Genomic DNA, 44,923 nt, shown 5'->3' on the forward strand with positions numbered 1-44,923 from the left:
AGAGTTATTTCTTCTTTATATCTACTGGAATTTCGATGACAAAAGTTGTTGATCCATCATGACTACTTACAGAAATAGAACCGCTAAATTGCTTTTCTACAATCATTTTTGACATATACAAACCTAAGCCTGTGCCATTTTTTCCTTTTGTACTCATGTAAGGTTCAAATACTTCAAGTAATATTGTCTTATCTATCCCACCAGCATGATCTTTGATGGAGATTTTCACTCTCTTGTCTTTCACTTCACAAACTACACTAATATCTTTGAGACTTTGCGATGAAGCTGACTGATAAGCATCAATAGCGTTATTTATAATATTTAAAAGCACTTGAATAAGTTCATTTGTATAAGTGTTTAGTACAAGTTCCTCTTCACATTCTACTTTTATAACAATATTATTTTTTTTCAGTCTTGGTGTAATAAAATTGATGACTTTTTGCATCACTTCATTAAACTTCACAGCTGTTGCTTCTTTGTTGGGATGAAAGTATGTTTTAAAATCATCAATAGTATTTGAGAGATACACCATCGTTTGGTTGATGTTTTCTAAAGTTTTAAGTAACTCTTCTTTTTCAACCTTTTGTCCAACCATATCTTTGAGTTGTATATTTGAAATTTGCAAAGTAATCATATTTAATGGTTGTCTCCACTGATGTGCTATCATACTTATCATCTCACCCATGACTGCCTGTTTGGATTGTCTTGTTAGTATCTCATCTTTTTTTATCAACTCATTTACTTTTTCTTGAACAGTGGCTTCAAGTGAGTCATTTATCTCTCGTAACTCTTTTGTTTTGTTATCAACTAACTTTTCTAGTTCAAGATTAAATCTTTTGAGTTTTCTTTGATAATACGCCATGATTAAGAAGATAAGAGACATAATTCCTAGAGTAATCCACATCAAAGAGTAATCAACTGTTTTTTGATATCTTGATATTTTCCAACTCTGTTCAATATTTTTTATGTCGCTAGGCTCTATCGCATCTATCCCTTTTTCAAGGATGCTATATAATTGAGTTTCATCTTCTTGCAATCCTATGCTTACAGGCATAGGATTGTCTTTTGCTAAAAAACCATTTATTTTTAGTTTGGAGTATCCATATTTATCAATGATATAATCAGCCTTTAAGTCAACAGAAATAAGCCCATACACTTTATTTGAAAGAACTTTTTTTACCATTTTTTCTTCATTAGGTTCTACTTCAATGTTGAGATAAGGATAGAGATACATAAGATGATCTTTATATGATTCCAGCCTTGTTATTAAAACCTTGTTTTTTAAATCACTTGGATTTCTGACAAAAGATTTATCAGGTTTACTTATCAAAGTAAAAGTAACTTCTGTAAATGGCTTTGTTGGCTTGAGCGTTTTATAGCGTTTGTCTCTAGTAGCATATATAGCTAATATGTCACACTTTTTTGAAGATAGCAGATCCTCTAACTCTTCTTCAGAACTACTTTTAACAGGTTTAAAATCAAGATAGGTCTTCTTACTTAGCTCTTTATAAAATTCCGCAATCATACCCACCATCTTACCATTTGACACACCTTCAATGGGGAACTGCTTTGGATGTAAACAGACTCTAACACTTGGATGTGTATCAATATATTCAAAATCTTTATTAGTAAACTTTAAACTTTCTTCTTTCTTTTTAAAAACAAAATTGCGCAGTTCTCGTTCTGAGTCAAGGTTGTGATTTTTTTGAAAAATTCTATACTGCTTGTTTAAAAAGTTCATATCAACAGAACCAACATCATAGATAAATGGCAAAATAAGTTTATCTATAGCATCTGCTTCATATCTCAAATCTTTAATAGAGATATGAGGTGCATATTTTTTATGAATAATTTCAATAATTTCATCTTTATGCTCTAAAGCATACTGCCATCCTCGTATGGAAGCATCCCTAAATGCAGTAGCTCTTTTTTCGTGATGTAGAATTTCATTCTTGGATGTAAACAACTCTTCTTGCAGGGAAAAAGTGTTCTCATTTGAGGGGTCAAGAATATTATACTTTACCCCTAATTCATCAAGTTTATATGGTTGATCTGAAATATATGCTGTCATGGCATCAACTTTGCCTTGTACAAATTCTTTTACCCTAAAAGTGTGTTGAACCAAAATAAGATCATCACAGGTAATCTGGTGTCCATTAAAATAAGGTTTAAAATTTAACTCCAAATCTTTTCTACTTGAAGCCATCACACGCTTAGCTCTAAGGTCTTCAACTCTTTTAATCTCTGGTTTTGTAATAAGCACTAAAGCAGAACGTTTAAAAAATGAAGCAAGTAACACAACAGGCTTACCCCGCATATACTCAAGTAAAGTATTCGAGTTATAAACCCCATAAGTTGCTTTTCCTGATACGACATTTCCAATAATATCAATGTCATTTTCATACTCTTTCAATGTCACATCTAAGCCAGCATCACGATAAAAGCCTTTCTCTTTTGCTGCTATAAATCCAGCAAATTCAAACTCATACTTCCAATGAAGTTGTAGGGAAACTTTTTCTAATTTCGTGTGTAATCTTTCATCAACAATAGTATAGGCATTGAGTATGCCACTATAAAAGATAACAAATAAAACTATTCCTCGCATCTATTCTCCATTTAAAGTTTTTAATACAGTTTCAAAATCACCTTGAATTACTTTTGCACTATGCGCTATCATAAGGTTCACTGGATTGGAAAAATCTTCTATAAAACGGTTTTCATTATCCCAAAACATACCATTTTCTTCTCTTTTTTCTTCGGCAGAAAAACTCTCGATATACTCTTTTGTTTCTTGCATGTATCCATAGACTTCTTTGCCTATTCCATAGCCATAACCACATTCCCAAACAGTTCCACTATCAGGTTCTTTTCCTCGAAAAGCATTGAGATTTGCAACAATTATATCACTCTCTTGAATCATTTTCACATTAGCCTTGAAAATATCTGTAGCTATTTTATGTTTTGGCTGTGAAAAATCAACCACATTATCTAATGGATACAGACCAATATAGCCATACTTTTCACATAAAGAAACAAGTTTCTTCCCTATTTCTATGGAGTTTTGCTCAAAAACATCAGGTCCTGCGATATATATTTTTTTCATAAACATCCTAAATTATTTTTTCAAATTATATCATCTTTAGATTGAATCATTTCGCTTGACATAAATTTAATACGCTAAATCAAAACTCAAGTCATTCTCAGCTTGACTGTGAATCTAGCTTTTGATTGACCGTGTAAATTTAAGCATATTATTAGAGTATTTTTCATATTCTACTAAAAATCAAATATAAAGAATAAACTTATGTCAAATAGATTACAAACAGAAGATTCCCCTTACCTACAACAACACAAAGACAATCCAGTTGATTGGTGGCCTTGGTGCGATGAAGCCTTTGTTAAAGCAGAAGCTGAAAATAAAGCTATATTTATCTCTATAGGGTACAGTTCATGTCACTGGTGTCATGTTATGGAAAAAAATGTTTTCGAAGATGAGGAGTGTGCACAAATACTTAACGAAGACTTTATCTGCATAAAAGTTGATCGTGAAGAGCGTCCAGACATTGACAAATATTACCAAGAAGTACATCTTCTTTTAAATCGTCGTGCAGGTGGCTGGCCAACAAGTATCTTTTGTACCCCACAAAACAAGCCTTTTTTTGCAGGAACTTACATTCCGCCTGAATCCAATTCAGGAAGTATTGAAGGAATGGGTTTTAAGGAGCTTACTCGTCTTATAGCAAACAAAACAAAAGAAATAGATGCAAAACTTTTTGAGAATGCTGATGAAATTGAAGGTTTTTTAAACCATATTGAGCATCCAAAAGAGGCAACTGTTTTAAAAGAGGACTTTTATAAAAATCTTCTCCTACAAGCAAAAAATAACTATGACACAAGAAATGGTGGTTTTTCTGATAAACCAAAATTTCCACAAAGTTCAACACTTTTAGCACTTATGGTTATAGACAGACTTTATAATGATGCATCTGCTAAGGCTATGGTTACAAACACACTTGAACATATGAGCAAAGGAGGAATGTATGACCTTGTGGATGGTGGTTTTTGCCGTTACAGTGTTGATGAGCGCTGGCTGGTACCTCACTTTGAAAAAATGCTCTATGACAATGCTCTTTTATGTGGTGTTTATACCGAAGCCTATCTCAGTTATGAAGATGAAAAATATCTCCGCATTGCAAGAGAGATAGCAGATTTTTGGTATAACTTTATGAGCGAAGATGATCTTTTTTACAGTGCAAGTGATGCAGATAGTGATGATGCAGAGGGCACATATTTTGTTTATAGCTACGAAGAAGTTTATACCGTCTTAGCAGAGCATGGTTATGAAGATGCAAAAGCTATGTGTGAGCAGATGAGTGTCACACACCATGGAAACTTTGAGACTAAGAATATCATTCGTTTTGAAGGTGAAATGCCTCAATGGTTTGACGAGGTTCGAGTACTCTTACAAAAGATAAGACAAAACAGAAGCTACCCTTTTATAGATAAAAAAGTGCAAACTTCATGGTCAGCTATGATGATTAACTCACTTTTTAAACTTGGTGCAGTCGATAACAATTACAAAGACAAAGCCATCAAAAGTTTAGACAAACTTTTAGAAACAATGTTTCTTGATGGTGTGCTTTATCACACAACACTCATACATAAAACACCAAAAGTTGAAGCTTTTTTAGAAGACTATGCTTTTTTAAGTCAAGCTCTCCTTACTGCGTTTAAGTACACACAAAATGAACTTTATCTCATCAATGCACAAAGATTTGCAAACAAAGCCCTTGAAGAGTTTTATGACAAAGGTTTATGGAACTTTAGCAATGGCGAATTTGCTGTAAAAGCGGAGATAACAGATAGTACATATACTAGTTCTGTCAGTATTATGATTGATACACTGATGCGTTTAGGTACGATTCTTGAAGATGAAAAATATACACATTTTGCTTTTAAAACTATGGAGTACAACTCTTATGAACTTGGACGCCGACCTATTTACTATCCATATATGCTCATCCAGGCATTACGTTATGTCAAAGGAGATAGAATCGTAAAATCGCAAGAACATAATCTTACTAACAATGCACTTGCACTTTCAAAACTCAAATATCCTTTTATAGAATTAAAAAAGAGTGAAGATCAAGATTTTATGGTTTGTGGGCAAATGAGTTGTTTTGCACACACTAGCAATATCAATGAGATAGAAAATATCATTAAAAACTCTTTTTAATCTTTATTGATTTATAATCTAATAAGAGCGAATAAAAGGAAAATGAATATGGGACATAAAAGAAATATTTTAGATGATGAGTTAACAGATGGTGCAGTACTGCAAGAGATTACGCATGAGGATAGACGAGAAAAAAAATCTCAAAATAACAAATATGACAAAAGAGATAAAGACCCACATAAAAAGCGTGTAGCAGTATGGGTTAAAGATGAAGTGTTGCAGTATGAGGATGAACTTAAAACTTTGCAAATAGAACTCCTCAAGATGCAAAACTATGTTAAAGATACGGGACAAAAAGTTTTGATGATTTTTGAAGGTCGTGATGCAGCTGGAAAAGGTGGAACGATCAAACGAATCACAGAACACCTTAATCCTCGTGGTGCAAGAGTTGTAGCGCTTGATAAACCTAGTGATAAAGAGAGAACACAGTGGTATTTTCAAAGATATGTGCAGCATCTTCCATCAGCTGGTGAGATTGTACTCTTTGACAGAAGTTATTACAATCGTGCTGGTGTTGAGCCTGTTATGGGATTTTGTACGCAGGAGGAACATAAAGAGTTTTTACACGAAGTTCCAGAGTTTGAAAAAATGCTTGTCAATTCAGATATTAAAATATTCAAATTTTATTTTTCTGTTTCAAAAGCTGAGCAAAAAAAACGTTTTGACAAACGTAGAACAGATCCACTCAAGCAGTATAAGCTCTCTCCTGTTGATGAAAAATCTCAAGGCTTGTGGGACAAGTACACGATTGCTAAATACTCTATGCTTTTAGCATCCCATACAGATCATGCTCCATGGACTATCATACGTTCAGATAACAAAAAAAGAGCGCGAGTCAATTGTATCAAACATATTCTCAACCATTTTGATTACCCTAATAAAATAAGCAAGAAAAAACTCAAAGCTGATGAGGAGATTAGAATCTTTGCCAATGATGAGATAAAACTTATGGAAACTGAGATGACACTCAAGAAAAATAATGCTTAAAGTATAAAATAATTAAATATATTTGGCTATAATTTTTCTTTAAAAGTAAAAGAGGATTATATGCTAAAAGATTTCAGAAAATTTTTCTTTATGATTAAGCTTGGTTACAAGTATATTAGAATTTTTAAAGAGACTTACTTTCACCCTTTCATAACGCTAAAATATGCCTATCAAGACCTATCAAAAGCCAGACAAAGTTACTCTAACAATGTGCTAGAATTTTTAAATATCAAAGTAAATATCATCGGAGAACTTCCCAAAAAAGACAAAATTCTCTATGCTATCAATCATCGTTCCCTACTTGATATCCTCGTTATGGAAAATGTTTTTTCAAGATACGAGAAAAATGGAACATGGATAGCGAAACAAGAGTTATTTGATGACCCTATTTATGGTAAATTTTTCCAATACAGCGGTTGTATTTCAGTTGATTTAGAAAATAAAAGAGGTTTATTGAGTTTTTTTAAAACGATTAAAAAGACTTTTTCAAAAGTAGATGATATGAACCTATACATTTTTCCAGAAGGTGAAAGATTTAAAGGTGATGGCATAAAATCATTTCAAAGTGGTGCACAAAAGATTGCTAAAGCAAACAAGCTTGACATTGTTCCAGTCTACATTAATGATAAACTTGAACAAGTCTTTAAAGATGCTCCATTTTCTGAACAATACACCGTCAATGTACATATCGGAGAGATCATCTCTCATGATGACTTAGAAGAAAAATATCGTGATTTTTACAAATCAGTAAAAGAGAAAAAAATAGATGAATAAAATGAAACTCGGAGTAAATATAGACCATGTTGCAGTTTTGCGAGAAGCACGACAAGTGAATGACCCTGATATATTACAAGCCCTTTATGTTGCTTGTGAAAATGGCGCAGATCAGATAACTATCCACCTCAGAGAGGACAGAAGACATATTCAAGACAGTGATGTCAAAAATATCATGATGTTCTCAAAACTTCCTGTAAACTTAGAATGCTCAATCAATAAAGAGATACTCAACATCGTCAGTGAGCTTAAACCCCACCGTGCAACTTTGGTACCTGAAAAAAGAGAAGAAGTTACAACAGAAGGTGGTCTTGATGTTTTTACATATGAAGATGAGATAGCCTATGCGATAGAGCAGTTACATGACTCTATCATTCCTGTTTCACTCTTTGTTGATCCAACTATAGAAGCGATGGAAAAGTCAAAAGAACTTGGTGCTGAAATGGTTGAGCTGCATACCGGACTTTTTGCTAATCTTTTTGCAATGCTCAACTCTTCACTACCACACTCAAATCATGCAGTTAAAGAGCTTGATTTTCCAAGACATCAACTCAGCGAAAAACTTGAGCAGGCAATAGAGCAGATAAAACTCTCCTCCATCCATGCCAAAAAACTTGGACTTGAGGTTGCAGCTGGACATGGGCTTAATTATCATAATGTTCATGAAATGATGAAAATTGAGGAGATAGTTGAGCTAAATATCGGTCAAAGTATCATAGCTAGAAGTGTTTTTACAGGTCTTAGTGAAGCTATAAAAGAGATGAAAAAGCTAACAACGCGATGCATAAACCTAAAATAGCTATCAGCGTAGGAGATCTCAATGGTGTGGGTATTGAAATAGCTCTAAAAGCACATGATGAAGTATCTCAGATGTGTGAACCTCTTTATTGTATCAATGAGGCTATGCTTGAGCAGTCTGCCAAACTTCTAAACGCAGTCATACCAAAAGATTTCAATCTAAACGCAGTAGATGGTGACTTTAGCATTGAAGTAGGAAAAGTCACAAAGAAAAGTGGACTTTACTCTTACAACTCTTTTATGTCTGCTGTCAAACTCTGTGAAGAAAAAAAAGCAGATGCTGTTGTCACACTTCCGATACATAAAGAAGCTTGGATGATGGCAGGACTTGAGTACAAAGGTCATACTGACCTACTTCGTAAGCACTTTAACAAAGATGCAATTATGATGTTAGGTTGTCCTGAGATGTTTGTTGCCCTTTTTACAGAACATATACCACTCAAAGAAGTTGCTAGTTCTATAAAGTACAAAAAGCTAAAACAATTTTTCTTAGACCTACACAACTCTGTCGCAACAGAGCAAATCGCAGTGCTTGGGCTTAATCCTCATGCGGGAGATAATGGTGTACTAGGTCATGAAGAGCTTATCATTACAAAAGCGATTAAAAGTGCAAATAAAAAAATAGGTTTTGAGCAGTTTGTTGGACCTGTTGTTCCAGATGTTGCTTTTGCACCCTACTTTCGTAAAAACTTTCACTACTTCGTAGCAATGTATCACGATCAGGGTCTTGCACCACTCAAAGCACTTTATTTTGATGAAAGTGTCAACATTTCGCTCAATTTACCAATCATAAGAACCTCAGTAGATCATGGAACTGCGTTTGACATAGCCTACAAAGAAGAAGCCAAAACCCTTAGCTATCTAAACGCAGTAGAGAGTGCTCTACAATTATGAAAATAATTACCTAAAAGATACTAATTGTCTTTAAAGATTTTATTTGCTATACTTCTTCTGAAAAAAGATACTAATTGTCTTTAAATAATAAATAGAAGGTATAAAATGAAATCAGTAATCGTGTTATCAATACTCACAACAGCGTCACTTATGGCAAGTCCACTGACAAAAGATGCAAAAAATGCAGGTTTACTTCCTATCCCTGCTTCAAAAACTGCACTCTTAAAGCTAATAGATAATCCTAAAAATCACATCACAGATGCGAAAGTAAAACTTGGAAAGAAACTCTATCTTGATCCAAGACTATCACGTAGTGGTCTTATCTCTTGTAATACATGTCATAATGTAATGGAAGGTGGAGATGATGGTGTTGGTGCTGCTACTGGTCATATGTGGAGACATAATCCACATCACCTAAACTCACCTACTGTTTATAATGCTGTCTTTTTTGGTTCACAATTTTGGGATGGACGTGCAAAAGACTTAGAAGAACAAGCACAAGGTCCAACACTTGCACACCCTGAAATGGCAGCAACAAAAGAGCATATAGTAGCAGTCGTAAAGTCAATGCCAGAATATGTCAAAGAATTTAAACAAGCCTATGGCGACAATGTAAAAATCACTTTTGCAAAAGTAACCGATACTATTGCAAGTTTTGAGCGAACACTTGTAACACCTGCACCATTTGATGCATTTATGAATGGATATAAAGAAGCTATGACTCCAAAACAAAAAGAGGGTCTTAAAACATTCATCCAAATTGGATGTGCGTCTTGTCATAATGGTGTTGCACTTGGTGGAGAGATGGGTGCCTTTAATGTAACAGCAACCTACAAATATATGAGTACAGGTGACTTCAAAGGTGATAAAAACGGTATGGTAAAAGTACCAACACTTAGAAATATCACGGAAACTGCACCCTACTTTCATAACGGTATGATTTGGAATTTAAAAGATGCTATTAAAGAGATGGGACGTATCCAACTTGGCACAAAAATTTCTGATAAACAAGCAGAATCTATAGAAACTTTTTTAGGTGCCTTAACAGGGAAAAAACCACATATGATGATGCCTATGCTTCCAGCTTCTACTGCAACTACTCCAAAACCTGATCTTAACTAAAAAACATAGCAAGCTTGACTTGTTATGTTAATAGATGCATAATCGTTATTAATAATTATTTAATAACTTTTAAGGATTATTACTATGAACGAGAACAATGGAGACTTTTTTTTAACAGATGAAGAGAAGAAAGCACTTAAAGAGATAGCAAAACTAGCTCTTTATGAAGCAGTTTTACATGATAAGAAGATAAAAATTGACCCAAGTACTATGCCTAAAAAGTTCCAAGAACATCTTGGGGCTTTTGTTACACTCCATGAAGATGGCAAGCTTCGAGGTTGTATAGGAAGATTTGAACCTGACCAACCCCTTTATGATGTCATCATTGATATGGCAGTATCTGCATCAAGATATGACAATAGGTTCTCACCTGTCACGCCCAATGAACTTGATAATATAGATATAGAAATCTCAGTTCTAACACCCAGAAGAAAAGTGAACTCCATAGAAGACGTTGTCGTTGGTAAACATGGTATATATGTAAAATACGGCTCTCGTAATGGAACCTACTTACCACAAGTTGCAACAGATATGAAATGGAATGCCCAAGAGTTTGTCAGAAGTTGTTGTGTAGAAAAAGCAGGGATACCGCCAGAACATTGCAAAGATGCAATGCTCTATGTTTATGAGGCTATAGTCTTTTAAATACTATAGCTTCTCTGGCGTCAGATTTACTTCTTCTAAGAAGTGGCGAAGTTTTACTATCGCGTCTTTAGAGAGTTCTGGTCTATGAGAAAGTGTCATAGAGTGCTCTTTTCCATTTAAGTGGATTATTGCACGATGTTCTTTGTTTAAATCAACAGTTGCACCATAGTGCTCTAAAGCTGATAAAAGCTTTTTACTATCAATATTCCCTGACATTGGGTGCTCAAATATTTTTTGAATTTTTGTTTTGTGTTTACTCATTTTAACTCCTTTGTTTATATACTCTTATTATCGTCTTTTAAAGATTAAAAGTGTCTTATCTTCAGTGTCATAGAGAGAAAAAGTTTGTTTTTCTACAAGCTTTAAACCAGTAAGTTTTTGAAAAAACTGTACTTTATGAAAGTACTGTACAATGGTATCTTGATACTTTGTAAATCTTCCATCTTCTTCTTGCTCAAAAAGTGTAAATTTTGTATGCAATTGATTGTTTTCAAACGCAGCATCTACACTCAAAAATTCCTTTTCATTATCACTGCTCATCGTTCCCTCAGCAACATCACTAAAACCATACAAAGTGTTAATGTCAGCGATAAAAACACCATCATCACTAAGCTTTTGTGCAACAGCATCTAAAAATGATGTCAATGCCTCTTTATCCATAAAATTAAGCACATCAAAGATACTCACAATAGCATCATATTTGCCATCTACATCTTTAACATCTACGCACTCTGCATTAAGTCCTTGGGCTTGACACTCTGCAACCATGAGAGAACTTAAGTCTATCCCTTTACACTTTACACCATCACTAATCATACGTTGCATAAAGCCACCACGTCCACAACCTACATCAAGAAGTGTTTTTACATCATACTCTTCAAGTTCTGAACGATACAAGTCATACAAAGCTTCAGTAGCTTCTTCAATCCCTAAAAGATGTTCAGCTTTAGCATATAAGTCAAGATTAGTCATTTTCAGCTTTAATGATTGTATTTATCTTTTCATAAATATCAAGCACTTCATCTTTTTTAGCGATATAGCTATTTTTGTTTGCGATAAGATATGTTGAACTTGTCATAATATCTTGTACAACTTCTAAACCATTTTGCTTCATAGTCGTTCCAGTTTCTACAATGTCAACTATCATATCAGCAAGCCCGATAAGAGGAGCAAGCTCAATTGAACCATAAAGCTTGATAATCTCAACGCTCACAGCTCTCTCTTCAAAGTAACGTTTTGTGATATTTACCATTTTTGATGCAACTTTGAGTTCAGGTTTTGTAAGGTCTAACTTCTCCCCTTTTCTCATCCCTATGGCAACTTTACATACACCACGTCGTAAGTCTAAAAGGCGAACAACATCAAGACCTTGTTCTTCTAAAGTATCAAGTCCAACAACACCAATATCTGCTGCTTGATGATACACATATGTTGCAACATCTTGATTACGAACAAGTAAAAAACGAAAGTTTGGAGTTTCTAAGATTAGTTTTCTATCATCAAATTTAAAATCTTCGCCAAAAATTGTTTCAAAAATCTCTAAAGTTTCTTTAGCAATACGCCCTTTTGGAAGTGCAACTGTTAACATAATTTTTCCTCATTTTCTTTTATAATCTTTTTCATAGAATTAAAAATCAACTGTGTGTCAATTTTAGCATTCTGAAATATTTGCTTTAACTTTGATGCATCACCACCTGTTAAAACGACAGGCATTTTATGTGACATCACTTCACAATAAAACGTTTTTAAATAGCCATAGCTTATAGCATCTTGTGAATTTTTCGGCATTATATCCAAGTCACACTCAAAGTTAAATGAATATGCTAAAGCAGGAGAAATGTTTTCATAAGTTTTTTGCATAGCGCCAATGCCAGGATAGATAAATCCGCCTAAAAAAACTTCATCTTTTACAATGTCAACAGTGATCGCACTCCCTGCATCTATGACCACTGCATTACTCAATGCTTCAACAGCAAATATTCTATCAATGCCCATTGTCTTGTAATATTTACTCATATCTATAAATGCAGCTAAGTCTATCCAATTTTCTAAAGATGAGAGTTTTTCACTGACTACTTGATTCACGCATATAAAATAGACCTTCTCTTGTATGGTCTCAGGCTCAAACAGAGCGACATCTTCTTTATACTCTCTTTCTTCATCTAAAAAATGAAAAGAAGTATTTCCTATATCGCACAGTAGCATTATTGGATTTTCCAGCCAGCTTCTTTAAAAGCTTTTGCCGCTTTTGAACAGAGTGGAGCATCAATAAAAATAACTTTATGCTTAAAATTGTGTTCAAAGAAGAGTGAAAGTTTCGCATAAATCTCTTCAAACTTATGTACATCTTTCATTAAAAGCCTACTTTTTTGACTTACAGCAAATATCGCCCAAAAATAGCCATTTATATCTGTAGCCTTATAAATTTTTATTTTGTTTCGTATGCCTAAATCTTTTGGCGCTACTTCTTGCATTTTTTTAAATATTTTTCCCTTTTGTCTCAGAGAATCAACAACCATTTGCATATCTATTTTATAGCCTTTTATTTAAGAGTTTTCAATGAGGTATTCCTTCAAATCCTCTGCACAAAGAGGTTTTGAAAAATAATACCCTTGTATATTTTCACATCCTTCTTCAACTAAGAAGTCAACTTGTTCTTTTGTTTCAACACCCTCAGTAATAATATCTAAACTCAAGTTCGTTGCCATAGCAATAATTGTTCTCACAAGAGTAACATCATACTCATTTTCAGGTACATCTATGATAAAACTACGATCAATTTTAAGCCTTGTAATTGGAAGCTTATTAAGATAGGACAAAGAAGAGTAGCCTGTTCCAAAATCATCAATAGATATAGAAATTCCTAAGTCTCGTAATGATTGAAGAATTTTGATAGAATTTTCAGGATCTTTCATAATCTGTCCTTCAAGAATTTCAAGTTCCAAATCTTTTGGATTGAAATTTTCACTCAACATAATTTGCTTTAGTTGACTGATAAAATTCGGGCTCTCAAGTTTTTTTGCTGAAATATTTACAGAGAGTTTACCAGTCTTTATACCTATACTTTGCCACTTAGCAACCTGTCTTATTGACTCAACTAACATAAATCTATCTATATCAATAACTAAACCTGTCTCTTCACAAAATGGTATAAACTGTGCAGGACTTACCACACCATTTTCACCATCATTCCAACGAATAAGCGCTTCTATCCCTATAACCTTATTTGTCACAGCATTCATTTTTGGCTGATAATATGGCTCAAACTCTTTATTTCTCAAAGCAGCTCTAATGTTTAAGTCCAACTCCATTCTCTTTTTAGAAAATTTTGTCATCGACTCATCATAAAATTTATAATTATTTTTAGCAAAATTTTTCGAAGCATACATAGCTGTTTCTGCATTTCCAAGGAGTATCGCCGTTGTATCCCCATCTTTTGGATAGATACTCAAGCCTATACTAAAAGTAATGTAAATATCTTGATTTTGAATCAAAAATTGCTTTTTCATCTCCAACAAAATTTTTTCTGTAAGATTACTTATGCCAGTATCAGTCATTTTATCATCTATAATGACAAATTCATCTCCGCTCAGTCTTGAGAGCACAGTAGTCTGTTTTATACACTCTTTTAATCTACTAGCAACCTGCTTGAGTAAGATATCACCTATTTCATGACCATAGGTGTCATTTATCTCTTTAAATTTATCCAAATCCATAAAGAGTATACCTACACGATAATCATTTATTTTGGCATTATCAATTGAAGCTTGTAGCTTATCTATCAATGCAAGTTTGTTTGGTAAACCAGTTAAAGGATCATTATGAGCAATAAATCTTAATACATCTGCTTGTTTTTCAAGCTCAAGGCTTTTATTCTCTAAGTCTTTTTCTAATTCATCACTATAAAATTCTATACTCTTTTTATAGTTCACCATATAAACGTAATATAAAAGAATAAAAAATGCTAGTATCAACAATGTAAATACTAATATAGTTTTATCTTTTTCTCTCGCCACACTTGACATATCTATCTCTTTTAGATCTTTTGCTAAAAGAACATAGCCCTGCGTTGTACCATTAATATTGTCAAGTTTTAACGTAGTTATTAGTATCCCATTTTTCTTATCTACCTTGTACTTGTTAATACTTTCTAGTTCAGTTTTAGACATTCGATAGGCAACATCAATAAGATTTTTGTTGTAAAATGGATTTGTAACATAGAATTTTTTTGCATCATTGACAACAATAACGGCATTGTATTTTTTTGCATGTATATTTGAACTTATAGAGTCAAAGATAGCTTTTGCACTAAAATATCCTTCCATGCTTCCATTTATGTATATTGGGATTATAGATTTAAATGCCAAAGAGTCTTCATTTTTTGGAAGTTCTAGATAGACTACAGGTTTTTCAATCAAAGGTTTTTCTTGAGCGTTTACTCTGAGTACCTTAAATGTAATATCTTCAAAAAGAGAATATTTTGTTAATTGTAAAGAAATATCATCAAAGTCAGGGTAAGTTTTTTTCTTTTTATTAAAAAGTTTTTTGATATCCTGTGTTGCACCTAAAGCAACAGAGAGTATCAGCACATCTTGTGACTTTGAGGATAACTCTTCTTGTATATCATCCTGCATAGTTTTTGCAGTATGAAGATATATTTTATTTGTTAGACTGTCTGTAAGCTGAGAGATGTAGACATACGACATACTAACCAAAATAGCTGCTAGTAAAAATCCTAATAATTTTGCTCTTGCACTTACATACATCTAATCAACTCACTACTTCGTTAAACCAAGTTCGGCAAACAAAACTTCAAAATATTCACTCACTTCTAATAACTCTTCTTTTAAAGTACCAAAAGCTTTATCTTCTGCAATCCACTCTTCTATTCTTTTAACACTATCACTTTTTTGACTTTCATCTAGTTCTTCAGTGTTTACAACCGCGTCTTTAATTTTTTCTAAATGTTCTCTATGTTTGTGTGCACTCATTTTATTGCTCCTTAATAAGTATCGTATTTTCCGGCTTTTACATCCGCTCTCAGTTCTTGAATCTTCTTGTCCATGATATTCAAAATCAAATCAGCAGCCTCTTTGTCGTTTGCTTCTGGGACATCCCAATCCGTAATCTTCATATTTGTTTTAAAAAGTAACTCTATTTCATTTTCGATTTCAGTTTTTCTAGCAGCTAGTTCTTTTATAACAGCATCACTCATAACAATCTCCTTAGTTTTGTTTTAGTATACATCAAAAATATTAAATAGTAATATATTTTGGAACTAAACTTTTTATTTTGTTATATATTTTTTCAAAATCAGTTGAGTATACCCTCGTTTGTGCAGTGGAAGTTATAAAATTTGTATCTCTCTCCCAACGTGGTACCAAATGCATATGAATGTGTTCAGCTATGCCAGCTCCACCTGCTTTTCCTAAATTCATACCGATGTTGACACCCTGAGCACCAAAACCTTCTTTAAGAAGTCGTACACCTTGCTGTGCAAGCTTTGCCATATGTAGCCAAGTCTCAGTTGAGAGTTCTTCAAGCTTGTCTGTATGAAGATGAGGAATAATCATAAAATGACCCGGTGTATAAGGATAGCGATTCATCACTATAAAACAATGCTCATCTCTGTATAACACATGTAGTTTTACATCATCTTTTTCATGTGTGCTAATATGACAAAACACACATCCATCTATCTTTTCTCCTGTCACATATTCATCTCGCCAAGGCGCGTAGAGTATATCTTCCATGTTTTAAGTACCTATCCTTTATAAAAATGCAAATACTAAATTTGGAAAAAGGATTACAAGTCCTAAACCCAAAAGTTGTAAAAGAATGAAAGGGATTATCCCCTTATAAATATCCATAGTGCTCACACTATTTCCAGCTGCCCCTTTTAAAAAGAAGAGCGAGAGTCCAAAAGGTGGAGTTAAAAATGAAGCTTGTAAATTCATCGCTATCAAAACCCCAAACCAAATAGGGTCTATGCCAAACGCAGCCATAACCGGCACTAAAATCGGCACGATGATAAAACTAATCTCAATAAAATCTATGAAAAAACCAAGTATAAATATACTGAGCATTGCCACAGCTATAAATACCCAAACATTCCCTATGTCATTTGAAAAGAAGTCAAGTATCAAGTCTGTTCCACCAAGTTCATTAAACACAAGGCTAAACGCAGTAGCACCGATAAGTATCATAAATATCATTCCGCTGAGCTTCATTGTCTCAAAAAGTGCATATTTAATCATCTCAAAGTTTAATGTTTTATTGAGTGCAGAGAGCATTAATCCCCCTACTACACCAAAGGCAGCCGACTCTGTAGGTGAAGCAATTCCCGCGAATATACTCCCTAAGACTGTCAACATTAACACCATTGGTGGCACTATTGCAGCAAAGATTTGATACAAACTCACTTTTTCATTACTTACTAATGCAGGAGCATCATCTTTGTTGACATAAGCACGTACAAGTATGTAAGTGATATAGAGTGAGACTAAAGTTAAGCCTGGTAAAACAGCACCCATAAACAAATCTCCAACACTCACACTCATTACATCGCCTAAAACGATAAGGATGATAGAAGGAGGAATGATCTGTCCAAGTGTGCCACTCGCTGCGATTGTGCCACTTGCTAGACCTTTATTGTATCCAGCATTAAGCATTAAAGGAAGTGCTATGACACTCATCATCACAACCGAAGCTGAGACTATACCTGTTGAAGCTGCCAAAATAGCGCCAACTAAAACGACACTCACACCCAGTCCACCACGCACACCTTTAAAAAGTGCGCTCATAGAGAGTAACAGTTTTTCTGCCATCCCTGATTTTTCTAAGATCAAACCCATCATGATAAAGAGTGGTACAGCCATAAGTGTTGTGTTACTCATAATGCCATAAATTCTAAATGGTAAAATGTTAAAGACCTCAAAGCCAAGTGAAGGAATAAAAAAAGCAAACATCATAGCCACCCCACCAAAGGCAAAAGCAACAGGAATGCCAAATAAAAGAAGTGCCAAAGCTACAAAAAACATAATCAAAGCTATCATAATGACTTCCACTTTTGAATATTACTAATGAGTTCTTTTACTGCTTGGAGTGACAAAAATATAAAAGCAAGTGGCATAAGAGATTTGACTATCCAACGATATTTAAGCCCACCAGGGTCTGAAGAAGCTTCATGTTGAACAAAACTCATCTCTACAAACCCTATGCCTATATAGACAATGAGCAAAGAAAGAGGCAGTACAAAAAATACAAAACTAATGATATTTACCAAAGCTTTCATTTTTGGCGAAAACTTATCGTAAAAGATATCTACTCTTACATGTGCATTATGTCGTAGCGTAAAGGCTATGCTCAATAAAATAACAACATCAAAAAAATGCCATTCAAGCTCTTGGAGTGCTGTTGAGCCATGAGAAAAGAGATAACGACTCGTTGCATCAAATACAATCAAAACAACCAAAAGAGCCATAATAAACGCAGTAAAATAGGATATGTATCTTAAAAACTTATCTATAAAATGCAAATATAAAATCCTTACTAAAAATAATAGTGAAACATTGCTTTAAAAGTTTGTTCTTCTTTTTTATATTCGTATTTTAGCATTATTTGTGTGTTTTGCGATGTATTAAACCCTTGTGCTACTTTTACAAGTGTTTGATTTTGCCCATTTGTATATTTTTTTTGTGTTGCTTCTACTTTTGTATTTATAAATTTATATTTATCAATAATAAAACCAACACTTCCACCAAGACTCGCTTCAACTCTTGCATCTGCATAATAAACACTAGGGTCAGCTAAAATATATGCAAAACCAAACGCATTTCCCCAACTATACCCTGCTCCTACGCTTAGATGAAAAGTTCTCTTGTTCGTCAAATAATCTCTATCCCAACCTAGATTTGTTCTCCATGAAAGATTATGAAAAAACTCACTTCTTTGTGCCAAAGAGACGATAGAGAGTATCGTTGCTTTCTCCACTTCTAGCTTTTCTTTTGAATATGCAAGTAAAAGATTCATAAACTCAATCTGTGTTCCTCTTAAAAATCCATAATTTGAATCTTCAAGGTCATGATACGCAGGACGAATTCCCACATAAGAAACAAGTGCATTCTCTCTTGAGCCTAGACCAAAAGTCGCACGAATAGCTCGGTGACTCTCTATAGGATTGGCTGGTGTTTTTATCTCGATTTTTTTTCCTAGTCCAAGTTTTGCACGACTTGAAGTCAGTTCATGAAACAGTGCAAGATAGTGCTCTTTTTGCACTTTAGATTTACTATACTGATACTCAAGATACTCTACAGCTGCTTCAAGTATATAACGTTTTTGCTGCGTTTGAATCTCTTTGTTTTGCATAATATCTACTGTTTTCATCTCAGCATTTACAAGTAAAACTGGATACTCTACAAATTTTTTATCTATCAAAGATTCATATTTTAAAAGTTTTGTTCTTTTAGAAGGTCTGTAACTCATTGACTTTATCAAACCAGCAGTTTTTGTTTCATGTACAGTTTCAAGTGGAATAACCTGAAAATGAAATTGCTTGCGGAGTTTTACAGATGGTCTTGCAGCTTCAAGGAGCCATAACATCTCATAAGAACAATTTTGTGTAAAAAAATAGTAGTTTGTTTGAACATTATTGAGTTCCCATATATGACGAAACATTCTAAGCGTTTCTAATCGTGTCAAATTTAAATCATACTCCCAAATGTCCCTTTGCTCTGAGTCACGATACTCTTTGAGTTTATCATAATATGGCAGTAGTGAATATTTTCCAAAATATCCCCCAGTCAATCCTTTTATGGCAAACATAACCCCATTTTCTTTGTTTTTATCGGCATCAGCTGCATAGTTAATAGCATAAGAGAGTAGTTTTGAGCTATATGAAGAGTTTATTCTCACAAAAGTATGTCCAAACATCGAAGCAGGAGAATTAATATGCGCAGATGGAAATACAAGCGTAGCCGATTGTGGGTCGACACGTTGTAAAACTTTGTCGTACTCCACACAGTTCGCTTCAGGAAAATCATCTACTGCGTTTAGCTTTTCTTTCAGCCAAAAGTACCTTGCAGGGAACCTACAAATGCTCGAATTATCATCTTTTATTTTCTTGCTAAAAAAGGCATCAAGTGTTGCAAACATTTCAGCTTTTGGATCTGCAGCTCCATCAACTGCAAAGAAAAAGTTTCTATCTTTTATCTCGCTCTCATTAGCGTTCATATGCAATAAAGTATGCCAATAATTCTCATCGTAAAGATGTAATTTTTCTGCTTTGTTTTTATATAACTGAGAATTTGATGCATTCAAGGCCGTAATGCTCAACAATATAAAAAGTATAAATTTAAATCTGAAAATAAGAAAACCCCAATGAAGATATCCACAAAAGTAGCAAGCTACTTTTGTGAGTGAAAATTATAATGCAGTTGTAGAAATATTATCTAAAACATCAGCCATTTTAACTGATTTGCTACTATAAATTTTATTGTAGTTTGCTTGAAGCGCTGTGTTAAAAGCCAATGTATCTTCAACATTTAGAAGTTCATCTAAAGTATCTAAAGTTTCACCATGACCTACAGCTATCTCTTTTGCTAAGATGTCCATATTTGATGCAACGAACTCAGAAGCTCTTTCATTCATAACAAATTTTGTTTTTTTACATCCCAAAGTACCAGAAGTGATACCAAATGTTTGATTTCCTGAAGTCCCATTTGTAGTCGCTTGAAGCGCTAATAAAACTGCTGATGAATCATCTTTAATAATCATAGAACCAAGACCACAACCCGTTTGACTATTTACACCTGCAAATGCAACTGAACTCAGAGCAGCCACTGCTGCTAAACTAACCAATAACTTTTTCATATGTATTCCTTAAAATTGATATACGAACATTATAAGAAATTAAAACTTAATAGTTTCTGTGTTTATCATGATTTTTAAAAAAGCTAGAAAATGTGAGAAGAAAAGAAAGAAAAATATTTACAGCTAAAAATCTAGCTGTAAATAAAAGGAATTAGTTTCCTGTAACCACAGTGTTACCAGTTGAGTAAAGACCAAGTATATTTGTTCCTTTCCAATCTACAGTAGAAACTGATTTGATATTACCATTCTTTTTAGCATTTGCAATACTACAATCACCAGTAGCTATGAGACCAAGAATATTAGTACACCTTTCTGATTCACCTTTTTTTGTTGTATCAGCATTTACATTAGTTAAACCCATTGGAGCATTTGTACTTGAATAGAGCAATGCGTGTGTAGGTTGCACTGCACAACCTGACATTAAAGCAGCTGCTGCTACTACTGAAGCTAAAGTTAGAGATTTAATCATATTTGATTCCTTTTTGTTTTTTTTTACAAGCTGATTATTTCTAAAAAAAGCTTAAATTAATATTAATCAACATTAATCATATAAAATTCGGAGCATCATTAGCAAAAAGTATGATATCTCCTGCTTTTGTTTGATTTGCTAGAACATCTACCATAGCAGATTTATCACGTAACATTATTTTATTTTTCACTTTTAGGTGTTTATCAAAGAGTGCTGCGTTTAGTGCGCCTGTTACTATGACTATGTCAAACACCTCATTAATGGCATCTATGAGTTTACGGTTGAGTGCATCACTGCTCTCTACAAGACCTGGGGTTACTATAACTTTTCTGCCTTGATGCAAAGAGCAAAGACGTATGCCCTCAAGCATCCCATCAATATTGCCGTTATAGCCATCATCAAGAATTATTTTTCCACCAGCTTTTATGATTTGAAGTCTATGTTCTACTGGTTCTAAGGTTTTTACTGCTTCTATGATTTGTGCATTACTCATTCCAAAATCTTTTGCGATTCTTACCGCTACAGCGATATTCATCGTCTGAAACTCACCAAGAATATCCGTATGCAGTTTTAAGATCTCACCATCTAACTCAAGCTCAAAGTCTGTTCCCTCTAAGGTAGCATTTACATTTTGTATTTCATTACCAAAAAATGTTACTTTTTCATGCGGTTCATCTGTGACAGATGTATGGATATAGGCTTTTTCTAAACGCGGTGATTGCATAATCTCAAGCTTTGTAGCGATGATGTTTTTTAAAGATTTAAAGTACTCGATGTGTGCTTCACCAACTTTTGCTACTACCACAGTTTGTGGTTCTAAAAATGTCGTTATGGCGTAGATATCTCCATTTTCACGAGCACCTGCTTCAGCGACATAAATCTCTGTATCTTCTTTTAAACTGTTGTTAACATCCGCCATAATTCCGCCTAAAGTATTTACACTTCTAGGTGTTGCATAGACATTAAACTTGGATGCCAAGATTTGAGCTACAAAGTTTTTGATACTCGTTTTTCCATAACTCCCCGTGATACAAACAATACGCAAGTCTTTCATGCTTTGTAACTTTTTCTTCGCCTCTTTTTTGTATATCTTAAACAAAAACTTTTCTATGATATAGCTACCGATGTAAGCTAAAGCCAAAGGCATAAACACCCCATATGTGGCGCAGCCATCTTTTAAAGTACAAAGAACATCTTGAAAAAGTGTCAATGAAACTAAAAGAATTAAAAATCTTTTTACACGCCAAGTAAGCACAAGCTTTTTATCAAGTTTTTTGTACCAAATAAATATCCCAGGGATGTAAGCAAAGATAAAAAAGATAAGAAAAAACTTTCCAGTTGTGTAGTAAGCGATAAAAGGAATGATAAAATAAAGTATGTGCCATAAAGGTTTATGGTGTTTTAAAATGACACGCTCAAGCTTATAATCATACCACTGCAGATTCGTTATGAGATACCAACCTAAGAGTGTTACAAAAACAACATTCGTTACAAACGCAGCAAATAGTTCATATTTTTCCATCTATTTTCCTAAAGTTTCTAAAAAACAGCCTACGATTTTTCCAGAAATATCTTCGGCATTTTTCATAAAAAAGTAATGATCACCATCATATACTTCTAGTTTTGAATCTTTGATGAGTTCATGAATCTTATCTGCTGAACTCAGAGGTGTAGCCATATCTTCTTTTCCCCAAAAGAGCAGAGCTTTTCCCTCATATTTAGAAAACTCATCACTAAAATCTTCATTCACAACATTTTTAAAAGTCTGATACATATATTCACTTAATTTTTTCGCATCATCTGCAACAAATAATGAACGTAATTTAGAAAAACCAAAAATTTTCAGTGCCTTAAAAACTGCTATTTTTGCTTGCACTTTTAAACTTTTTTGTGTGTAGATGCCAGCACTTGCAACGAGTACCAAAACTTGCGGTTCAAGTAAAAGTGCAACTTTTCCACCAAATGAATGTCCAAGTATAATATCTTTACTCGCATTGATATGAATCATAAACAGTTCAACAACTCTTGCGACATCAGAAGTTTTCATAGAAGTAGAGCAAGTTGAATTTCCAAAACCTGGCAAGTCAATATAAATATGACGAAACGACTCCATATAGGGAGCAAAAGTCTGTTTCATGAGATTTTTATTGCTTCCCCAACCATGCAAGATAATAATATCTACCTTTGCCTGAGGGTTTACAATCTCATAACTAATGTCAAAGGTATGTTGCTTATACTGTATTGACTTGACTGCCATCTATTTACCTTTTGCTTTTGAGATAGAGTGAATATATTCATAATTCACTTTTACTTTTTGTTTATGAGGTAAAGATTGTGAGAGTTCTTCTATAGCTTTAGCAAAGTCTTCAAAAAGGTAGTTTGCCATTGAACCTGGGATTGGGTTAATTTCATTGAGTAAAACTTGGTCATTATGCACAAAAAAGTCACAACGAATCAAAGCACCCTCAAACATTCTGTCATACACTTTCTTAAAATTATGTTGCAATTTAGCTGTTAGTTCTTCGCTGATTACTGCGCCTAAAACCTGCTCACTTCTTGAAAAATCCATATATTTTTTTTCAAAATCTAAAAATTCTTCTTTATTTGGCTCTTCGACGATAGAAAAGTGCATTGCATCTTTGGCACAGTAACCTGCGAGGTTGTACTCTTTTACACCTTCTAAAAATGGTTCAACTATCACTGTCTCATCAAATTCAAAAGCAACATCAAGAGCATAGTCTAGTTCACTCTCCTCTTTTACTATACTTACACCTATGGAGCTGCCAAGTCTAGCAGGTTTTACAATGATAGGATATGCAATATGAAGATTATTTAGCTCATTTTTTCTCAAGACTTGATACTCTACTGTTTTTACATCAAGAGCTTCACAAAGATACTTTGTATATCTTTTGTCATATGAAAAAGTACAAGCATCTACACGTGGCCCGATAAATGGGATAGTATAAAAGTCTAAAAGTGCTGCGACTGTTCCATCTTCTCCATCTGCACCGTGAATGAGATTTAAAACAGTGCCATCGATTTGCGTTTTAGAAAACATACTTTTTTGAAAAAAGCATCCTTTTTCAAGATGTAATACAGGCATTTTTTTATGCGCACCACTTGAAAATGTTTTTGCTTTCATTTTTGATGCCTCTATCAAATAAAAAGTATGATCTGTGTCACAAAAAATAAATGTTAAATTAAAAGTAGAGAGTTTTTCTTTTAAAGTGATAGCACTTACAATGCTGATTTCATGTTCAAAACTAGCACCGCCAAATAAGATAGATAAGTTCAATATAAATTTCCTTGCATTAAATTGTTTGTAATAATTTCAGAGCACCCTTAACAAGTGAAGCAGTATCACTGCCTTCACATGCACTCAGGGCTTTAGATATTTTATCTTTTTTGAAGCCTAAAGCTTCAAGAGCCTCACTCGCTTCACTAAACGCAGTAGACGCTTGTGTAGTATCCCCTGCTGTTAATATCTCAGCATCAAATCCATTAAGCTCGACTAAAATACGTCCTGCACTCTTAGGTCCTATCCCTGGTACTTTTTTAACACCGTTAACATCTTTGTTATTGATAACTGTTGCAAATTGCGTCGGTGTATATGTCGAACAAATTGCCATAGCAACTTTTGGACCTACTCCATTTATTTTGATAAGACGAGCAAAAAGTTTTTTCTCACTCATCTCTAAAAAGCCAAAAAGTAACTGTGCATCTTCACGTATGATATGTGTAATATACAGAGACACCTCATCTTTTGGCAAGGCAGAAAAAGTATGTAAAGAGATAAACACTTCATACACTACACCTTGAACATCCATATGTACAAAAGATGGCTCTTTATGTACTATTTTTCCATTTAATCCAACTATCATTATTTCTTATTTTCCTTATTCACTTACTGGACGAATCGCATATTCATCTTCTGATATTTGTTTAAGCGCAAAGATATGCTCTTGTGAGCCTTCCATTGGTTTATACACAAGTTCCATAGGAGGATCAACAAGTTTAAACCTAATCTCATTGTATCCTTTCCAAGTATCATGGTTAATCACTCTTGCATCAAAAATATTATCTTGAAAAGAAGCGGTTCGAGTCGTTAAGAGATGTAATTGATCTTGCAACATTTCATAACTTGTTTTGAGTTCCTTATATTTAGCCTGCATCGTTTGAAATTTTTTATATTTTTGCACAAAACTCTGTGGCATTTTTACACCATTTTTTTTATAATACCATAAACGTTTTTTAATCTCTAAAAAAGCAGGTGTCCCCTCTTTGATGAGTACTGTATACTTTTTCAATTCCATCTTTGTATTTTTGAGTTTATCTTCGATTTTTTTCACTGCTTCTTTATGCTTACTCATACCTGCAAGATCATCTTTTTTCAAAAGCGGATCAATAGTAAAAACGTTTTCACTACCCATCATTCTTTTAATCTCTATAAATCTTGACGCAGTTGCTTTGACATGTGATGCACAGCTACTTATAGTTATCTCTTTTGCACGGATATGTCCGCCTAGAGCTTGTGTAACTTCTACTATATCACCATCAATTTCGCCATGTTCGAGTCTCTCAACACGGATATGTTTGCCATAGGCTTTGCCCTTATGAACATTAATACTCAGCTCATCAGCGCGTATCATAGAACTTTTATGTGTTTGTCCACCAACGGAAGCTTTTTTCGCTATGACTTTTGCATTTGAGCCGACATTCCCATCTATCTCTATCTCACTCACCTCAACACTCATTCCCGTACCTATGGCATCTTTAACGGCATCTGATTCTCTTACAGAGATATTAACATCAGAATCTACACCACTTGCTATAGACCCTGTTGTCTTAAAGCTAATCTCTCCGACATCAACATCTGTTTTTATTGTATATGTGTTGTCATTAAATGCGATATAGCCATTCTCTTTTGCTATGTATTTTATAGAATCATCATCTTCTTTGATTTGGATAGTGTCATCTGTTTTAAAAGTTGGCTCAAACTTGACAACGGGCTCTGCAGGTTTCATATACTCCCCACGACAGTTCCGTCCAGGTTTTCCAGGTTTTGCTTTGATATACTCTATAAGCAGGTCATCTTGCTTTACACTTTGGATAAAACCACGTGCAGCATAGTCAATCTTTGCATTTTCATCTATCTCTTGGTTGTTCTCATAATGTAAGATAAGAGCATCATCACGCGTAGCAGTAGGTTCTAATCCCTCAGCAATTAAGTGTGTCTCAGACTGAACAAAGTCAACTTTCTCATCGACTCTCACTTTAGCTGTTAGCATTTTCACAAAGCGTTCTACCATTGTATCAAACAGATAGACAAGTATGCCTGCTCTAATTTTCTTCTTACTTATCATAGTAGAAAATTCATGTTCAAATTGAGAAAAGTAGTTGATGGATGAGCCTGCACTTATACTCAAATAAACTTTACACTTTGTAGCATTTGCACCTACAGCTGTTTTCATTGTAGAACAAGGATTTGAAGCATCCATAACTTTAGAGTAAATTTCTACTTCATAAAGTTGTTTTATTTGAAAGTTAGGGTTAAGAAGTTGTGTATCAGGGTCAAGTTCGTTTAAGGCTTCATTGGGAATCTCTTCCCACTCTATCTCAGTATCACCCTCTTTGACACGTACATAACTTTGTACTTCAAGAAGATTAAAGTCAAGAGTCTCAGGTTTGACCTCATACAACTTCGCTAGTTTAAATATCTCTTTAGCAACATTTTGTGTGCGCACTACTGTTGGTCTTACCTGTAGAAGTTTTTTTGTTTTTTTACTTGAACCAAAAAGTGCCATACTGTTACCATACTTTATTTAGATTTATAATGTGCTTATTTTAACCAAACCTTTGTTAAACTTTCGTAAAGTTACCATCTTATCACGAAAGAAGCCCATGTTTAAAGCCATTTTTACCAATAGTTCAGGAATATTATTTTCAAGAATTTTAGGATTTATTAGAGATTTACTTACCGCTTCCGCACTCGGAGCCAATGTTTACAGCGATATCTTTTTTATTGCCTTTAAACTCCCGAACCTTTTTCGTCGCATATTTGCAGAGGGTGCTTTTTCTCAAGTCTTTATACCCGCTTTTGCACGAAGCCGACACAAAGCTGTCTTCTCTGTCAATATCTTTTTACTCTTTGTCTCTATCATTTTGATTATCGCTCTTTTAGTGAACCTTATCCCTCAACTTTTCACAAAAGTAATCGCAACAGGATTTGATGCACAGACAATTGAACTCGCCGCACCCTATGTTGCTATAAACTTTTGGTATTTACCTCTTATCTTTATTGTTACTTTTTTAAGTTCAATGCTGCAGTATAAAGGCCATTTTGCAACTTCAGCTTTTTCAACTGCCCTACTGAACTTATCCCTTATTTTAGCACTTTACTTTTCACATAATCGCTCTGAGAGTGAGATAGTTTATTATCTCAGTTATGGTGTCATTATTGGTGGGATGCTACAAGTTTGTCTGCATCTCATCGCCATTTATAAGATGGGCTTACTGCGTTTACTTATCGGGGGAGTTCGGTATTTAAGCCTAAAGTCAAAAATCATTCAACAAGATACAAGAAAATTTCGTAATAACTTCTTTCCTGCGATGTGGGGAAACTCCACAGCACAGGTTTCTGCCTTTTTAGATACTTTTTTAGCTTCCTTTTTAGCCACAGGTTCTATCTCGTATCTTTACTACGCTAACAGAATATTTCAGCTTCCTTTAGCCCTATTTGCCATTGCAACCTCTGTGGCACTTTTTCCAAGAATCGCTAGATATCTTAAAAACAATGACGAAGCCAAGGCAAAAGCAAATCTTGAAAAAGCTTTTTGGTTTTTAACATTCATCTTAAGTGCTAGTACCATTGGCGGCATCATCTTTGCTCATGAAATTATCTGGTTACTTTTTGAGCGTGGAGCATTTACTACTTTAGACACAAGTAATACAAGTAGTGTTTTACAAATGTATATGATAGGACTCCTCCCTTTTGGTATCCAAAAACTTTTCGTTTTATGGCTTTATGCAAAAGAGTTGCAAATGCAAGCCGCAAAGATAGCTACACTCTCTCTTATTTCTTATACTGTTTTAGCTCTTACTTTCATCTCACCTTTTGGCGTGGCTGGCTTAGCTCTTGCTGGAACACTCGGTGGTTTTGTGAGTTTTTTCTTTACTATCAAGGCTTTTGGTGTAGCGGATTTTTTAGATATACTTCGTTCAAAAAAACTCATCTACCTTCTTGTAGGTTCTGTTTTATTTAGCTTACTTCTAATAATACTCAAGGATATAATCAGTGCATATATTTGATTCAGTACAAAAAACAAAAAGAGAATTCATACCACTCCAAGAGGGAAAAGTTACCCTCTATGTTTGTGGTCCAACTGTCTATGATGATGCTCATCTTGGTCATGCAAAATCAGCATTAGTCTTTGACCTTTTAACACGTGTTTTAGAAGCAAATGCTTATGATGTTACCTATGCAAGAAATATCACTGACATTGATGATAAAATCATCAAAAAAGCGATAGAGCAAAAAAAAGATATCAAAGAGATTACTGATTTTTATACAGAGGCTTTTCATAAAGAGATGGAGCTTATCGGTGTTAAACGTCCAAGTATCGAGCCAAAAGCGACACAAAGTCTTCAAGCTATGTATGAACTTATCCAACAGCTCATCGACAAAGGTCATGCCTATAAAACACCAGAGGGTGATGTTTACTTTGACACAGCGAGTGATAGCGAGTACCTCAGCCTTTCTCATCGTGTACAAAATGAAGATGAAAGACAAGAACGTGTTGCAAGTTCAGCTTCAAAACATAATCCTGCCGACTTTGCCTTATGGAAAAGTGTCCATGATGATAGCATCACTTTTGATTCTCCTTTTGGTGCAGGTCGTCCGGGCTGGCACTTAGAGTGTTCTGCTATGATTGAAAAACATTTAGCTTATAAAGACAAACCTTATGCTATCGACATCCATGGTGGAGGAGCTGACTTACTTTTTCCCCATCACGAAAATGAAGCAGCACAAACGCGTTGCGCGACAAACCATGCACTAGCAAACTACTGGATGCACAATGGTTTTGTAAACATTGACGGCGAAAAAATGAGTAAATCTTTAGGCAATAGTTTCTTTTTAAAAGATGCGCTTAAAGAGTATGACGGGGAAGTATTACGTTTTTATCTTTTAAGCACGCACTACAGAAGTAACTTCAACTTTAATACACAAGATTTGATGCATGCAAAAAAACGACTCGACAAACTTTACAGACTCAAAAAACGTCTTTTTGGATTAGCCCAAAATGAAGAAGAGACTGCGTTTACTAAAGAGCTTTTAAGCGCTTTAAATGATGATATGAATATATCTTCAGCTTTAGCACTTATAGATGAGATGATAAGTCATGCTAATGAAACGCTTGATACAGCAGGAAAACATAAGCTTCTTAAACGTGAAACTATGGCTAATCTTGCATACATTCAAAAGGTCTTGGGTTTTGGAGTGAAAAATCCTTATGAATATTTTCAATTTGGTGTAGATGAGACAACAAAAGAGAGTTTAAACACTCTTATAGAGCAACGAAACGCAGCAAAAAAGGAAAAAAACTTTGAGCTATCAGACAAACTTCGTGATGAAATCTTAGCCTATGGTGTCAATCTTATGGATACACCACAGGGAACATTTTGGGAAAAGGTCTAGCTTAAGCAAACTCTATCTTTCCCACTGCGTTTAGCTTCATAGAGTGCATCATCTGCACGTTTTATGCTCTGTTCTATCGTCTCTTCTTTTGCAAGATCTACCTCTGAGACGCCAATACTTACCGTAAACTTCACATCGTGATTTACTCGTAACTCGTGTATCTTTTTTCTGATCTTTTGCGCAATAACATACGCACCTTTTATATCTGTATTTGGTAAAAGCAAGATGAACTCTTCACCTCCAAATCTACATATGATGTCACTTTTTCTACTTTCTTCTTTTAGGGTTTTTGCAAGACTTACAAGCACATCATCGCCCACTTTATGCCCAAAAGTATCATTTATCTTTTTAAAGTCATCTATATCGAGCATCATCACAGAGAGTGCTTCTTTATTTCTTTTTGCAAGATTTAAAATTTTTTCACTGATTTGCGTGAAGTATCGTCTGTTATAAAGTTTGGTCAAGGGGTCAGTTGATGCCAAGAGTTCTAACTCTTTTTGTTTCTCTTTTAAGAGTTCATGACTTTGCATCAGTTCTTTTGTTTGCTTTTGCAGTCTGTTTTTTAAACGCAGTAGTTGTAAATACATCAGAGTTCCGATACTAATTATCAAAAGAAAAACAGCTACAATCCAGTAAATAAGTGTGTAATCCACATCTTTTTTATTTTCAGAGGCAACCCAATGGTTTAGTATCTCTTCTTGTTGTAAATGAGAAACACTTTTAACAGCTTTATCAAAGATATGCAGTAATGTGGCATCATCATTGCGTACACCTACACCCAAATCCCACGTCCCATCAAACTTTCCTGTAATCTTTAGCTCATCATCATTATATTTATGCTTAAAAGCATATCGTATCGTTGCCAAGGTTCCGATATAGCCATATACTTCACCTAGAAGTACCTTCTGTAGGCCTTCATCTAAATTTTCTACCTCAACGATATTTAGATAAGGATATTTCTCTTTGAGTATTTCCATATAAGCATACCCTTTTGTTATCGCTAGTTTTTCATTTCCTAAAGAAGCAAAGTCAACTATAAAAGGTTTATCTGTTTTTGTTGCCATAACAATAGGGATCTTCAAATACGGTGCCGTAACATTGATGTACTTTTTTCTTGAAGATGTTGGCATCACTAAAGATAAAATATCACATTTTCTTTTTTTTGCAAACTTTATTGATTCACTCCAGTTTTTTGTTGGAATGAGTTCTATTTTTGTACCAATAAAATCTTCAAAAATTTTAAAATATTCCGCACTCATGCCAATATGCTTAGCCTTGTCAATCTTTTCAAATGGCATCCAATGAGGATCTACACACATAGTAATGACTTTTTTCTTTTGAAGATATGCTTTTTCTTTTGTTGTTAAAGCCTCATTTTTAGGAAGTTTGTATATCAAATCATCTACATCTACTTGCTCATGTAAAAGTCCTAAAAATCTATATGCTTCAAAAATTTTGTCTATCTTTTGTTTCTCTATATTCCCTATAGACTTATCTTTTGCTAGTATCAAAGGCTTAGATGCCATGGCTTCATACAAAAGTGCACCTTCCCTCTTATGTTGTGAATTATACTTTTTCAAAATCACATCTACCGTCTCATTTATATGCGACAAAGCATACTCCCAACCTTTGAGTGAAGCTCTTGTGAAGTTTTCTACCTGCTTTGGATGTTTTTGTAACTCTTCTTTTGAAGTAAAAAGAAGATTGTCATAAAAATCATAGCCATATTTTTTTGGATGCCATACTTTGTAGCCAACACCCATTTTATCAAGAGCATAGAGTTCATTCGTTATATAACAAGAGGATATATCTACCTTATGCTCAAGTAAATCTCCTAAATCAAAAGTCGGTTCAGTCACTTTCATATCCTCAAAAGAAAAACCTGCACTTTGAAGCATAGAATTGAGTGCAACATTAAGTGTTCCCTCTTTTTCTATCATGACTTTTTTGTTTTTTAAATCTTCTAAAGATTGTATATTTGAAGAGTTTAATGAGACTAAAGCAAGTGGAGAAGTTTGATAGATTGCAGATAAAAGCACAATTTCATGACTATATAGTAAAACATTGGTATAAGAGATGCCAAAGGTACTGTTGCCATCTACAACAGATTTCATAATGTCTAAACCATTTTCATACTCTTTTAGTGTAACATCAAGTCCAACATCTTGATAATACCCTTTCTCTTTTGCCATATAAAAACCAGCAAATTCAAACTGATGTTTCCATAATAATTGCAGTGAAACCTTTTCAAGTGTTTCATGATTAGCAAATAAACTCAAAGTAAAAACGACCAATAACAAGATATATCTCATATACCATCCATATTTTTATAGTTTCTATCATTCTACTATAAGCAAACTTAGTTTATTAATATCAAACTAATCTTCTTTTGAATATGATTCAACTTTAAAACTCAGGAGCAAGGATAAACTACATGCTTAGTATCACGCAACTTCAAACGCAGCTACAAGAAAGTTCGCTAAACGCAGCGAATGAATTTAAACGTCTTTTTCACGGTCGAGGTGGTTTATATGAAGGCTACAAGCATCTCATAGTTGATTCTATAGACGAAGTTCTTAGTGCTGCGTTTTATTTTGAAGAGGCAAATGAAGCAGAGATTATCACGATGCTCAAAAACTTTACAAACAACTCCGAGCAATACAAAACCTTGGTTATTCAAAGAAGATATCTCCCTGGTGCACCAAGTGAAGTACTTATCGGTGAAATCCCAGACGATCTATATGTGCAAGAAAATGGTATGAAGATAAAACTCAACCTCCTCTCAAACAAAAACAGTGGTTATTTTCCTGATATGAAAAACGGAAGAGCTTTTGTAAAAACAAACGCGGTAGATAAGCATGTACTCAACCTTTTTTCTTACACCTGTGCTTTTTCTCTTGCAGCAAAACTTGGTGGTGCAAAGAGTGTTCTTAATGTGGACATGAGCAAAGGGGCACTCAAAACTGGTATGGCAAATCATTCTCTAAATAACATTGACCCAAAAGGTGTGAGTTATCTCCCTTACAATATTTTAAAATCCTTCTCCTCACTCAAACGCAGAGGTCCGTATGATATGATTATCATTGATCCACCAAGTTTTCAACGTGGCAGTTTTGAAGCGACAAAAGATTATGAAAAAATCATCAAAAAACTTCCACAAATTGCTAGTGAAGATTGCATCCTTTTAGCCTGTTTAAATTCTCCCGATTTAACTAGTGATTTTATCATCAAAATGATACAACAATGGGCACCAAGTTTTAAGTTCCAACTGCGTTTAGAAAACCTCGAAGAGTTCAAAAGTTCTGACGAAGAAAAAAGCCTTAAAAACCTCGTATTTCAGCGCCTTATCAAATAAATATCACAAATAAAAAATTTATAAATTATATAACTAAAACTTATTGATTTTATAAAAAAGATTTAATTGTTTGTTAAGTTTTATTGGAATAACATTGCGGCATGAAAAATCGTATAGTTAACTTTTTCAAATGGATTTACTTTTTATATTATGACGGGTTCACTAGTATGAAAGTAGGCAAAACACTTTGGTTGCTTATAGTCATTAAACTGTTTGTCATGTTTGTCATTGTAAAATGGCTTTTTTTTCCAGATGTACTCAAAGAAAATTTTCATTCCGATGAAGAAAGAAGTGCGTATATTTTAGACACATTAACAAAGGAGAGATAAGATATGGAACACACTGAATTGCTGACTGATTGGTCGCGTGCACAATTTGCACTTACGGCACTCTATCACTGGCTCTTTGTACCACTAACTTTAGGTTTGACATTTATAGTTGCGATTATGGAAACTATCTATGTAAAAACAGGTGATACGAAATGGAAGGAGACAACAAAGTTCTGGATGGGACTTTTAGCGATTAACTTTGCTATTGGGCTTGCTACTGGTATCATTATGGAGTTTGAGTTTGGTACGAACTGGTCAAACTACTCTTGGATTGTAGGAGATATCTTTGGTGCACCACTTGCTATTGAAGGGCTTATGGCTTTCTTTTTAGAATCAACATTTTTTGCTGTCATGTTCTTTGGTTGGAATAAAGTAAGCAAAAAAACACACCTTGTTTCTACGTGGCTTGTGGCAGTTGGGTCTAACCTTTCAGCGCTTTGGATTTTGATCGCAAATGGTTGGATGCAAAATCCTGTAGGGATGAAATTTAACCCAGATACCGCAAGACATGAGATGGTTGACTTTTGGGCACTTGTTTTTAATCCAAACGCAGTCAGTAAGTTTTTGCATACAATCAGTAGTGGTTATGTTTTAGCTTCTTTATTTGTCATCGGTATCAGTGCTTGGTACTTAATCAAAAAACGTGATACACAATTTGCAAGACGTAGTATCATTGTAGCTTCAAGTTTTGGTCTTATTACTTCCCTTTTCTTACTTACAACAGGGGATGAGTCAGCACATCAAGTAGCTCTCAATCAACCTATGAAACTTGCAGCGATGGAAGGTCTGTATGATGGAGAAGAGCGAGCGGGCATTGTTGCCTTTGGTCTTCTTGATCAAACAAAAGAGATAGGTGATGAAAAAGATCCTTTTCATTTTTCATTTGAAATTCCAGGAGCACTTTCATTTTTAGGTTATCATGACCTCAATGCCTTTGTTCCAGGAATTGACAACCTTATAGAGGGAAGCGAGAAGTATGGACTCATCTCTGTAAAAGAGAAAATGAAACGAGGTAAAATTGCTGTAGCTTCACTTGCTGCGTATAAAAGATATAAAAAACAAAACAATATGCCTGAAGCGCAAAAGGCACTCAAAGCATTTGAAGCTAATCAAAAATATATGGGCTATGGTTATTTGAAAAAACCTGAAGATGCAGTACCAAATGTAGCGCTAAGTTTTTATAGCTTTCATATTATGGTTGGACTCGGTACTTGGTTCTTAGTCTTGTTTGCTATGTCACTTTATCTCTCAATGATAAATGAAATGCACAAGAAAAAATGGTTTCTTTATCTAGCACTTCTTACAATGCCTTTAGCATGGGTTGCTCAAGAGGCAGGATGGATTGTTGCAGAAGCTGGTCGTCAACCTTGGGCTATTCAAGACCTTTTACCAGTTGGTATGGCATCATCAAATATTAGTACGACAAGTGTTATGATTACTTTCTGGTTATTTGCTGTTCTTTTTACAGCTTTATTAATAGCGGAAGTGAAGATCATGTTAAAACAGATAAAAATTGGGCCGGAGGGACATTAGGATGTTTGATTTACTTACATTACAAGAATACTGGTGGTTTTTAGTCAGTGTTATAGGTGCGTTATTTGTATTTATGACCTTTGTACAGGGTGGACAAATGCTCCTTTATACTTTAGGTAAAACTGAAGATGAAAGAGACCTTTTAGTCAACTCTCTTGGACGTAAATGGGAACTCACATTTACAGCCTTAGTTATGTTTGGTGGTGCACTTTTTGCTGCGTTTCCACTTTTTTATGCTGTTAGTTTTGGTGGTGCGTACTTTGTTTGGATGGCGATACTCTTTTGTTTTATCATTCAAGCTGTTGCCTATGAATACAGAAAAAAACCAGATAACTTTTACGGAGAGCGTTTTTATGAAACACTTCTCTATATTAATGGTTCTTTAGGAATTTTTCTCATTGGTGTAGCACTAGGCACACTATTTACTGGAGGAAACTTTACAGTAAATGAGTATAATCTTTCACAATGGACACTTCCAAGTTATGGTTTAGAAGCGCTTTTAAATCCTTTTAATGTTGCCTTTGGACTTATGCTTGTATTTTTAGCACGTGTTCAAGGAGCTTTATATTTTTTCAACAACTTAAATGAACCTACAATTACGGCAAGAATTAAAAAAGTAGTAACTGTAAACTTTGTTATGTTTTTGGTGTTATTTCTGTATGTTTTAGCAACTATTCTTTTTAGTGATGGTTATGTTTATGATCCAAACACTGGTGTTGTCAGCATTGAGAGTATGAAGTTTCTTCACAGCTTTTTAGCGATGCCTCTTTTACTTGTTATACTTTTGGTAGGTGTTTTAACACTTCTTTTTGGTATCTTTATCGCTCTTATAAAAAACTCAACAAAAGCAATCTGGTTTAGCGGTCTTGGAACTGTTTTAACGGTTACAATTTTAATGCTTATTTTAGGTGTTAATAACTCTGTATATTATCCATCATTAGCAGACTTACAAAGTTCATTAACGATTGAGAATAGTTCGGGAAGTTTTTATACTCTCAGTGTTATGAGTGTTGTTTCTCTCCTTGTCCCAGTTGTTCTTGGATATATCATCTACTTCTGGCGTAAAATGGACACAACAAAAATTACAATTGATGAGATCAAATCTGATCCTCACCACTATTAGGAGATAAATATGGAAACAATAGCAGAAATGATATGGTACGCATCTTGGCCTGTGGTTATCTACCTATCGGTTAAATTTGTTCAACTCAATTTAAATCATTATAAAAAGATGGAAAGATTAGAAGAACTCGAAGAGTATTTCGCTCAAAATGAAGCTGCAAAAAACTAAGCAGCTTCTCACAATCTACTTACAATAAGTCGCTAAAAGACCTTCTTTTAGTGCCTTATAGCTCTCTTGCCCTCGTAATTTTTTGACGATCTCTAGTCCAAAACAGATAGCCGTTGCAGGTCCACGTGAAGTCATAACATTTTCATCTTCTACCACCATCGTTTTATCACCCATGTACCCCTCTTCTCTTATTTCATCTTCTACTGATGGATAACAAGTATATTTTTGTTTTAAAACTCCTGCTGCGTTTAGAGCATAAGGTGCTGCACAAATCGCTCCGATATTTTTTCCTTTTGCATCCATCTCTTTAAGAAGGCTTTGGACATTTTTATCTTCAGCAAGTAAACGTGTACCACCCCAGCCTCCTGGAAGTACCATCATGTCAAGCTCTTGGGCATTGACATCTTTTACCTCCATATCAGCTTGTAAAACAATGCCATTTGCACCTTTTACAAGCATAGCTGCGTTTAGTGAAGCAACAATCACTTCTATCTCTGCGCGACGAAGTACATCGATAATACTCACTGCCTCTATCTCTTCAAACCCCTCTGCCAATGGCACTAAAACTTTTACACTCATAATTTGCTCCTTGTATCTCTTTTCATTGTATTTTACACTATTTTCTTTTATAAACATCTATTTAAGGGCACCTCTAAAAACCCTAGTATATCTCAGAGGGAAGAAAAAAAGATGAGATTGTGAAAAATCTTTTTTGAAGCATAGCCGTAGCTATGGTGATAAAAAGTTTTTTGCAATATCGCTTTTTTTATCCCTCCCTTTGGGCACTCCATAGGAGCCTACACTCTGCGTTACTCTTTTTCGCCTTAGCTTTGGCTAGGGCTTCAAAAGAGTGCCTTGATTGTAAACTCCTATGCAGTGCTGAGATATGCTAGTGTTTTTAGAGGTGCCCTTAAGTTATTTTACAATAAAATAACATTAAAGGTTAATTTATGTATAAAATTTTTTTACTATTGTTATTTTCATTTATCTTATTTACAGGCTGTAGCCAAGAAAATGAAAAAGAGATAACTATCTCTACAAACCAGTGGATAGGGTATGCGCCACTTTTTTATGCTTATGAAAAAGGTTATCTCGACAAGCTCAATATAAAAATCATAAACAATGTCTCTTTAGCAGAAGCAGCAGAACTCTACCGCGTAGGCAAAGCCAACATGGTAACAACAACTCAACATGAATACAATATGCTCAAACATGAAACACAAGATATCATCCCTATTATATTGCTTGACCGATCCAATGGCGGTGATATGGTTCTCTCAAACAAATCCATCCAAGAACTACACTCTGCAGATAAAATTTACGTCTATTTAGAGGTCGATTCAATTAATCAAGAAATCATTAGAGACTTTATTAAACACAATGGTTTAGACATCAAAAAGATGACTTTTATCAACCAAGACCAACAACAGATCCAAGATGTAAAATTTAAAAAAAATAGAGCGACACTTATCGTAACATACACACCATACAATATACATTTAGAGAAAAAAGGCTTTTTTGAAGTGGCTTCTACTAAAAATATTGATGCTATCATTGTCATCGATGCGCTTTGTACTACATCAGAACTTCTAAAACATGACAAAAAAAGACTACTTGCACTCAAACGCAGTATCGACAAATCTATAGATGTAATTATGAAAGACCCTAAAGCTTCTCACCAAATAATAAAAAAATATATCTCAAATATGAGCTATAGAGAGTATCTAACTTCATTAGATTCTATCAAATGGATAAACAAACCATCCAAAGAGCTTCTAAACTACATATCAGATCTTGATTACAAAGAGGAATATATCATTCAATGAAAAAACTCTCTATAAAAACATTTTCACTTATACTATTACTAACTGTTTTATCCATGGAAATAATCGTATTTTATAATTTTTACACTTCTACAAAGACAACTATCCATAATCTTATTAAAGAAAATTTGCAAACAGATATTTTAAATCTCAGTCATTATCTTAACAAAACATTTCACCCCGGCTCCATCAATAGTGTGGCTTCCCATATTGACAATATTTTAGTTATTAATAACGCCATAAGAGATATTCATATTTTAGATGACAAAGACAAGCTTATTTATCATCCAACAACACGTTATGGTAATCAACACGCTTTTGATACAAACTGTTTACCCATTGCTAAAATTATGCAAAGTGACATTTTGAACAACCAATGTTTTGAATTTCAATTAAAATTTTATAATAATCTTGACCCGTATCATTACAAGGTAAAAATTTATCTTGACAGTGAGTATATTCACAATATTCTTATAGAAGAAGCAAAAAAGATTTTTCTACTTTTTCTAATTGTTTCTCTAGTTTCTGTAGCTTTTCTTATTTTTATTGAAAAAATTTATATCATTATTCCGCTTGAACAGCTAAGACGATACGCCTACTATAGTGAGTATCCACCAAAGAACTTTTTTATCAGTGAACTTGAATCTATACGATACTCATTACAAATCACATTTGAAAGACTCAAACGCGAGCAAGAAAACCTCTACACACTCTCTACAAAGGACCCTCTTAGCGGTTTATACAATAGACTGAGTTTAAAAGAAAAAGTCGAGTGGCTTATCTCAAAAGCACAAAGAGATGGAGATCAATTTGCCCTTATCTTTTTAGATTTGGATAATTTTAAAAATATTAATGACTCTCGTGGACATACCTTTGGAGATAAAGTTCTTTTGCACGTCTCAAAAGTACTTCTAAACGCAGTCAGAGAAAATGATATCGTTGCAAGACTTGGAGGAGATGAGTTTGTCATTGTGCTACCGAAATTTGAAAATGAAGCACAAATTACTGAAGTTGCGCAAAGAATCAAAGAAGAGCTCAGTAAAACATATAATATTAATGATATAAATGAGAGCATTACAGCTAGTATGGGGATCACTATCTTTCCAAAAGATGGAAAAGAGTTTACAACACTCCTTAAAAATGCAGATATAGCTATGTACAAATCAAAAGATTTAGGTAAAAATAATTATCATTTTTTCACCCAAGGCTTAGATAAAATTGTTCAAGATAAAATCACTATGCATAGATTGATGGAAAAAGCACTACAAAACAATCACTTTGAGCTTTTTTATCAACCTAAAGTTGATATACAAACAAACAAGATAGTAAGCTGTGAAGCACTTATCCGTTTACATGACCCTGTAAAAGGCATCATTGCACCAGACAAGTTTATCCCGCTTGCTGAAGAGAGTGATTTTATCATAAAGCTTGGTGATTGGATCATAAAAGAAGCTTGTAAACAACTACGAGAATGGAGTCAAACGCAGCTCGCAGACGTTAAAATCTCTATCAATGTTTCAAGTAGACAGTTAAATGCTGATATTGTGCAAACACTAATAGAAAATCTTCGCAATATAGATGATAAAAAACTTGACCTTGAGATAACAGAGTCAGTCTTTTTAGATGATTTTAAGACGAAACTAAAAGTCATTAAACAACTAAAACGTTTTGGCATTACTTTTTCTCTCGATGACTTTGGAACGGGGTACTCTTCTTTATCATATCTCAAAAACATTCCTTTTTCTACACTAAAAATTGATAAAGCATTTATAGATGAGCTAAAATCAAAGCAAGGAAAAAGTTTTGTCAATATGATTATTGGTATAGCAAATGATTTAGAGATGGATGTAGTCGCTGAGGGCGTTGAAACACAAGAGCAACTCAGCTACCTCAAAGCTGCAAAATGTGAAATGTATCAAGGATATCTTTGTTCAAAACCACTTCCTCCAAAAGAGTTTGAAGAGCTTTTTGCATCAGATAAGTGTTGAAGCTAAAATCAGTATGTAAATATCAACTTCTCTTTACGAAGTTTTTTGTATAATAAGTAAACTTTTAAATACTGGATGATTATGCTCAACTATGAATCAATAAAACCCTTACTTTTTAAACTTCAGCCAGAAAATGCGCATCATGTAGCTGCTTCTGTACTGCGTTTACCAAACCTCTGCCCTACGCCTTTTAACTTTTTTTTACGATCACATTTCGTTCATGACCCGATTTTACGTCAAGAAATTTTTGGACGTACTTTTTACAATCCCATAGGTCTTGGTGCAGGTTTTGATAAAAATGCAACGATGATACGTGGTATCCAGATCTTAGGATTTGGTTTCACAGAAATTGGTACAGTAACACCAAAACCACAAGATGGCAATCCAAAACCGAGAATGTTTCGTCATATAGAAGAAGAGAGTATTCAAAATGCCATGGGATTTAACAATGAAGGCGCATATAAAGTTGCCAAAAGATTGAAAAATATTTTCCCTTTTGTAACACCTATTGGTGTCAATATCGGAAAAAATAAAACAACACCTGAAGCAGAAGCTATCAACGACTATATACATCTCATCAAAGCTTTTGACGGTCTTGGTGACTACTTCGTTATCAATATCTCTTCACCAAATACACCCGGGCTAAGAGACTTACAAAATGAAGCTTTTATCACCAACCTTTTTGCTCAGGCAAAAAAACTTACAAAAATGCCTATACTGCTAAAAATCGCTCCAGATATGGAAGTAGAAGATGCAGTAAAACTTACAAAGATGGCCGTTGAAGCTGGTGCGGATGGCATCATCGCAACAAATACGACCATAGACTACTCACTTGTTAAACATCCAAAAGATATTGGTGGGCTTAGCGGTGCAGTGCTCAAAGAAAAAAGCTTTCAAATTTTTGACGCGATTGCAGCAGAGCTGTATGGAAAAACTACGCTTATCTCAGTTGGAGGAATTGACTCTGCCCAAGAAGCATACAGACGCATAAGAGCTGGAGCAAATCTTATTCAAATTTACAGTGGTTTAATTTTTCATGGTCCGGATATGATTCGCGACATTAACAATGGACTGATCCAACTCCTCAAAAAGGATGGCTTTGAAAACATTTCTCAAGCTGTCGGGGCTGATAGAAAATAATGAAACTACTTTTTACAATACTACTAAGCATAGGAGCTTTAATGGCATCATCACTACCAAACTATGAAACAAAAACACTCAAAAATGGACTACAAATCGTAGTTATTCCCATGAAAAACCACTCAAACGTTATCAGCACTGACATCTTTTACAAAGTTGGAAGTAGAAACGAAGTAATGGGAAAAACCGGCATCGCACATATGCTTGAGCATATGAACTTCAAATCAACAAAAAACCTTCAAGCTGGTGAATTTGACAAAGAAGTAAAAAGTGTTGGCGGTGTGAACAATGCATCAACAAGCTTTGACTACACGCACTACTACATCAAATCAAGTACAGACAACCTTGACACTTCTGTAAAACTTTTTGCAGAACTTATGCAAAACCTAAACTTAAAAGATGAAGAGTTTCAACCAGAGCGTGACGTAGTAACAGAAGAGCGCCGTTGGAGAACTGACAACAATCCTCTTGGATATTTATACTTTAGACTTTTCAATAACGCCTACCTTTATCATCCATACCATTGGACACCTATCGGCTTTATGAATGACATTCGTACGTGGAGCATCAAAGATATCAGAGATTTTCATGCGACATACTACCAACCACAAAACGCCATCTTAATGGTAACAGGCGACGTGAAACCAAAAGAAGTTTTTAGAAGTGCAAAAGCTGCCTTTGCTAAGATAAAAAATGATGGAGAAATCCCTAAAGTCAAGTTTATCGAACCTGAACAAGATGGTGCAAAAAGAGTTATCGTACATAAAGATAGTGAAGTGGAAATGCTCGCTATCACTTTTCACATACCTGACTTTAAAGACCCTGACCAAGTAACACTGAGTGTAATTTCTGAGATACTTTACTCTGGAAAAAGCTCACGTCTTTACAAAGAGCTTGTAGATAAAAAACGTCTTGTAAACTCTATCTATGCCTACAATATGGAGAACACCGACCCAGGACTTTTTATCTTTATGGCGACTTGTAATCCAGGTGTCAAAGCAGAAGATGTTGAAGCCGAACTTATCAAACAAATCAACCTTATGAAAGAGACAAAAGTAACAAAAGCCGAACTAGAAAAAGTGAAAATCAATACAAAATCAGACTTTGTCTATTCACTAGAGAGTTCAACTTCTGTGGCAAATCTTTTTGGAAGTTATCTTGTTCGCGGAGACCTAACGCCGCTCTTAAACTATGAAGATGACATCAACAAAGTAACAGCAAAAAAAGTACAAGAAGTTGCTAAGAAATACTTCAACTTTGACAAATCTACAACACTAATACTAAAGAAGTAAATATATGCTATAATAACAATAGTAATTTGAAAAGGATAAAAATATGAAAAATAGTGAACAAAATAAGATTGACTCGACCAAGAGAGAGTTTATAAAAAAATTTGGCACGTATGCCTCAACTGCACCTGTTGGTATGTATATGCTTATGACCCCAAGCAGTTCAGCCGCTCATACATCTGGAAACTTCACACTAATGTCTAATAATCAGAGACGTGGTTCTTAGGGACATGGCAAGTAAGTTCTCCTCAAAAAGTTAATTATATTTAAGGATTCAGTATCAACTTTACAAAGATACCTTTAAAATGTAAATTTTTACATGCTTGTATCTTAAGAGATTCTCTCTTAATTTTTTCAGAAATTAATGATGTGGTTTATGGATTTGAACGTCAGAATGCAGCTCTTTTTTTAGAAGTAGATTCTTTAATATCTTCTAATATTACAAAGGAGAATATTTTTCTCCAATTCCCTAATATTTCATTAGATATACTGGAAAGAATTTACACACTAGCTACTTGTGATCCTAATCAAAAAAAAGAATCATACACTCAAAAACTAGATATTAAAAAATATACTAAAGATGATTGTAAGAGAATTTCATATGTTGCACAAGGGACAACATTTTTTTTGAACTATAAAGATGAATCGCTATACAAACTAATTCATCCTGTTTTGTCGCACATGTGTAGTGAAGATTATACAACTCACAAAATTTCTGTTGATTTTATTTATCATAAAAAGGATTATTGGGTAATACATTTCAATAATACAGAGGTTTGCGAACCTACACATATTTCCAAAATTATGTTAGTTTTACAAGATATAATGCTTATTGCTTTATACCAATCAAAAAAACATCTTATATCTATACACGCAGCGACTTTAGAATATCATAAAAATGTTTTTTTATTTCCTGCAATAAGCGGATCTGGGAAAACCACTCTTGCTGCTGCACTTATGAAAAGTAACTTTACTTTATACTCTGATGAATTAGCGATCATAGATCTCAAAGGAAATATTCTACCTTTACCCTTTCCTCTTAGTATTAAGGAAGGGAGCTGGAAGATCCTTAAAGACAGTTATCCAATATTATCAAAAACTGATTATCATATCCGTTTTGACAACCAAAAAGTAAAATATTTACCACCCGAACATAAAGCAGCTTCCTTCAATAAACCAACACACATTATATTTCCAAAATATACTAAAAATGTAGCAACTAAACTTACTACTCTCAGTGTATGTGAAGCAATGTATCAAATCAAAGAAGCTGGATATGAATTGAATGAACCTCTTAATATAGAAAATTTTGAAAAAATTTTAGATTATTTAATGTTACTTCCAGCATACCAGTTAGAATATTCATCTTTAGATGAAGCTATAACACTTATTAAAAGCTTCTCAAATGAATAATGTCAATTCTTTCAAAATTTTATGTTCAATACTAGAAACAGCACATGATACTAATGTAATCAAATTGAAAAAAGATATTATCACTAATACTATTCCATGGAATGAAGTGATAAAAATAGCTAATAATACATATCTAATTCCTGCAGTGTATTATTCATTACAAGAAAAAAAGCTTTTTCAATATATTACCGACCAACAGCTCTGTGAATATTTATCTACAATTTTTGAATTTAATACCCAACGCAATATAGAAATATTAAATCAACTTTTAGATTTAAATAATACTCTACATGATCTAAATATCTCACCAATTTTTTTAAAAGGTTCAGCACTATTATGTGAAAATACTTATGAAAAAATAGGTATAAGACATTTAACTGATATAGATATATTAATCGAAAAAAATAAAATAGAAATTGCATTAAATGAACTTTTTGACCATGGTTATAGTTATCTAAACAAAAATACGACAAATAACATAGATATAAATTCACATCATGTAAGTCCAATATCAAAAGAAGGAATGCCCACATCTGTAGAAATACATCGAACTGTTCTTGGAGAGAGTGCTGTAAAATTCATGCCTAATCCTCAAAACTATACAGTAAATTGTTCCCATCCAGATTTTATAAATGCAAAAATATTTAAACCTACTTACATTATATATCATGCCTTTTTACATACTGAATTACAAGATGAAAACCATAAATATAAAAGATTAGATTTACGGCATCTATATGATTTTGTGACCATAGTAAACAAATATAATAATGAAATAAACTGGAAATTATTACATCATTTGACAACAAAAATAAATTGCCAAGAGATTTTATATGATTACTTATATCTTGCAAAGATGTTTTTTTTCTTAGATACACCTTTAACAATTGAAAATAAACATACAATTCTACATTATAAAAAAGTTTTAAAAGGTATTGCATTAGAAAACACAATTTTAGAGAAATTTTATCCTTTGTCATGTTTTATACCTAAATTAACAAAAGCCTACTCTCGCAAAAGATTAGAAAAAATATATGGATTTAATTCTAATATAGGATATTTTATAGCAACTTTGAAATATATGTTCTTTCATATAAAAAATATAAAACTTTAAAAAATGAAACTGCTTTGTAGTACTTCTGTATAGTATAATGCACCCCAAAATCAAGACCAGTAAATCAAATATTTTAATTTCACCTCTCTATGATACCAGTGGTAACAGATTTACTCCTTTTTCATCTAAATTATTATCAGCTTGATAGTAAACTTCAT

General features: G+C 33.9%; 44 protein-coding genes. 21 read left to right on the top strand and 23 right to left on the bottom strand.

Annotated features, from left to right (window positions below):
- Positions 1-4: 4 nt before the first annotated feature.
- Entirely contained in the window at positions 5-2,605 is a 2,601-nt protein-coding gene (locus tag MV052_RS06425; protein WP_297442112.1) for an ABC transporter substrate-binding protein, read from the bottom strand.
- Positions 2,606-3,103, bottom strand: a complete 498-nt coding sequence (locus tag MV052_RS06430; protein ID WP_297442114.1) for a nucleoside 2-deoxyribosyltransferase — start codon at positions 3,101-3,103, stop codon at positions 2,606-2,608.
- Positions 3,104-3,304: 201 nt separating this feature from the next.
- Between MV052_RS06430 and MV052_RS06435 the strand changes: the two genes are divergently transcribed.
- The 7 genes from MV052_RS06435 (at position 3,305) to amrA (ending at position 10,456) form a co-directional block, all read left to right on the top strand.
- Entirely contained in the window at positions 3,305-5,236 is a 1,932-nt protein-coding gene (locus MV052_RS06435; RefSeq protein ID WP_297442116.1) for a thioredoxin domain-containing protein, read from the top strand.
- 48 nt (positions 5,237-5,284) lie between these two features.
- Entirely contained in the window at positions 5,285-6,223 is a 939-nt protein-coding gene (gene ppk2 / locus MV052_RS06440) for a polyphosphate kinase 2 (RefSeq protein WP_297442118.1), read from the top strand.
- A gap of 60 nt (positions 6,224-6,283) precedes the next feature.
- Complete coding sequence (locus tag MV052_RS06445) at positions 6,284-6,997, top strand: lysophospholipid acyltransferase family protein (RefSeq protein ID WP_297442120.1); 714 nt, start codon at positions 6,284-6,286, stop codon at positions 6,995-6,997.
- A gap of 1 nt (position 6,998) precedes the next feature.
- A complete protein-coding gene (locus MV052_RS06450) occupies positions 6,999-7,796 on the top strand; it encodes a pyridoxine 5'-phosphate synthase (RefSeq protein WP_297442208.1) in 798 nt (265 codons plus the stop codon).
- Entirely contained in the window at positions 7,778-8,689 is a 912-nt protein-coding gene (pdxA, locus tag MV052_RS06455) for a 4-hydroxythreonine-4-phosphate dehydrogenase (RefSeq protein WP_297442122.1), read from the top strand. Before MV052_RS06450 ends, pdxA begins: the two co-directional genes overlap by 19 nt.
- A 105-nt stretch (positions 8,690-8,794) precedes the next feature.
- The gene (locus MV052_RS06460; protein ID WP_297442124.1) at positions 8,795-9,811 is read left to right on the top strand and encodes a cytochrome-c peroxidase; all 1,017 of its coding nucleotides are present in this window, start codon (positions 8,795-8,797) and stop codon (positions 9,809-9,811) included.
- An 84-nt stretch (positions 9,812-9,895) separates the two neighbouring features.
- Entirely contained in the window at positions 9,896-10,456 is a 561-nt protein-coding gene (amrA, locus tag MV052_RS06465; protein WP_297442126.1) for an AmmeMemoRadiSam system protein A, read from the top strand.
- Between the two features lie 3 nt (positions 10,457-10,459).
- Here amrA and MV052_RS06470 read toward each other — a convergent pair whose 3' ends face one another.
- The 19 genes from MV052_RS06470 to MV052_RS06560 all read right to left on the bottom strand — a co-directional run bounded on the left by MV052_RS06470 (position 10,460) and on the right by MV052_RS06560 (position 26,599).
- Positions 10,460-10,717 (bottom strand): hypothetical protein, encoded by a 258-nt coding sequence (locus tag MV052_RS06470; RefSeq protein WP_297442128.1) that lies wholly within the window; start codon positions 10,715-10,717, stop codon positions 10,460-10,462.
- Positions 10,718-10,744: 27 nt separating this feature from the next.
- Entirely contained in the window at positions 10,745-11,428 is a 684-nt protein-coding gene (locus MV052_RS06475) for a class I SAM-dependent methyltransferase (RefSeq protein WP_297442130.1), read from the bottom strand.
- Positions 11,421-12,044 (bottom strand): ATP phosphoribosyltransferase, encoded by a 624-nt coding sequence (hisG, locus tag MV052_RS06480; RefSeq protein WP_297442133.1) that lies wholly within the window; start codon positions 12,042-12,044, stop codon positions 11,421-11,423. The genes MV052_RS06475 and hisG overlap by 8 nt, the downstream gene beginning before the upstream one ends.
- On the bottom strand, positions 12,038-12,661 hold the full coding sequence (locus MV052_RS06485; protein WP_297442135.1) for a type III pantothenate kinase: 624 nt from the start codon (positions 12,659-12,661) through the stop codon (positions 12,038-12,040). The genes hisG and MV052_RS06485 overlap by 7 nt, the downstream gene beginning before the upstream one ends.
- Positions 12,661-12,981 carry a hypothetical protein gene (locus MV052_RS06490; protein WP_297442137.1) on the bottom strand — a complete coding sequence of 107 codons (321 nt, stop codon included), beginning with the start codon at positions 12,979-12,981 and terminating at the stop codon, positions 12,661-12,663. The genes MV052_RS06485 and MV052_RS06490 overlap by 1 nt, the downstream gene beginning before the upstream one ends.
- A gap of 21 nt (positions 12,982-13,002) precedes the next feature.
- Positions 13,003-15,222 (bottom strand): EAL domain-containing protein, encoded by a 2,220-nt coding sequence (locus MV052_RS06495; protein ID WP_297442139.1) that lies wholly within the window; start codon positions 15,220-15,222, stop codon positions 13,003-13,005.
- A gap of 12 nt (positions 15,223-15,234) precedes the next feature.
- The gene (locus tag MV052_RS06500) at positions 15,235-15,447 is read right to left on the bottom strand and encodes a hypothetical protein (RefSeq protein ID WP_297442141.1); all 213 of its coding nucleotides are present in this window, start codon (positions 15,445-15,447) and stop codon (positions 15,235-15,237) included.
- 11 nt (positions 15,448-15,458) lie between these two features.
- A complete protein-coding gene (locus tag MV052_RS06505) occupies positions 15,459-15,671 on the bottom strand; it encodes a hypothetical protein (protein WP_297442143.1) in 213 nt (70 codons plus the stop codon).
- A 40-nt stretch (positions 15,672-15,711) separates the two neighbouring features.
- Positions 15,712-16,209 (bottom strand): HIT domain-containing protein, encoded by a 498-nt coding sequence (locus MV052_RS06510; RefSeq protein ID WP_297442145.1) that lies wholly within the window; start codon positions 16,207-16,209, stop codon positions 15,712-15,714.
- 18 nt (positions 16,210-16,227) lie between these two features.
- A complete protein-coding gene (locus MV052_RS06515; protein WP_297442147.1) occupies positions 16,228-17,511 on the bottom strand; it encodes a TRAP transporter large permease subunit in 1,284 nt (427 codons plus the stop codon).
- Positions 17,508-17,993 carry a TRAP transporter small permease subunit gene (locus MV052_RS06520; protein ID WP_297442150.1) on the bottom strand — a complete coding sequence of 162 codons (486 nt, stop codon included), beginning with the start codon at positions 17,991-17,993 and terminating at the stop codon, positions 17,508-17,510. Before MV052_RS06520 ends, MV052_RS06515 begins: the two co-directional genes overlap by 4 nt.
- Before the next feature lie 14 nt (positions 17,994-18,007).
- A complete protein-coding gene (locus MV052_RS06525; RefSeq protein ID WP_297442151.1) occupies positions 18,008-19,774 on the bottom strand; it encodes a DUF4105 domain-containing protein in 1,767 nt (588 codons plus the stop codon).
- A gap of 105 nt (positions 19,775-19,879) precedes the next feature.
- On the bottom strand, positions 19,880-20,326 hold the full coding sequence (locus MV052_RS06530; protein WP_297442153.1) for a DUF3015 family protein: 447 nt from the start codon (positions 20,324-20,326) through the stop codon (positions 19,880-19,882).
- Positions 20,327-20,477: 151 nt separating this feature from the next.
- On the bottom strand, positions 20,478-20,795 hold the full coding sequence (locus MV052_RS06535) for a TRL-like family protein (protein ID WP_297442155.1): 318 nt from the start codon (positions 20,793-20,795) through the stop codon (positions 20,478-20,480).
- 76 nt (positions 20,796-20,871) lie between these two features.
- A complete protein-coding gene (gene murF, locus MV052_RS06540; RefSeq protein WP_297442157.1) occupies positions 20,872-22,317 on the bottom strand; it encodes a UDP-N-acetylmuramoyl-tripeptide--D-alanyl-D-alanine ligase in 1,446 nt (481 codons plus the stop codon).
- Complete coding sequence (locus MV052_RS06545; RefSeq protein ID WP_297442159.1) at positions 22,318-23,052, bottom strand: alpha/beta hydrolase; 735 nt, start codon at positions 23,050-23,052, stop codon at positions 22,318-22,320.
- Positions 23,053-24,090, bottom strand: a complete 1,038-nt coding sequence (locus MV052_RS06550) for a D-alanine--D-alanine ligase (RefSeq protein WP_297442161.1) — start codon at positions 24,088-24,090, stop codon at positions 23,053-23,055.
- A 16-nt stretch (positions 24,091-24,106) separates the two neighbouring features.
- On the bottom strand, positions 24,107-24,676 hold the full coding sequence (gene ruvA / locus MV052_RS06555; RefSeq protein WP_297442163.1) for a Holliday junction branch migration protein RuvA: 570 nt from the start codon (positions 24,674-24,676) through the stop codon (positions 24,107-24,109).
- A gap of 15 nt (positions 24,677-24,691) precedes the next feature.
- Positions 24,692-26,599: a flagellar assembly protein A gene (locus tag MV052_RS06560; RefSeq protein ID WP_297442165.1), complete on the bottom strand. Its 1,908-nt coding sequence runs from the start codon at positions 26,597-26,599 to the stop codon at positions 24,692-24,694.
- A gap of 97 nt (positions 26,600-26,696) precedes the next feature.
- On the opposite strand from MV052_RS06560, the gene murJ reads away from it, so the two are divergent.
- Positions 26,697-28,103: a murein biosynthesis integral membrane protein MurJ gene (gene murJ, locus MV052_RS06565; protein WP_297442167.1), complete on the top strand. Its 1,407-nt coding sequence runs from the start codon at positions 26,697-26,699 to the stop codon at positions 28,101-28,103.
- Complete coding sequence (gene cysS / locus MV052_RS06570; RefSeq protein ID WP_297442169.1) at positions 28,090-29,490, top strand: cysteine--tRNA ligase; 1,401 nt, start codon at positions 28,090-28,092, stop codon at positions 29,488-29,490. The genes murJ and cysS overlap by 14 nt, the downstream gene beginning before the upstream one ends.
- Here cysS and MV052_RS06575 read toward each other — a convergent pair.
- Entirely contained in the window at positions 29,487-31,802 is a 2,316-nt protein-coding gene (locus MV052_RS06575; protein ID WP_297442171.1) for a diguanylate cyclase, read from the bottom strand. The two genes, cysS and MV052_RS06575, sit on opposite strands and share 4 nt — an antisense overlap.
- A 122-nt stretch (positions 31,803-31,924) precedes the next feature.
- On the opposite strand from MV052_RS06575, the gene MV052_RS06580 reads away from it, so the two are divergent.
- The 5 genes from MV052_RS06580 to MV052_RS06600 all read left to right on the top strand — a co-directional run bounded on the left by MV052_RS06580 (position 31,925) and on the right by MV052_RS06600 (position 35,998).
- Positions 31,925-32,845: a class I SAM-dependent methyltransferase gene (locus MV052_RS06580; RefSeq protein ID WP_297442173.1), complete on the top strand. Its 921-nt coding sequence runs from the start codon at positions 31,925-31,927 to the stop codon at positions 32,843-32,845.
- A 101-nt stretch (positions 32,846-32,946) separates the two neighbouring features.
- Complete coding sequence (locus MV052_RS06585; RefSeq protein WP_297442175.1) at positions 32,947-33,174, top strand: DUF4492 domain-containing protein; 228 nt, start codon at positions 32,947-32,949, stop codon at positions 33,172-33,174.
- Between the two features lie 3 nt (positions 33,175-33,177).
- On the top strand, positions 33,178-34,707 hold the full coding sequence (locus MV052_RS06590) for a cytochrome ubiquinol oxidase subunit I (RefSeq protein ID WP_297442177.1): 1,530 nt from the start codon (positions 33,178-33,180) through the stop codon (positions 34,705-34,707).
- 1 nt (position 34,708) lies between these two features.
- Complete coding sequence (cydB, locus tag MV052_RS06595; RefSeq protein ID WP_297442179.1) at positions 34,709-35,830, top strand: cytochrome d ubiquinol oxidase subunit II; 1,122 nt, start codon at positions 34,709-34,711, stop codon at positions 35,828-35,830.
- A gap of 9 nt (positions 35,831-35,839) precedes the next feature.
- The gene (locus MV052_RS06600) at positions 35,840-35,998 is read left to right on the top strand and encodes a hypothetical protein (protein ID WP_297442181.1); all 159 of its coding nucleotides are present in this window, start codon (positions 35,840-35,842) and stop codon (positions 35,996-35,998) included.
- 15 nt (positions 35,999-36,013) lie between these two features.
- Here the strand turns inward: MV052_RS06600 and MV052_RS06605 are convergent, their stop codons facing one another.
- The gene (locus MV052_RS06605) at positions 36,014-36,577 is read right to left on the bottom strand and encodes a DJ-1 family glyoxalase III (protein ID WP_297442183.1); all 564 of its coding nucleotides are present in this window, start codon (positions 36,575-36,577) and stop codon (positions 36,014-36,016) included.
- Between the two features lie 371 nt (positions 36,578-36,948).
- On the opposite strand from MV052_RS06605, the gene MV052_RS06610 reads away from it, so the two are divergent.
- The 7 genes from MV052_RS06610 to MV052_RS06640 all read left to right on the top strand — a co-directional run bounded on the left by MV052_RS06610 (position 36,949) and on the right by MV052_RS06640 (position 44,765).
- On the top strand, positions 36,949-37,824 hold the full coding sequence (locus MV052_RS06610; protein WP_297442185.1) for an ABC transporter substrate-binding protein: 876 nt from the start codon (positions 36,949-36,951) through the stop codon (positions 37,822-37,824).
- On the top strand, positions 37,821-39,809 hold the full coding sequence (locus MV052_RS06615; protein ID WP_297442187.1) for an EAL domain-containing protein: 1,989 nt from the start codon (positions 37,821-37,823) through the stop codon (positions 39,807-39,809). The genes MV052_RS06610 and MV052_RS06615 overlap by 4 nt, the downstream gene beginning before the upstream one ends.
- 81 nt (positions 39,810-39,890) lie before the next feature.
- On the top strand, positions 39,891-40,949 hold the full coding sequence (locus MV052_RS06620; RefSeq protein ID WP_297442189.1) for a quinone-dependent dihydroorotate dehydrogenase: 1,059 nt from the start codon (positions 39,891-39,893) through the stop codon (positions 40,947-40,949).
- 41 nt (positions 40,950-40,990) lie between these two features.
- Complete coding sequence (locus tag MV052_RS06625; protein WP_297442191.1) at positions 40,991-42,241, top strand: pitrilysin family protein; 1,251 nt, start codon at positions 40,991-40,993, stop codon at positions 42,239-42,241.
- A gap of 43 nt (positions 42,242-42,284) precedes the next feature.
- Positions 42,285-42,464 (top strand): hypothetical protein, encoded by a 180-nt coding sequence (locus tag MV052_RS06630; RefSeq protein WP_297442193.1) that lies wholly within the window; start codon positions 42,285-42,287, stop codon positions 42,462-42,464.
- 143 nt (positions 42,465-42,607) lie between these two features.
- Positions 42,608-43,651, top strand: coding sequence for a hypothetical protein (locus MV052_RS06635; protein WP_297442205.1), 1,044 nt, complete (start codon positions 42,608-42,610; stop codon positions 43,649-43,651).
- A complete protein-coding gene (locus tag MV052_RS06640) occupies positions 43,644-44,765 on the top strand; it encodes a nucleotidyltransferase family protein (protein ID WP_297442206.1) in 1,122 nt (373 codons plus the stop codon). The genes MV052_RS06635 and MV052_RS06640 overlap by 8 nt, the downstream gene beginning before the upstream one ends.
- The last annotated feature ends 158 nt before the right edge of the window (positions 44,766-44,923 follow it).

Source organism: Sulfurimonas sp. (assembly GCF_026988655.1).
GTDB lineage: Bacteria > Campylobacterota > Campylobacteria > Campylobacterales > Sulfurimonadaceae > Sulfurimonas.

Excerpts from the sequence above, each read along its gene's own strand:
- cydB (WP_297442179.1), top strand. The coding sequence starts at position 34,709 with ATGTTTGATTTACTTACATTACAAGAATACTGGTGGTTTTTAGTCAGT.
- MV052_RS06505 (WP_297442143.1), bottom strand. The coding sequence starts at position 15,671 with ATGAGTGATGCTGTTATAAAAGAACTAGCTGCTAGAAAAACTGAAATC.
- MV052_RS06435 (WP_297442116.1), top strand. The coding sequence starts at position 3,305 with ATGTCAAATAGATTACAAACAGAAGATTCCCCTTACCTACAACAACAC.
- MV052_RS06580 (WP_297442173.1), top strand. The coding sequence starts at position 31,925 with ATGCTTAGTATCACGCAACTTCAAACGCAGCTACAAGAAAGTTCGCTA.
- MV052_RS06560 (WP_297442165.1), bottom strand. The coding sequence starts at position 26,599 with ATGGCACTTTTTGGTTCAAGTAAAAAAACAAAAAAACTTCTACAGGTA.
- MV052_RS06625 (WP_297442191.1), top strand. The coding sequence starts at position 40,991 with ATGGCATCATCACTACCAAACTATGAAACAAAAACACTCAAAAATGGA.
- MV052_RS06450 (WP_297442208.1), top strand. The coding sequence starts at position 6,999 with ATGAAACTCGGAGTAAATATAGACCATGTTGCAGTTTTGCGAGAAGCA.
- MV052_RS06515 (WP_297442147.1), bottom strand. The coding sequence starts at position 17,511 with ATGATAGCTTTGATTATGTTTTTTGTAGCTTTGGCACTTCTTTTATTT.
- MV052_RS06630 (WP_297442193.1), top strand. The coding sequence starts at position 42,285 with ATGAAAAATAGTGAACAAAATAAGATTGACTCGACCAAGAGAGAGTTT.
- MV052_RS06600 (WP_297442181.1), top strand. The coding sequence starts at position 35,840 with ATGGAAACAATAGCAGAAATGATATGGTACGCATCTTGGCCTGTGGTT.
- ruvA (WP_297442163.1), bottom strand. The coding sequence starts at position 24,676 with ATGATAGTTGGATTAAATGGAAAAATAGTACATAAAGAGCCATCTTTT.
- MV052_RS06445 (WP_297442120.1), top strand. The coding sequence starts at position 6,284 with ATGCTAAAAGATTTCAGAAAATTTTTCTTTATGATTAAGCTTGGTTAC.
- MV052_RS06510 (WP_297442145.1), bottom strand. The coding sequence starts at position 16,209 with ATGGAAGATATACTCTACGCGCCTTGGCGAGATGAATATGTGACAGGA.
- ppk2 (WP_297442118.1), top strand. The coding sequence starts at position 5,285 with ATGGGACATAAAAGAAATATTTTAGATGATGAGTTAACAGATGGTGCA.
- MV052_RS06545 (WP_297442159.1), bottom strand. The coding sequence starts at position 23,052 with ATGGCAGTCAAGTCAATACAGTATAAGCAACATACCTTTGACATTAGT.
- MV052_RS06530 (WP_297442153.1), bottom strand. The coding sequence starts at position 20,326 with ATGAAAAAGTTATTGGTTAGTTTAGCAGCAGTGGCTGCTCTGAGTTCA.
- MV052_RS06425 (WP_297442112.1), bottom strand. The coding sequence starts at position 2,605 with ATGCGAGGAATAGTTTTATTTGTTATCTTTTATAGTGGCATACTCAAT.
- amrA (WP_297442126.1), top strand. The coding sequence starts at position 9,896 with ATGAACGAGAACAATGGAGACTTTTTTTTAACAGATGAAGAGAAGAAA.
- MV052_RS06610 (WP_297442185.1), top strand. The coding sequence starts at position 36,949 with ATGTATAAAATTTTTTTACTATTGTTATTTTCATTTATCTTATTTACA.
- MV052_RS06475 (WP_297442130.1), bottom strand. The coding sequence starts at position 11,428 with ATGACTAATCTTGACTTATATGCTAAAGCTGAACATCTTTTAGGGATT.
- MV052_RS06575 (WP_297442171.1), bottom strand. The coding sequence starts at position 31,802 with ATGAGATATATCTTGTTATTGGTCGTTTTTACTTTGAGTTTATTTGCT.
- MV052_RS06460 (WP_297442124.1), top strand. The coding sequence starts at position 8,795 with ATGAAATCAGTAATCGTGTTATCAATACTCACAACAGCGTCACTTATG.
- MV052_RS06615 (WP_297442187.1), top strand. The coding sequence starts at position 37,821 with ATGAAAAAACTCTCTATAAAAACATTTTCACTTATACTATTACTAACT.
- MV052_RS06590 (WP_297442177.1), top strand. The coding sequence starts at position 33,178 with ATGGAACACACTGAATTGCTGACTGATTGGTCGCGTGCACAATTTGCA.
- MV052_RS06495 (WP_297442139.1), bottom strand. The coding sequence starts at position 15,222 with ATGTATGTAAGTGCAAGAGCAAAATTATTAGGATTTTTACTAGCAGCT.
- murJ (WP_297442167.1), top strand. The coding sequence starts at position 26,697 with ATGTTTAAAGCCATTTTTACCAATAGTTCAGGAATATTATTTTCAAGA.
- pdxA (WP_297442122.1), top strand. The coding sequence starts at position 7,778 with ATGCATAAACCTAAAATAGCTATCAGCGTAGGAGATCTCAATGGTGTG.
- MV052_RS06640 (WP_297442206.1), top strand. The coding sequence starts at position 43,644 with ATGAATAATGTCAATTCTTTCAAAATTTTATGTTCAATACTAGAAACA.
- MV052_RS06585 (WP_297442175.1), top strand. The coding sequence starts at position 32,947 with ATGAAAAATCGTATAGTTAACTTTTTCAAATGGATTTACTTTTTATAT.
- MV052_RS06485 (WP_297442135.1), bottom strand. The coding sequence starts at position 12,661 with ATGCTACTGTGCGATATAGGAAATACTTCTTTTCATTTTTTAGATGAA.
- MV052_RS06490 (WP_297442137.1), bottom strand. The coding sequence starts at position 12,981 with ATGCAAATGGTTGTTGATTCTCTGAGACAAAAGGGAAAAATATTTAAA.
- MV052_RS06470 (WP_297442128.1), bottom strand. The coding sequence starts at position 10,717 with ATGAGTAAACACAAAACAAAAATTCAAAAAATATTTGAGCACCCAATG.
- murF (WP_297442157.1), bottom strand. The coding sequence starts at position 22,317 with ATGGAAAAATATGAACTATTTGCTGCGTTTGTAACGAATGTTGTTTTT.
- hisG (WP_297442133.1), bottom strand. The coding sequence starts at position 12,044 with ATGTTAACAGTTGCACTTCCAAAAGGGCGTATTGCTAAAGAAACTTTA.
- MV052_RS06620 (WP_297442189.1), top strand. The coding sequence starts at position 39,891 with ATGCTCAACTATGAATCAATAAAACCCTTACTTTTTAAACTTCAGCCA.
- MV052_RS06430 (WP_297442114.1), bottom strand. The coding sequence starts at position 3,103 with ATGAAAAAAATATATATCGCAGGACCTGATGTTTTTGAGCAAAACTCC.
- MV052_RS06535 (WP_297442155.1), bottom strand. The coding sequence starts at position 20,795 with ATGATTAAATCTCTAACTTTAGCTTCAGTAGTAGCAGCAGCTGCTTTA.
- MV052_RS06500 (WP_297442141.1), bottom strand. The coding sequence starts at position 15,447 with ATGAGTGCACACAAACATAGAGAACATTTAGAAAAAATTAAAGACGCG.
- MV052_RS06605 (WP_297442183.1), bottom strand. The coding sequence starts at position 36,577 with ATGAGTGTAAAAGTTTTAGTGCCATTGGCAGAGGGGTTTGAAGAGATA.